The 57,671-nt window shown below is 66.8% G+C and carries 45 protein-coding genes (2 of these 45 running past the window's edge); 17 read left to right on the forward strand and 28 right to left on the reverse strand.

The window, feature by feature from the left end; genetic code table 11:
- The 5 genes in view from Q0D93_RS03900 to Q0D93_RS03920 are tightly spaced (at most 5 nt apart) and all read left to right on the forward strand, a layout consistent with a single transcriptional unit that may run on beyond the window.
- Positions 1–117 carry the final stretch of a MarR family transcriptional regulator gene (locus Q0D93_RS03900; RefSeq protein ID WP_294391623.1) on the forward strand. 336 nt of this gene lie to the left of the window's left edge, so only the last 117 of its 453 coding nucleotides appear in the window; the start codon falls outside the window, past its left edge; it ends in the stop codon at positions 115–117.
- Between the two features lies 1 nt (position 118).
- A complete protein-coding gene (locus tag Q0D93_RS03905; protein ID WP_294391626.1) occupies positions 119–2,104 on the forward strand; it encodes an FUSC family protein in 1,986 nt (661 codons plus the stop codon).
- A complete protein-coding gene (locus Q0D93_RS03910) occupies positions 2,101–2,328 on the forward strand; it encodes a DUF1656 domain-containing protein (RefSeq protein ID WP_294391627.1) in 228 nt (75 codons plus the stop codon). The genes Q0D93_RS03905 and Q0D93_RS03910 overlap by 4 nt, the downstream gene beginning before the upstream one ends.
- A 5-nt stretch (positions 2,329–2,333) precedes the next feature.
- Entirely contained in the window at positions 2,334–3,245 is a 912-nt protein-coding gene (locus Q0D93_RS03915) for an HlyD family secretion protein (protein ID WP_294391629.1), read from the forward strand.
- Positions 3,242–4,684: an efflux transporter outer membrane subunit gene (locus Q0D93_RS03920; RefSeq protein WP_294391630.1), complete on the forward strand. Its 1,443-nt coding sequence runs from the start codon at positions 3,242–3,244 to the stop codon at positions 4,682–4,684. Before Q0D93_RS03915 ends, Q0D93_RS03920 begins: the two co-directional genes overlap by 4 nt.
- A gap of 32 nt (positions 4,685–4,716) precedes the next feature.
- Here Q0D93_RS03920 and Q0D93_RS03925 read toward each other — a convergent pair whose 3' ends face one another.
- Positions 4,717–4,908 carry a hypothetical protein gene (locus Q0D93_RS03925; protein ID WP_294391634.1) on the reverse strand — a complete coding sequence of 64 codons (192 nt, stop codon included), beginning with the start codon at positions 4,906–4,908 and terminating at the stop codon, positions 4,717–4,719.
- Positions 4,909–5,065: 157 nt separating this feature from the next.
- Here Q0D93_RS03925 and Q0D93_RS03930 point away from each other — a divergent pair, with 157 nt between their 5' ends.
- A complete protein-coding gene (locus Q0D93_RS03930) occupies positions 5,066–5,899 on the forward strand; it encodes an SDR family oxidoreductase (protein ID WP_294391694.1) in 834 nt (277 codons plus the stop codon).
- Between the two features lie 12 nt (positions 5,900–5,911).
- On the forward strand, positions 5,912–7,216 hold the full coding sequence (pncB, locus tag Q0D93_RS03935) for a nicotinate phosphoribosyltransferase (RefSeq protein WP_294391636.1): 1,305 nt from the start codon (positions 5,912–5,914) through the stop codon (positions 7,214–7,216).
- An 8-nt stretch (positions 7,217–7,224) separates the two neighbouring features.
- Here the strand turns inward: pncB and Q0D93_RS03940 are convergent, their stop codons facing one another.
- From Q0D93_RS03940 to Q0D93_RS03960, 5 genes are all read right to left on the reverse strand, one after another.
- A complete protein-coding gene (locus Q0D93_RS03940) occupies positions 7,225–8,076 on the reverse strand; it encodes an MBL fold metallo-hydrolase (protein WP_294391638.1) in 852 nt (283 codons plus the stop codon).
- Between the two features lie 325 nt (positions 8,077–8,401).
- Complete coding sequence (locus tag Q0D93_RS03945; RefSeq protein ID WP_294391639.1) at positions 8,402–9,466, reverse strand: sensor histidine kinase; 1,065 nt, start codon at positions 9,464–9,466, stop codon at positions 8,402–8,404.
- A 140-nt stretch (positions 9,467–9,606) separates the two neighbouring features.
- On the reverse strand, positions 9,607–12,357 hold the full coding sequence (locus Q0D93_RS03950; RefSeq protein ID WP_294391641.1) for a DUF5695 domain-containing protein: 2,751 nt from the start codon (positions 12,355–12,357) through the stop codon (positions 9,607–9,609).
- A 168-nt stretch (positions 12,358–12,525) separates the two neighbouring features.
- Positions 12,526–14,469 carry an acetate--CoA ligase gene (gene acs / locus Q0D93_RS03955; RefSeq protein ID WP_294391643.1) on the reverse strand — a complete coding sequence of 648 codons (1,944 nt, stop codon included), beginning with the start codon at positions 14,467–14,469 and terminating at the stop codon, positions 12,526–12,528.
- Positions 14,470–14,488: 19 nt separating this feature from the next.
- Positions 14,489–15,454 (reverse strand): bile acid:sodium symporter family protein, encoded by a 966-nt coding sequence (locus tag Q0D93_RS03960; protein WP_294391645.1) that lies wholly within the window; start codon positions 15,452–15,454, stop codon positions 14,489–14,491.
- Positions 15,455–15,546: 92 nt separating this feature from the next.
- On the opposite strand from Q0D93_RS03960, the gene Q0D93_RS03965 reads away from it, so the two are divergent.
- Positions 15,547–17,130, forward strand: a complete 1,584-nt coding sequence (locus Q0D93_RS03965) for a peptide chain release factor 3 (protein ID WP_294391646.1) — start codon at positions 15,547–15,549, stop codon at positions 17,128–17,130.
- A 37-nt stretch (positions 17,131–17,167) separates the two neighbouring features.
- On the opposite strand, the gene Q0D93_RS03970 is transcribed toward Q0D93_RS03965, so the two are convergent.
- The 3 genes from Q0D93_RS03970 to Q0D93_RS03980 form a co-directional block, all read right to left on the reverse strand.
- Positions 17,168–18,373, reverse strand: a complete 1,206-nt coding sequence (locus Q0D93_RS03970; RefSeq protein WP_294391647.1) for an ectonucleotide pyrophosphatase/phosphodiesterase — start codon at positions 18,371–18,373, stop codon at positions 17,168–17,170.
- Positions 18,374–18,419: 46 nt separating this feature from the next.
- A complete protein-coding gene (gene ychF / locus Q0D93_RS03975; RefSeq protein ID WP_294391648.1) occupies positions 18,420–19,517 on the reverse strand; it encodes a redox-regulated ATPase YchF in 1,098 nt (365 codons plus the stop codon).
- 74 nt (positions 19,518–19,591) lie between these two features.
- On the reverse strand, positions 19,592–20,191 hold the full coding sequence (locus Q0D93_RS03980; RefSeq protein WP_294391649.1) for a TIGR02466 family protein: 600 nt from the start codon (positions 20,189–20,191) through the stop codon (positions 19,592–19,594).
- Between the two features lie 92 nt (positions 20,192–20,283).
- Here Q0D93_RS03980 and Q0D93_RS03985 point away from each other — a divergent pair, with 92 nt between their 5' ends.
- Entirely contained in the window at positions 20,284–20,451 is a 168-nt protein-coding gene (locus Q0D93_RS03985) for a hypothetical protein (protein WP_294391650.1), read from the forward strand.
- A 4-nt stretch (positions 20,452–20,455) separates the two neighbouring features.
- Here Q0D93_RS03985 and pth read toward each other — a convergent pair whose 3' ends face one another.
- From pth to Q0D93_RS04000, 3 genes are all read right to left on the reverse strand, one after another.
- Entirely contained in the window at positions 20,456–21,025 is a 570-nt protein-coding gene (gene pth, locus Q0D93_RS03990) for an aminoacyl-tRNA hydrolase (RefSeq protein WP_294391651.1), read from the reverse strand.
- A 113-nt stretch (positions 21,026–21,138) separates the two neighbouring features.
- Positions 21,139–21,759, reverse strand: coding sequence for a 50S ribosomal protein L25/general stress protein Ctc (locus Q0D93_RS03995; protein ID WP_294391652.1), 621 nt, complete (start codon positions 21,757–21,759; stop codon positions 21,139–21,141).
- Positions 21,760–21,853: 94 nt separating this feature from the next.
- Positions 21,854–22,717: a TraB/GumN family protein gene (locus Q0D93_RS04000; protein WP_294391653.1), complete on the reverse strand. Its 864-nt coding sequence runs from the start codon at positions 22,715–22,717 to the stop codon at positions 21,854–21,856.
- 126 nt (positions 22,718–22,843) lie between these two features.
- Here Q0D93_RS04000 and Q0D93_RS04005 point away from each other — a divergent pair, with 126 nt between their 5' ends.
- The gene (locus Q0D93_RS04005; protein WP_294391654.1) at positions 22,844–25,060 is read left to right on the forward strand and encodes a glycoside hydrolase family 3 C-terminal domain-containing protein; all 2,217 of its coding nucleotides are present in this window, start codon (positions 22,844–22,846) and stop codon (positions 25,058–25,060) included.
- Between the two features lie 105 nt (positions 25,061–25,165).
- On the opposite strand, the gene Q0D93_RS04010 is transcribed toward Q0D93_RS04005, so the two are convergent.
- From Q0D93_RS04010 to Q0D93_RS04040, 7 genes are all read right to left on the reverse strand, one after another.
- Positions 25,166–25,351, reverse strand: coding sequence for a hypothetical protein (locus Q0D93_RS04010; protein ID WP_294391655.1), 186 nt, complete (start codon positions 25,349–25,351; stop codon positions 25,166–25,168).
- 58 nt (positions 25,352–25,409) lie between these two features.
- A complete protein-coding gene (locus tag Q0D93_RS04015; protein ID WP_294391656.1) occupies positions 25,410–25,802 on the reverse strand; it encodes a hypothetical protein in 393 nt (130 codons plus the stop codon).
- A gap of 232 nt (positions 25,803–26,034) precedes the next feature.
- On the reverse strand, positions 26,035–26,649 hold the full coding sequence (locus Q0D93_RS04020; RefSeq protein ID WP_294391657.1) for a TetR/AcrR family transcriptional regulator: 615 nt from the start codon (positions 26,647–26,649) through the stop codon (positions 26,035–26,037).
- 139 nt (positions 26,650–26,788) lie between these two features.
- A complete protein-coding gene (locus tag Q0D93_RS04025; protein ID WP_294391658.1) occupies positions 26,789–27,391 on the reverse strand; it encodes a DedA family protein in 603 nt (200 codons plus the stop codon).
- 61 nt (positions 27,392–27,452) lie between these two features.
- Positions 27,453–28,325: a type 1 glutamine amidotransferase gene (locus Q0D93_RS04030; protein WP_294391659.1), complete on the reverse strand. Its 873-nt coding sequence runs from the start codon at positions 28,323–28,325 to the stop codon at positions 27,453–27,455.
- A 106-nt stretch (positions 28,326–28,431) separates the two neighbouring features.
- Positions 28,432–28,962, reverse strand: a complete 531-nt coding sequence (locus Q0D93_RS04035) for an inorganic diphosphatase (RefSeq protein WP_294391660.1) — start codon at positions 28,960–28,962, stop codon at positions 28,432–28,434.
- Complete coding sequence (locus tag Q0D93_RS04040) at positions 28,959–29,771, reverse strand: transglutaminase-like domain-containing protein (protein ID WP_294391661.1); 813 nt, start codon at positions 29,769–29,771, stop codon at positions 28,959–28,961. The genes Q0D93_RS04035 and Q0D93_RS04040 overlap by 4 nt, the downstream gene beginning before the upstream one ends.
- Before the next feature lie 166 nt (positions 29,772–29,937).
- On the opposite strand from Q0D93_RS04040, the gene Q0D93_RS04045 reads away from it, so the two are divergent.
- The 6 genes from Q0D93_RS04045 to Q0D93_RS04070 all read left to right on the forward strand — a co-directional run bounded on the left by Q0D93_RS04045 (position 29,938) and on the right by Q0D93_RS04070 (position 39,613).
- A complete protein-coding gene (locus Q0D93_RS04045) occupies positions 29,938–32,400 on the forward strand; it encodes a TonB-dependent receptor (protein WP_294391662.1) in 2,463 nt (820 codons plus the stop codon).
- Positions 32,401–32,598: 198 nt separating this feature from the next.
- Complete coding sequence (locus Q0D93_RS04050; protein WP_294391663.1) at positions 32,599–33,204, forward strand: YceI family protein; 606 nt, start codon at positions 32,599–32,601, stop codon at positions 33,202–33,204.
- A 195-nt stretch (positions 33,205–33,399) separates the two neighbouring features.
- The gene (locus tag Q0D93_RS04055) at positions 33,400–35,910 is read left to right on the forward strand and encodes a TonB-dependent receptor (protein WP_294391664.1); all 2,511 of its coding nucleotides are present in this window, start codon (positions 33,400–33,402) and stop codon (positions 35,908–35,910) included.
- Between the two features lie 10 nt (positions 35,911–35,920).
- Complete coding sequence (locus tag Q0D93_RS04060; protein WP_294391665.1) at positions 35,921–36,991, forward strand: phosphatidylinositol-specific phospholipase C1-like protein; 1,071 nt, start codon at positions 35,921–35,923, stop codon at positions 36,989–36,991.
- Positions 36,988–37,731 (forward strand): phosphatase PAP2 family protein, encoded by a 744-nt coding sequence (locus Q0D93_RS04065; RefSeq protein ID WP_294391666.1) that lies wholly within the window; start codon positions 36,988–36,990, stop codon positions 37,729–37,731. Before Q0D93_RS04060 ends, Q0D93_RS04065 begins: the two co-directional genes overlap by 4 nt.
- Before the next feature lie 181 nt (positions 37,732–37,912).
- On the forward strand, positions 37,913–39,613 hold the full coding sequence (locus tag Q0D93_RS04070) for a DEAD/DEAH box helicase (RefSeq protein WP_294391667.1): 1,701 nt from the start codon (positions 37,913–37,915) through the stop codon (positions 39,611–39,613).
- Between the two features lie 292 nt (positions 39,614–39,905).
- On the opposite strand, the gene Q0D93_RS04075 is transcribed toward Q0D93_RS04070, so the two are convergent.
- Genes Q0D93_RS04075 through Q0D93_RS04085 form a run of 3 tightly spaced genes read right to left on the reverse strand, consistent with a single transcriptional unit; the run spans position 39,906 to position 46,329 of the window.
- A complete protein-coding gene (locus Q0D93_RS04075) occupies positions 39,906–42,140 on the reverse strand; it encodes a hypothetical protein (protein ID WP_294391668.1) in 2,235 nt (744 codons plus the stop codon).
- 17 nt (positions 42,141–42,157) lie between these two features.
- Complete coding sequence (galA, locus tag Q0D93_RS04080; protein ID WP_294391695.1) at positions 42,158–45,088, reverse strand: beta-galactosidase GalA; 2,931 nt, start codon at positions 45,086–45,088, stop codon at positions 42,158–42,160.
- The gene (locus tag Q0D93_RS04085) at positions 45,088–46,329 is read right to left on the reverse strand and encodes a glycoside hydrolase family 27 protein (protein WP_294391669.1); all 1,242 of its coding nucleotides are present in this window, start codon (positions 46,327–46,329) and stop codon (positions 45,088–45,090) included. The genes galA and Q0D93_RS04085 overlap by 1 nt, the downstream gene beginning before the upstream one ends.
- A gap of 273 nt (positions 46,330–46,602) precedes the next feature.
- Between Q0D93_RS04085 and Q0D93_RS04090 the strand changes: the two genes are divergently transcribed.
- Positions 46,603–47,355, forward strand: a complete 753-nt coding sequence (locus Q0D93_RS04090; RefSeq protein WP_294391670.1) for a FadR/GntR family transcriptional regulator — start codon at positions 46,603–46,605, stop codon at positions 47,353–47,355.
- Between the two features lie 23 nt (positions 47,356–47,378).
- On the opposite strand, the gene Q0D93_RS04095 is transcribed toward Q0D93_RS04090, so the two are convergent.
- The 6 genes from Q0D93_RS04095 to Q0D93_RS04120 form a co-directional block, all read right to left on the reverse strand.
- Positions 47,379–48,893 carry a tryptophan halogenase family protein gene (locus Q0D93_RS04095; protein WP_294391671.1) on the reverse strand — a complete coding sequence of 505 codons (1,515 nt, stop codon included), beginning with the start codon at positions 48,891–48,893 and terminating at the stop codon, positions 47,379–47,381.
- 3 nt (positions 48,894–48,896) lie between these two features.
- Positions 48,897–50,444, reverse strand: coding sequence for a tryptophan halogenase family protein (locus tag Q0D93_RS04100; protein ID WP_294391672.1), 1,548 nt, complete (start codon positions 50,442–50,444; stop codon positions 48,897–48,899).
- A 113-nt stretch (positions 50,445–50,557) separates the two neighbouring features.
- Entirely contained in the window at positions 50,558–53,617 is a 3,060-nt protein-coding gene (locus Q0D93_RS04105) for a TonB-dependent receptor (RefSeq protein ID WP_294391673.1), read from the reverse strand.
- Positions 53,618–53,761: 144 nt separating this feature from the next.
- Positions 53,762–56,068, reverse strand: coding sequence for a S9 family peptidase (locus tag Q0D93_RS04110; protein ID WP_294391674.1), 2,307 nt, complete (start codon positions 56,066–56,068; stop codon positions 53,762–53,764).
- Between the two features lie 72 nt (positions 56,069–56,140).
- The gene (locus Q0D93_RS04115; protein WP_294391675.1) at positions 56,141–56,785 is read right to left on the reverse strand and encodes a GntR family transcriptional regulator; all 645 of its coding nucleotides are present in this window, start codon (positions 56,783–56,785) and stop codon (positions 56,141–56,143) included.
- Between the two features lie 157 nt (positions 56,786–56,942).
- On the reverse strand, positions 56,943–57,671 hold the final stretch of the coding sequence (locus tag Q0D93_RS04120) for a glycoside hydrolase family 27 protein (RefSeq protein ID WP_294391676.1). It continues 777 nt past the right edge of the window; 729 of the gene's 1,506 nt are visible here — the last part of the coding sequence; its start codon lies off the right edge, out of view — the gene reads right to left on this strand; it ends in the stop codon at positions 56,943–56,945.

The following is a 57,671-nucleotide window of genomic DNA, read 5'->3' on the forward strand; positions in this document are numbered from 1 at the left end:
CGATCGGCCCGGATCCGCGCGGCGTTGCTGGACGGGATATCGGAAGCGGATCTGCGCACCGCCCTGTCCGTTCTCGATCGGCTGAACGACGCGATCGGCGCAGGCGGGCAGGATTGAGATGGCGCGAATAGGGCTTCGCGAAGTCGTATTTTCGGCCAACACCTTCGCGGCCGCGATGCTGGGCCTGCTCGTCTCCTTCTGGGCCGGGCTTGACCGGCCGTTCTGGGCGATGGCGACCGCCTATATCACCAGCCAGCCGTTGAGCGGCGCGGTGCGATCCAAGGCGGTGTTCCGGTTGGGCGGGACCATCGTGGGCGCATGCGTCACGGTGGTGCTGGTCCCCAATCTGGTCAATGCGCCAATCCTGCTGTCGCTCGCTTTGTCGCTGTGGGTTGCCGTGTGCCAGTTCGTGTCGCTGCTCGACCGGACGCCGCGATCCTATATGTTCATGCTCAGCGGCTACACCGCCGCCCTGATTGGCTTTCCCAGCGTGTCGCACCCCGAGGCCATCTTTGAGACGGCGGTGCTGCGCGCGGAGGAGATCGGGATCGGCGTGATCTGCGCCGCTTTGGTCCACTCCATCGTGTTTCCGCGCAGCGTCTCCGCACTGCTGGGCAAGCGGGTCGCCACCATCATGGACGAGGCACGGGCGTGGACGGTGGACGCTTTGTCCTCCGTACCGCCCACGCGCACCGCCAGCGAGCGGGCGCGGCTGGCGGCCGATGTCAGTGAACTGAACGCCACCGCCATTCACCTGCCGTTCGATACGGCGCGGATCCAGCCGCGCCGCGCGGTGCTGAGTGCGCTGCAGGACAGGCTGGTGATGTTGCTGCCGCTGGTCTCGGCGGTGGAGGACCGATTGCGCAGCCTGGCGGCGCTGGGACCGATCGAGCCGTGGCTGGCGGCGCTGACGGAGGAGGTGCGGGACTGGGTGAGCGCGCCCGGGGAGGTTGACGGCGGAACGCTGATCGATCGCGCGCACGCCATCACTTCCGCCGGTGACCGCAGCTGGCGCGCCCTGCTGACGCTCAACCTGGCGGAGCGCCTGGCCGAGCTGATGGAGCTTTGGCAGGCCACCCGCCTGCTCGCGGCGCAGGTGGTGGAGCCGGAGCGGGTGCTGCCGCCCGCCTTGGACAGGCTGGTCCGCGAACGGTCGGAACGGCCGCTGCACAGGGATTATGGCATGGCGCTGCTGTCGGCGGCGGCCACCTTCATGGCGGTGATGGGCTGTTGCATCTTCTGGATCACGACCGGCTGGCCGGAGGGGGCGGTGGCGGCGATGATCGCGGCGGTGATCTGCTGCTTCTTCGCCACCATGGACGATCCGGTGCCGGCGCAGCAGAACTACCTGATCTGGACCGTCTATTCGGTGGTGCTGGCGGCGCTCTATCTGTTCGTGATCCTGCCGCGGCTGGACGGATTCGTGATGCTGACGGTTGCGCTGGCGCCGGCGCTGCTGCTCGTCGGCATGTTGATGGCGCTGCCGCATTGGTATGGGCGGATGATGCCGCTGATCATCGGCTTCGCCGGGGGGCTGGCGCTGACCAACCAGTTCACGGTGGATGCCGCAGCCTTCTTCAACAGCAACGTCGCGCAGCTGGTGGGCGTGGCGGCGGCGATCATCACCACGCAATTGTTCCGCAGCATCGGCGCGGCGCGGGCGGTGCAGCGGCTGCGTCGGGCAGGGTGGCGCGACCTGGCCGCACTGGCGACGGCCGCGCAACGCGGACGGGCCGACTGGACCAGTCGGATGCTGGACCGCGTCGGCCTGCTCGCCGCACGGATCGGGCAGGTTCAAGGGCAGGATCGCGACGCGGCCACGGCCAGCCTGCGCGAGTTGCGGATCGGGATCAACCTGACCCAGCTGGACGGCGGGGAGCAGCCGTTGCGCGTCGCGATCGCGGACCATTTCGCGGCCCGTGCCGAGGGCAGGGAGGAGGCGCCGCCGCCCGCTTTGCTGGCGCGCATCGACGATGCGATCGCCGGCGGGTGGCACCGTGCCGACCCGGCCGAGCGGCGCCGCATCCTGATCGCGCTGGCGGGCCTGCGCCGCAACTTCTTCCCCGACGCGCCCGCGTGGCAGCCGGACAGGCTGGCGGCATGACCGGGGAGATCAACATTGCCGGCGTGTTCGTCCACCCGCTGCTGCTGGCCGCCTGTCTGGCGTTGCCGCTGGCGCAAGCGGTCGGCTGGGCATTATCCCGCACGGGCTTTTACCGCCTCGTATGGCATCGCGGCCTGTTCGACGTGGCGCTAACCATCGTGCTGTGGGCGGGCATCGGCACCCTTATCACAGGCGGACCGCTCAGCGCCGCCTTTGTTGGCTAGAGATCATGAAACCCTTTGCTTTCGTTCGTCCCGCCGTGGTGTTGCGGATCGTGATCACGCTGGCCGTGGTCGCCGTGGCCGTGATCGCCGCCCGGCGTTTGTGGACCCATTATGAGGTCGACCCCTGGACCCGCGACGGCCGCATCCGCGCCGACGTGGTGCAGGTTGCGCCTGACGTGTCCGGCCTGGTCACCCGCGTGCTGGTGCGCGACAACCAGGCGGTGACGGCGGGCACGCCGTTGTTCGAGATGGATCGCCCGCGCTACCAGCTTGCCGTATCGCAGGCGGAGGCGGCGGTGGCGGCGCAACTGGTGCAGCTTGCCCAAGCCCGACGCGAAGCGCGGCGCAACGTCGAGCTGGCTGACCTGGTAGCGGGCGAGGTGCGCGAGCAGGGCGTCGCCCGGGTCCAGCAACTGACCGCCGCGCTGGAACAGGCCCGCGTCTCGCTCGCCACCGCCCGGCTCAACCTGGCCCGGACGGAGGTGAAGGCCAGTGTCGCCGGCACCGTGACCAACCTGGACCTGCGGCCCGGCGACTATGCCACCGCCGGTCGCCCGGAATTCGCCATCATCGACCGCAGCTCGCTGCACGTCATCGGCTATTTCGAGGAAACCAAGCTGCCGCGCATCCATGTGGGCGATCCGGTCGAGGTCCGCCTGATGGGCGAGGCACGCTCCATCCACGGTCATGTGCAGAGCATCGCCGGCGGCATCGAGGAACGCGACCGGTCGCAAGGCTCCAATCTGCTGGCCAACGTCAACCCCACCTTCAGCTGGGTGCGATTGGCGCAACGTATTCCGGTGCGGATCGCGATCGACCGCCTGCCGCGCGGGCTCGAGCTGGTGGTGGGCCGCACCGCGACCGTGATCGTGCAGCCGCGCGCGCCCGCGCCGCATCCGCAGGGAGCGCAGGCATGATCCGCCGCATCGTCGCCGTCGGCATGGCGGCACTGCTTGCCGGCTGCGCGGCGGTCGGCCCGGATTACCAGCGGCCGGCCGCTGCGATTGCCGAACAGCCGAGCGCGACCGGAGCCTTCGTGTCGGGTGACAGCAAGCTGTTCACGCCGGAACCGGTGCCGGCCGACTGGTGGCGGCTCTACAACGATCCGCTGCTCGACCGCCTGGTTGCCGATGCGTTGAGGGCGAATACCGACCTGCGCATCGCCAGCGCCAATATCGCCAATGCGCGGGCCGGTGCGGCGCTTGCCCGCCAGGCGCGCGAGCCGCAATTCGGGCTGCAGGCCGGGCCGGGCTATGGCCGGCGCTCGGCGGAGGAGGAGCTGCTGCCCGGCGCGGCCCTGCCCAACGCCTTCGTCTATTCGGCGGGCGCGTCCGTATCCTATCAGGTCGATCTGGTGGGGCAGGTCCGTCGCGCGATCGAGGCGGCGAATGCCGACGTCTCGGCAACGCAGGCGGCCTATGACAGCGTGCGCGTCACGGTAGTCGCGGGAACGGTGGGCGCGTATGTGGATGCCTGCGCGGCCGGGCGTGAGGTCCGCATCGCGCAGCAGGCGCTGGCGCTGCAGGCGCGCAGCACCGCGCTGACCCGGCGGTTGAACCAGGCGGGGCGCGGCATCTCGCTCGACGTTACCCGCTCGCTCGCGCAGGAGGCGCAGGTGCAGGCCAGCCTGCCGGCGCTGCTCGCCGCGCGGCAGGTCGCCTTGTTCCGGCTGGCGACGCTGACCGGCCGTCCGCCGGCCGAGTTCGACCGCACGGTGGCGCAATGCTCGGAGGAGCCGCGGCTGACGCGCACCATCCCGATCGGCGATGGCGCAGCTCTGATCCGCCGCCGGCCCGACATTCGCCGGGCGGAGCAGGAGCTGCACGCCGCAACCGCCCGGATCGGAGTGGCTGAGGCGGAACTCTATCCGCAGGTCACGTTGGGCGCGTCGGTCGGTTCGGTCGGCCTCGCGGGAAGCGCGCTTTCCGGCGACACGTTCAAGTTTTCGCTGGGGCCGCTGATCAGCTGGCAATTCCCAAATCGCGGCCGGGTCCGCGCGCGGATCGCGAGTGCGCAGACGCAGGCGGATGCGTCCTTCGCCCGCTTCGACGGCATCGTGCTCGTGGCGTTGCGAGAGACGGAAAGCGCTCTGACCGTCTATGCCCGCGATCTGGACCGCGCCATTGCCTTGCGTCAGGCACGCGCTCAGGCGGCGCGGGCGGCGCGCGATGCGGAGACGCTGTTTCGCGCCGGACGCACCGGCTTCCTGCCGGTGCTGGACGCGCAGCGGACACTGATCAGCAGCGAACAGTTGCTGGCATCGACCGAGAGCAGGATCTCCGCCGATCAGGTGCAACTGTTCTTGGCGCTGGGTGGCGGGTGGCAGCAGCCTGCGGTGGCCGTCAGCCCTCGCTGACGGCGGCCGGGCTCAAGGGTGCAGACGTGGCATCAGCGGGACGCGCCGGGGGCAGGGGCGGGCGTCTGCTGTCCGGGTTGGGGATCTTCCTTGATGCTCTTGTAGCTGCTCAGGTTCATGCCGAGGAAGGTCACAACCCACAGCACCGCCCCGATCACGGCAATGACGATCGCGATGCGCACGGCGCGGCGGTTGCTGCCTGGCGGCGGTTGTGTGTTGCTCATGATCCCGAAACGCGGCGACGGGAGGTTGGATGCGTCGCTGCGCAGCCGAAAGGTGAAGCGGGGGCACTATCCCGTGATAAGGCGACAAACCCGCGCACGGGCGATGCGTTGATCTCCCACCGCAGGAGAGAGAAGCGTGAACGAACCCAACCCACCCATGCCTGAACAGCAGCAGGACGTGCCCGGCACCACGGATGCCATGACCCCGCGCCCGGACCATGGCGAAGACAGCTATCGCGGTTCCGGCAAGCTGGTGGGCAAGCGCGCCATCATCACCGGCGGCGACAGCGGCATCGGCCGAGCGGTCGCGATCGCCTATGCGCGCGAGGGCGCGGACATCCTGATCGCCTATCTGAACGAGGATGAGGACGCGCAGGAAACCGGGCGGCTGATCGAGCAGGCCGGGCGTCGCGCGATACTGGTGCCCGGCGACATCAGCCGGGCCGACCATTGCCGCGCGATCGTGGAGCGCGCCGTGGCGGAGCTTGGCGGGATCGACATCCTCGTCAACAACGCCGCGCACCAGAAGACGTTCGAGGCGCTGACCGACATTCCCGACGAAGAGTGGGAGTATACGTTCGCGACCAATATCCACGCCATGTTCTATCTCGCCAAGGCCGCGGTACCGCACATGGGGGAGGGTGCGGTCATCATCAACACGACCTCCGTCAATGCCGACATGCCGAAGCCGACCCTGCTCGCTTATGCGACCACAAAAGGCGCGATCCAGAACTTCACCGGCGGCCTGGCGCAATTGCTGGGAGAGAAGGGGATCCGCGTCAATTGCGTGGCGCCGGGTCCGATCTGGACGCCGCTTATTCCCTCGACCATGCCGCCGGAACAGGTCAAGGAATTCGGCGCATCCACACCGCTCGGGCGACCGGGCCAGCCGAAGGAGCTTGCGCCTGTCTATGTCCTGCTCGCCGATCCGCAGGCAAGCTATGTGTCGGGGGCGACGGTGGCGGTTACGGGCGGAACGCCGGTCATCTGACCGGGTGGCCTGATGGCGCTGCCCGACATCGCGACGCGGGTCTACGATCATAGCTGGCGGCTCGATCCGATCGTGCGCAGCCTGCTGGATACCGACTTCTACAAGCTGCTGATGCTGCAGATGATCTGGCGCCTGCATCCGCGGGTGCGGACCGAGTTCACGCTGCTCAACCGCAGCCGCCACGTCCGCCTGGCCGAAGAGGTCGACGTGGCGGAATTGCGGGAGCAGCTGGACCACGCCCGCACGATCCGCTTCGCCAAGAAGGAGCTGATCTGGCTGGCGGGCAACAGCTTCTACGGGCGCGAGCGGATGTTCGCGCCCGATTTCCTGGCATGGCTAAGCGAGTTCCAGCTGCCGGACTATGATCTGTCGATTGAGGACGGCCAGTTCCGGCTGCGTTTCGACGCGCCGTGGACCGATGCGTCGATGTGGGAAATACCCGCGCTCACCATCATCAACGAACTGCGCTCGCGCTCCGCCCTCCGGATGCGCGGCCGCTTCGCGCTGGACGTGCTGTATGCGCGCGCCAAGGCTAGGTTGTGGGCCAAGGTGGAGCGATTGCGCGCCTTGCCCGATCTGGCCCTGTCCGACTTCGGCACGCGGCGGCGGCACAGTTTCCTGTGGCAGAGATGGTGCGTGGAGGCGTTGAAGGAAGGCTTGGGATCACGCCTGATCGGGACGTCCAACGTGCTGATGGCTATGGACCACGATCTGGAGGCGATCGGCACCAACGCCCACGAACTGCCGATGGTCTATGCCGCGCTGGCGCGGGATGATGCCGAACTGGCCACGGCGCCCTATCGCGTACTGCGGGACTGGCAGGATCATTATGGCGGCAATTTGCTGGTCGCGCTGCCCGATGCGTTCGGCACGGAGGCGTTCCTGCGCGACGCGCCCGACTGGGTCGCGGACTGGACCGGATTTCGCCCGGACAGTGCGCCGCCGATCGAGGCGGGCGAGCGGATCATGACGTGGTGGCGCGACCATGGACGCGACCCCCGGACCAAGCTGCTGATCTTTTCCGACGCGATGGACGTTGACGGGATCGAGCGGGTACATCGCCATTTTGCCGGTCGCGTCCGCACCAGCTTCGGCTGGGGGACGAACCTGACCAACGACTTTCGCGGCTGCGATCTGGCCGGTTCGGCGCAGCTGGAGCCGCTGTCGCTGGTGGTCAAGGTAGCGTCGGCGGAGGGGCGACCCGCCGTCAAGCTGTCCGACAATCCCGACAAGGCGACCGGCGATCCGCGCGAGATTGCCCGCTATGTGCGCGTTTTCGGTGAAGCGGGTCGGGAACGCCAGGCCGTGCGTGTCTGATCGGCGGATCAGAGCAGCCGGCCGGCCGCCGCTTGCTCGAACTCCACGGCGTCGTGGGCGCAGACGATCTTGATCTCGTGGCGCTGCTCGATCGACAATCGCCGCAGCCGCTCCTGATTGTCCATCCGCAGGCCGCGATCGACCTCCATCATCGTCTGGTAGCCGCGCAGGCCCGGCGTGCAGCGCCGGCGCGCCTCCCGCATCTCGCCGCGATAGAAATATGCATCGCCGGCATGGAGCAGCCAGCCGCCGGGCTTGCCGATCGCGACCCCGGCATGGCCCCATGTATGGCCGGGCAGGGGCACCAGCAGGATTTCCGGTGGCAACCCTTCAAGACCCCGAACCGCATCAAAGCCGAACCAGCTTTCTCCTGACGCCCCATAACGCCGCCACTCGCCAACTTCGTTGAACTGCGCGGGACGGTAGCGATTGCGCGGCACGAAGCCGGTACGCGGACCGGTCGCCGCCGTCCATTCCGCATCCATCAGGTGAATGGTCGCCTCAGGAAAATCCTCAAGCCCACCGGCATGGTCGAAATCCAGGTGGGTCAGCACGATGTGGCGCACATCCCGCGCCGTATGGCCCAGCGCCTCGATCTGGCGGATCGCCGTATCCCGTTCGCGCAGGTGGATATTGAGCAGCGTCCGCATGGTGCGCGTGATGCGGGGGTGCGGACGGCGATGGGGATGATCGACGTCCTTCAATCCATAGCCCGTATCCACCAGCACCAGCCCATGCGCGTCGGTTTCGATCAGCAGGCAGTGGCAGACCAGGCGGCCGGTCAGCCCGACACTGCGCCCGTCGAACAAGGCGCCGCCCAACGGGCAATCCGTGCCGCAATTCAGATGGTGGACGCGCATCATTCCTCCTGGACCCGGACAGCTCAATCCTGAAGGGCAATCCGTGTTCCTGCGAACAAGGCCGATCGACAAAACAATGCTGCAAAATAACATGGATTAACAGGTCAGGTTGTCTGGATGGCGTTATCGTAATCTCAACGGAATTTCTAGGTTTGGGAAAGTTGAAGTGGTCTGCGCTACGGCAGGGCCAAGCGGAATACCTCCAAATGTCAGACGGATACTTGGTGGCGCAGTCAGAAATCCCGGCGGCGGCGCACGTTGCGGAAGGCATCGGTGATGGTGGCTTTCCCGGACACAATCCTGGCAGCTGTCGTTTGAACCGCGGTCAGTGGAGCGGTGATCCCGTTGCCGCCTCCATATGCTCCGCCCCGATCACGGCATCGATCGAGAAGACCAGCCCGGCGGGATCATAGGCGATCGCCTTCCTGCTGCCGAAATAGGAGCTTAGCGAGCGTTCGATCATGAACGATCCGAAGCCCTGCCGTGTGGGCGGACTGACCGGCGGGCCGCCGATCTCGCGCCATATCAGGTTGAAGCGCGACCGGTCGCCATCGCCATCCGCCGCCAGCGTCCAGTGAAGCTCCACATGCCCGCGGTCCACCGACAGCGCGCCATATTTGGTGGCATTGGTCATCAACTCGTGCAGCGCCAGCGCCACTGCGAGCGAGATTTGCGGGTTGAAGGATACGGGCGGTCCGCTGATGTGGATGCGCCCGGCCAGTTCCGGCTCGCTGCCCAGGGCTGCCTCGGCAAGCTTGTGCAGGTCGGCCGAGCGCCAGTCGGCGGCGGTCAGCATGTCGGTCGCCCGGCCGAATGCGGCCAGCCGCGTGTTCAGGGCCTCGTTCGCCGCCTTGACGTCGAGCGAGCGGCGCAGGGTCTGGCCCGCAATCGCCTGCACGATGGTCAGCTGGTTCTTCAGCCGGTGCCCCAGCTCGCGGTTCACCAGCCGCAATTGTTCCTGATGGTCGAGCAGGCGGCCGTTGGCGGTTGCAAGCTCCATCCTCAGCCGCTGCGACCGGCGAAAGGCCCCGCGCAACTCCGCAGCGGTCAGGGCGACGCCGGTCATCACGCCGGTGTAGAGCAGGGTAGCGATCCACTGCATGCCGGTCAGCCACCAGGCGTTGTCGGCGCTCGCCAGCGTCGCGCCCGCCATGATCCCGGACAGCCACGTGGCGTAGAGGCCGGTCTTCCTGCCCATGGTGAGCGCGATCAGCAGCACCACCGGAATGAACAGCAGATAGGGCAGCAGGTTGGTGATCAGCAGCATGCGCAACAATGCCGTGGTCACCACCAGCATCGTCGCCAGCGCATAGCGGCTGGGTGCAGGCAGCGGGTGGTCGAGCGACCAGGCGAGAAGCCGGTCCAGCGTGGGAGAAGCCTGACTGTCCATCACTCTCCCGAGACCAACGCCGCCCCTCCATGGTCCGTGTCGCCACGCCTAAACGATCGATATGGAGAAAGCTATAATGTTCTGGCTGTGTTCGCCATTCCTTGTGGATGCTTCGCGGGACTGTCCCGGCGCGTACCTGCCTATGATAGCGGCTGGAGCAGGATGGTGCGGGGAGTGCGGGGCAAGAGCAGTGTGTAGCCGCCGCGCTCCTGCCGCGCGCCTGCGATTGCCAGCGGGCGCGCGTCGGGCGTGGTTGCTTCCACGAAGAGTCGCGCGGCGGGGGTATGCGCGTCGGCCGGGTCAAAGGTGAGCGCGATGCGGCCGGTCGCGGGGGTGTAGCTGGCGCGTGCGATCTTGCCCGCCTCCAGCGTGATCCACTGTCCGGCAGGGGCGACGAACAGGCGCGACCGTGCGCCGTCCCTGGGTATGAGGATGACGGTGCCGCCGGCAAGCGATATGTCCGCGCCGAAGCCCAGCCAGCCAAACGTCGGATCCTTCACCAGATAGGATCCGGCGGTCAGGGCATGGCCGTAGAAGCCCATGCCATAGTCGCCGCTATACGGGTCCCACCGCATCATGTCGGGCCAGGCATGGAAGGCGGCGGACGAAAAGCCCTGCTGATCGATGTTGGTGATCCCGCCCATCATCCCGCCGTAGGCGACACGCAACAGGTGCAGGTCCGCCGGATTGCGGCGATAGGCGTCGAACAACGGAACGGCGTTCAGGGTGGAGCCGTAATGGTGGATCTGCCGCTCCACCCGCGCATATTTGCCGCCATACAGGAAATCCCAATAGCGGCGGGCATTGCCGTTATAACCCCAACTCGGAATGGCGGGATCATAGCCCAGGATCACCTCCCGCGTGAGGTCCGCCTGCAGTCCGAAGCCGAAATGGCGCATCCACGCATAGACTTCGGGCTGGCCGGTCGAATCCCACGGCATTTCCGACCCGAACGGAAACTGGAGCGTCCGCCAATGGTCGGCGCGCTTGCGCATCAGCCGTTCCATCTCGGTCGCTTCGGCGGTCAGACCCTCGCGCTGCAGGTCCTTCAGGATGTCGACGAACACGTCGCCCTCCATCAGACCGAAGTCGGCATAATAAGGCGCGTCGCGCATCATCGCCGTGACGGTCATAAAGGCACGGTCGAGATACCAGCGCCAGTCGTGGCGCGTGACCAGCCCCGGATGGTTGCGCGCCGTGCGATACAGCACCCAATGCCCGATCGCGACATGGGGATAGTTGTAGGCGCGTCCGGGATCGCCCGCCGCCTTCGCGCTCCAGGCGGTCCACGATGCCCATCTGTCAGCCGGAAAGGCGGCATAGGCGTTCGGAAACCTGGCCGGATCATAGTAGAACAGGCTCTTGCGGACCGCGCCGGCCTGCGGGCCGTCCGGCACCTGCAGCCGGCGGACGACGGTTTCGGTCACCAGCCGTTCGATCCGCGCGACCTCGGCCGGAGCGGGATTGTCGAGCTGCTTCATGGTAGCGGCGACCCAGCTGCCGCCGCCGCCCTCGTCGCTCATGCCCGCGATCCAGACGCGCGGCTCCACATCGACGATGCGGTCGGCTTGCCTGTCAAAGGTGAGAATGGCGGGGGATCGGCCGAAGGGATCGCCCTTGCCCTCATACCATTGGCGGGTGGTGGCGAAATGGCCGAGATCGGCCATGGTTCGGTCCAACGGCTTCGTCATGTAGTAGCTGACCGTCTGCCGCGCGCCATCGGCATAGCCCAAGGTCAGGCGCGCGGGCCCGAAGCCATGGCTGCGCACCGTCAGCCGCGTCCAGCCGTTCACCGTCCCGGCCCGCGCCACGGTGAGCGCGCCCGCCGGATGGCTCTCGATCGAACGAAGCCCGCTCGGCGCGTGCACGAACAGGGTGGCCTGCTGGTCGGTCGGTACGACATAGCCGGGTATGCCGACCGCGACCGGCCGCCGGTTGGCGACCAGAGTCGTCTCGATCGCGCGGATCGAGGGGGCCAGGGTCAGCCGCACGCCGATCTCCATCGTCTTGCCGGGGGCGATGGTGACGGACGTGGGCGCATTCCACTGCTCGCCCACATCCTTCCACTCGCGCGCGGCATAAGCGGCGGAACGTACCGTCCACTCGTAAAACCCTTCGGACGTCTGGCCGCGCGGGCTGCGGTCGGTGAAGATGCCCCGATCCTTGTCCTGCTCCGGGTTCTTGAGCGGCTTGTACGCCTCCAGCGGCGTGCCCTTCCGCGGCAGGACGAGCAAGACTGGGCCCCCGCCGTTCAGGCGGGTGACCTGAAGGTAGCCGGCATCGCGGCCGATATAGGGGTCGGTGAAGCTGCTCTCGGCATGGGCCTGTTCCAGGCTGCGGCCGGTCAGGATATTGTCGAACACCATCGGCATGCCGAGCCCACCGATCTCGACCGGTTGCGCCGAGCCGTTGGTCAGGCGGAAGCGCAATGCCACCGCGCCATGGTCATCGACCCAGCGCCGCTCCACCCGCAACGGCAGGCCATCGCCCAGGGTGGCTGTGATGTCGGCCGCCGCGATGGTCTTGCCGCCGCCGGGTAGCGGCCGGATCGGCCTGCGCGCATGGGCAGAGGCGAAGTCCCGCCATGCTCCGCCGGGCATCCGCAGGCGAAGGTTCAGGTCACCGACATGGTTGTAACCGTTGCCGGCGCGCTCCGCCTCCTTCCATGTCGGGACAAAGCTGAACCCTGCCTCGTCAGCCGGTGACAGCCGGGCCAAGGTCTGCGTGTCGGCCCGCAAGGAGAGCCTGAACGCCCCGGCCATATGGTCCGTGGTCGCGATCGGCGCGTATGTCGGCGCCGCCTGCGGCTGCGTCCGCGAGGCCGGTTCCGCCCCGGACAGGCTGGTTCCGGCAAGCAGCAGCAAAGTGGCCAACAGGCGGACAGGCGGCATGGGGCTCTCACGCAAGAGGATGTGAGGAGCAGCCGGCCGTGCGGCGCACCATGAAGATGGAGGTCCACATGGTGCAGACCCGCATGCGCCCGCCGTCCCTCGATCAGGCTCTAACCGGACGCACGCACCCCAACAACGATATTATACGATATACCGGTCAACAGCGCCTCAGTTGTGGCTGATCCGGTTGCGGATCAGATCATCGACAACATTCGGGTCGGCGAGCGTGGAGGTGTCTCCCAAATTGGAAACGTCGCCTTCCGCGACCTTGCGCAGTATCCGGCGCATGATCTTGCCCGAGCGGGTCTTGGGCAGACCCGGCGCGAATTGCAGCGCGTCGGGGGTGGCGATCGGCCCGATCTCCATCCGCACCCATTGGGTCAATTCCTTGCGCAGCGCGTCGCTCGGTTCCTCGCCCGCATTCAGCGTGACATAGGCGTAGATGCCCTGGCCCTTGATCTCGTGCGGCATGCCGACCACCGCCGCTTCCGCTACCCTGGCGTGCAGCACCAGCGCGCTTTCGACCTCCGCCGTGCCGAGGCGATGGCCGGACACGTTGATGACGTCGTCCACCCGGCCGGTGATCCACCAATAGCCGTCCGCGTCTCGCCGCGCGCCGTCGCCGGTCGTGTAGACGCCCGGGAAGTGCGAGAAATAGGTCTGGAAGAAGCGATCCGCGTCGCCCCATACGCCGCGCATCAAGCCCGGCCAGGATCGCGCGATCACCAGATTGCCGGCCGCCGCCCCTTCCAGCACCTGCCCCTCATTGTCCAGCAGGCGGGGCTCGACGCCGAAGAAGGGCTTGGCTGCCGATCCGGGCTTCAGCGGGGTGGCGCCGGGCAGGGGGGTGATCATGTGGCCGCCCGTTTCGGTCTGCCACCAGGTGTCCACCACCGGGCAGCGGCCTTCGCCTGCTACGTCATGATACCAGCGCCACGCCTCGGGATTGATCGGCTCCCCGACCGTGCCCAGGATGCGGAGCGAGGCGCGGCTGGTGCGCGCGACGGGCGCGTTGCCGTCCTTCATCAGCGCACGCAGCGCTGTCGGCGCGGTGTAGAGGATCTCCACCTTGTGGCGATCGACCACCTGCCAGATGCGGCTGGCATCGGGCCAGTTCGGCACGCCTTCAAACATCAGGGTCGTGGCTCCGTTCGCCAGCGGTCCATAGATGATATAGCTGTGCCCGGTGACCCAGCCGATATCGGCGGCACACCAATAGGTCTGGCCGGGGCGGTAGTCGAACACCGCCTCGTGAGTCAGGCTGGCCCACAGCAGATAGCCGCCCGACGTGTGCATCACGCCCTTGGGCTTGCCGGTCGATCCGCTGGTATAGAGGATGAACAGCGGGTCCTCGGCGTTCATCGGCTCGGCCGGGCAGTCGGCCGACGCATCCGCCATCGCCGCGTCCCACCACAGGTCGCGGCCGTCCTGCATTGCGACATCGGACCCGGTCGCGCGAACAACGATCGTCCGCTCGATCCGGCAATGCGCCGCCGCCGCATCCACATTGGCCTTCAGCGGGATGGTCTTGCCGCCGCGCCGCCCGGCATCGGCGGTGATGACCACGGTCGAGCCGCAATCCTCGATCCGCCCTGCCAGCGCCTCGGGCGAGAAGCCGCCGAACACGACCGAATGGATCGCGCCGATCCGCGCACATGCCAGCAGCGCCACCGCCGCTTCGGGGATCATCGGCATGTAGAGGGTGACCCGGTCCCCCTTGGTGACGCCATTGGCCTTCAGCACGTTGGCGAAGCGGCACACGGCGGCATGGAGTTCGCGATAGCTGATATGCTTCGGCGCTTCGTCGGGCTGATCGGGCTCCCAGATGATGGCGGTCTGGTCGCCCCGTTCGGCCAGATGGCGGTCGAGGCAGTTGGCGGCGACGTTGAGCGTCCCGTCGGCGAACCAGCGGACGCCGAAATCCTCACGGTCGAACCTGCTTTCGTCCGCCTTGGTGGGAAAGCTTGCCCAGTCCAGCCGCTTGGCCTGGTCGAGCCAGAAGCCGGTCGGGTCGGCAAGCGAGCGGGCATACATCTCCTGATATCGCCCGCTGTCGATCCGGGCATGGGCCGCCAGCTGTGCCGGCACCGGATAGATCGTCTCGTCGCTCATCCTGCTCCTCTCGGGCGGATCAATCCGCCTCGCTTCGCTTCGCATAGGCCTTCGCGATAAACGCACCCGCCATCAACTGCATCTGGTGGAATAGCATGATCGGCAACAGGATCACGCCGCCTTGTGGGCCCGGAAACAATACCTTTGCCATAGGTACGCCCTGCACCAGGCTCTTCTTGGTGCCGCAGAACAGGATGGTGATCCGATCCTCGCGGCTGAAACCGAACAGGCGGCCGAGAGCCCATGTCGCGCCCAGCCCAAAGGCGAGCAATATCGCATCCACCGCGAACAGCACGGCCAGGCTGGACAGGGGCAATTGCCGCCACAATCCCTCGATCACGGCGGCGGAAAAGGCGCCGTAGACCGCGATCAGGATGGTCGACCGGTCGGTCAGGCCCACCAGCTGGCGGTGCCGGTCGACCCAGCCGCCGATCACGGGCCGCAACAGGTGCCCGGCCACGAACGGGATGAAGATCTGCGCCGCCACCTTGCCGATGCCCGTCAGCCCGCCCGTGCCGCCATGGGTGTTGGCGAGCAGCCCCATCAGGAACGGCGTCGCGACGATGCCCAGCATCTGGCTGGCCGACGCACTCGCGATCGCCGCCGGCACGTTTCCCCGCGCCATGGACACGAAGGCGATGGAGGATTGCACGGTGGACGGCAGCGCGCACAGGAACAGCACGCCGATCCACAAGGGCTGGGGCATCAGGCTCGGCGCGGCATGGGACGCGGCCAGCCCAATCAGCGGAAACATCACGAATGTGCTGGCGAGAATAGCGATGTGGAGCCGCCAGTGGGTCAACCCCGCCAGCACCTGGTCGCGCGCCAGCTTCGCGCCGTGGAAGAAGAACAGCAGCACGATGGTTGCGGTGGAGAGCCAGCCGACCAGCACGGCAAATGCCCCCTGCGCCGGCAGGAAGGTGGCCAGCAGCACGGCACCGATCAGGAACAGCAGGAACGGGTCCGGGATTAGACGACGCAACATGCGACGAGCTTTGACGATCATGCGCGCCGGAAAGCAATGCCTTATGCCGCGGATGACGGGCGGCCCGTCGCCTGCTAGGCGCCTGAGCCATCATGGCATCACCCGAAATACCCCCGCGCCGTACCTTCGCGATCATCTCCCACCCGGACGCCGGCAAGACCACGCTGACCGAGAAGCTGCTGCTGTTCGGCGGCGCCATCCATACGGCGGGTGAGGTGCGCGCGCGCGGGCAGGCGCGGCGCGCGCGGTCGGACTGGATGAAGATCGAGCAGCAGCGCGGTATCTCCGTCACCTCGTCCGTGATGACGTTCGAGCGGGACGGCATCGTCTTCAACCTGCTCGACACGCCGGGCCACGAGGACTTTTCGGAGGACACCTATCGCACCATCACCGCCGTCGATTCGGCGGTGATGGTGATCGACGCGGCGCGCGGCATCGAGGCGCAGACCCGCAAGCTGTTCGAGGTGTGCCGCCTGCGCAACGTGCCGATCATCACCTTCGTCAACAAGGTCGATCGCGAGGGCCGCGCGCCCTACGAGATCCTGGACGAGGTGGCGGACGCGCTGGCGCTTGACGTCTGCCCGATGAGCTGGCCGGTCGGCATGGGCGGCACGTTCGAGGGCATTTACGACCTCGCCAAGAACGTCCTCCATCGCCCGGCGCAGGATGCGACCGGTGCGTTCGAGGGCGACAGCGTTCCGGTCGGTGGACTGGACGATCCCGATCTGGACGGCCTGCTGTCGGCCGGTGCCGTGTCGCTGCTGCGCGAGGAGGCGGAGCTGGCGCAGGCAGGCTATGCCGACATGGACGTCGCCGCTTATCGGGCAGGCGACCTGACGCCGGTCTATTTCGGTTCGGCGCTGAAGGATTTCGGGGTCGAGCAGCTGATCAACGCGCTCGAGTCCTTCGCGCCGAGCCCGCGTCCGCAACCGGCAGAGCCGCGCACGATCGAGCCCGAGGAGGCCCAGGTCGCCGGCTTCGTGTTCAAGGTGCAGGCGAACATGAATCCGCAGCATCGCGACCGCGTCGCTTTCATGCGGCTGTGCGCGGGCAGGTTCCGGCGCGGCATGAAGCTGGCGCAGGTCGGCACCGGCAAGACCATCGCCGTCCACTCGCCCCTGCTGTTCCTGGCGCGCGACCGCGAACTGGCGGAGGAGGCCTTCCCGGGCGATATCATCGGCATCCCCAACCATGGCACGCTACGCGTGGGCGACACGCTGACCGAGGGGGAGGAGATACGCTTCACCGGCATCCCGAACTTCGCCCCGGAAATCCTGCGCCGCGTGCGGCTGGCGGATCCGACCAAGACCAAACAGCTCCGCAACGCCCTCAACGACATGGCGGAGGAAGGGGTGATGCAGGTGTTCCATCCGCAGATCGGCTCCAACTGGATTGTGGGCGTGGTGGGACAGCTGCAGCTGGACGTGCTGATCAGCCGTCTGCAGGCCGAATATAAGGTGGATGCGGGATTCGAGGCGTCGCCGTGGGACACGGCCCGCTGGATCAGCGCGGACGATGCCAAGACGCTCGACGGCTTCATCGGCCAGCATCGCGCCGCCATGGCGGAGGATCGCGATGGCGAACCCGTCTTCATGGCCAAGGATGCGTGGGAGCTGAATTACGTGCTGGGACGCTTCCCCGCCATCCGTTTCCACGCCACCAAGGAGCGCCGCTGATCCCGAACCCTCGCCTTCGCAGACTGGAGGCGGGGGTTCAGCGGTTGAGCACCTTCCGGAACGGTGCATCCGTGCCGTCCACATCCTCCGCGACGGGCAGCCCGATCAGGTCGCGCAGCAGCGGATAGACATCGACATTGTCGAACAGCGGCAGCCGCTTGCCCTGCTTGAACGCGGGTCCGTTGGCGATGAAGGTGGCCCGCATCGATCGCAGCGCATTGTCATAGCCATGGCTGCCCACGTCCACCGCCTTGGGCATGGTCGCGAACACCAGCCAGCCTTCGTCGGGCAGGCAGAAGATCGCCGCGACCCGCGGGTTGTGTCCGAAGTGGAACCGCGCGGGCAGCGCGTCGTGTTTCCAGCATGTCACATGATCGTGCCGGCCGACCAGAGCACGCTCCAACGCCGCCTCATGGCCTGGCCGCGGATAGAGCGAGACATTCGCCCCGTCCTCGATCACGCGATAGTCGGCCGGGTTCGCCAGCGTGTCGAGCATCACCACGCGGTCGGGACCGGAGGGGGCCATGCCATGGTCGGACACGATCACCAGATTGGCGGCAATGCCGCTCCGCGCCAGCTCGGCCGTGAGGTAACCGACGTTGCCGTCCACCTCCCGGATGGCGGCGATGCCCTCCGCGCTGCCGATGCCATGATGGTGCGTGTTTTCGTCCACCACGTCGAAGTAGAGCGTGGCGAAGCCCGGTCGCGCGGCAAGCGGGCGACGCAACCATGCGAGCAGTTGATCGACCCGCATGCGGCCCGGCTCGGCCTTGTCATAGGGCAGCCAGTCATGCGGCCGGACGTTGCCCAGCGCCACCTCCGACCCCGGCCAGAACAGGGTGGCGGTGGGAATGCCGGCGCGTTCTGCCGTGATCCAGATGGGCTCGCTCTGCTGCCACCAATAGGCATCCTTCGTGGCCATGGTGAACAGCTCACCCGGCCGTGCGGGATCCTCCATCTTGTTGCCGACGATGCCGTTGCGGTCGGGACGCAAGCCGGTGACCAGCGCATAATGGTTGGGGAAGGTCTTGGTGGGGAAGGACGGACGCATCGCCGCCGACACGCCCGTATCCGCCAGCCGATCGAGGGTCGGGGTCAGGCCCTTGTGCAGGTAATCGGGCCGGAAGCCGTCGATCGATACCAGGATCGTGAGCGGCGGCGGGCCGGCCAGCACGGCGACGTGCGGCCGGGGTGCCGCACAGGCGGAGAGCAAAGCGAGCAGCGACAGAATCAGCCAGCGCATGGCCTGCCGCTGCTCCCTGGATGTGACGATAAGGCGACGGTCGCGGTCAGACGTTGAAGCGGAACAGCATCACGTCGCCGTCGTGGACGACATAATCCTTGCCTTCGGAGCGAAGCTTGCCCGCTTCCCGCGCGCCGGCTTCGCCCTTGCAGGCGGAATAATCCTCGAACGCGATCGTCTCGGCCCGGATGAAGCCGCGCTCGAAATCCGAATGGATCGCGCCCGCCGCCTGTGGCGCGCGGGAGCCCTTCTCCACGGTCCAGGCGCGTGCCTCCTTGGGGCCCACGGTGAAGAAGGTCAGCAGGTGGAGCAGGTCGTATCCAGCGCGGATCACGCGGGCGAGGCCGGTTTCCTCCAGGCCCAGGTCGGACAGGAACTCGGCCCGGTCATCGGCCGCCAGCGTGACGATCTCCGCCTCGATCGCGGCGGACACGACCACGGCCTTGGCGCCCTCGCTCGCCGCCTTGTCGAACACCTTGGCGGACAGGGCATTGCCATCGGCCGCCGCGCCCTCGTCAACGTTGCAGACGTAGAGCACGGGCTTGGCGGTGATCAGCTGCGCCTGGTCGAACTGGCGCCGCTCATCCTCATCCTTGGGCTGAGTCAGGCGCGCGGGCTTGCCGTCGCGCAGCAGGTCGAGCGCCTCGCCGAGCACGGAGGCGGCCGCCTTGGCTTCCTTGTCGCCCTGCGCCGCCTTCTTGACGAGGTTGGGAACGCGCTTCTCCAGGCTTTCCAGGTCGGCCAGCATCAGCTCGGTCTCGACCGTATCGGCATCGGCGATCGGGTCGACCTTGCCCTCGACGTGCGTCACCTCGCCCTCGAAGCAGCGCAGCACGTGGATGATCGCGTCTGTCTCGCGAATGTTGGCGAGGAACTGGTTGCCCAGGCCTTCGCCTTTGGACGCGCCGCGCACCAGGCCGGCAATGTCCACGAAGGATAGCTGCGTCTCGATCTTCTTGGCGGAGCCGGCAATCTCGGCCAGCTCGTCCAGACGCGGGTCGGGCACGGCGACCTGGCCCACGTTGGGCTCGATCGTGCAGAAGGGATAATTCGCCGCCTGCGCCGCCGCCGTTTCGGTCAACGCGTTGAAGAGGGTCGACTTGCCGACGTTCGGCAGGCCGACGATGCCGCACTTGAAGCCCATGGTTCGTCCGGATTGCTGAGAATGCGGGCGCCATAGAGGGTGTGAGGCGTCAAGGCCAGCCTTGTGCGACTGCCTTAGCGATAGTTGAAGCTGATGCTGATCCGTGCATCCTTGGCATCGCTAGCCATCACCTCGTGCCGCAACCAACTCTCCCACAGGAAGATCGACCCCTCCTGCGGCTCGGCGTAGATGAAGGGCTGGAGGTCGGGCGCGGCGTCGGGCAGGCGGCCCGGCGCGGCCATCAGCATCGGCAGGCGCGGATCCTCCAGTTTCAGCGCGCCCGATCCCGGCGGCACCGCGACATAGAGCGTGCCGGACACGACGCTATGCGGGTGGATGTGGCCGGAATGGGTGCCGGCGCGCTTCATGACGTTGACCCACAGATTGTCGAGCTTCAGCGGGCGGGCGAGATCGAAGCCGCACTCCTTGGCGAAAGCCGCAACGTGGCGGTTCAGCGTCTTGACCAGATCACCCATCACCGGATCGCGTCGCGGCAGGTCGTCCAGCGAGGCATAGGAGGTGTAACCGCGATAGCCGTGCGCCTTGGACCATTGCTGGCCCGCGCGATCATCCTCCGCCAGCGTGCGGCAGCTATGCTCCAATTCCTCCAGCAAGGCGGCATTGCCGAGCTGGCCTTCGTAGAAGCGGGTGGCGAACAGGCTGCGTGTGGTCATGCCCGGCGCTTAGGACGGCCGCGCGCACCGCGCCAGATGGACCTTCGCGCCGCACCGGGGGTTTTGTGGTGACGGCAAGCGAGGAGGCCGAGATGACCAGCGACGATGCCATGGCGCCTGGCGACGAAGCCGCGCCCGGCACCCCGGGAACAGGGGAGAATATTTGCCCGCGATGCAACGGTACGGGACAGATCGAGGGTGGAGCCTGCCCGGAATGCGAAGGCTCCGGTACGATCATCCAGGGGATTGGCGGCGGCTGACCGCTCAATCCTTCAGCCGCAGGGCCACTTCGTTCATGAAGCGCACGTCGTCGCCTGTCGCCAGCAGCGGCGCTTCGGCCGCGACCGCGCCCAGCATGTCGGACAGGTCGTCCATCTCGGCCCTGGCATAATTGCCGAGGACATGGCCGGTCACCCGGTCTTTATGGCCGGGATGGCCGATGCCCAGCCGGATGCGGCGATAGGCTTGGCCCAGATGCTGATCGATCGACCGGAGTCCGTTATGCCCGGCCGCTCCGCCGCCGGTCTTCACCTTCACCCGGAAGGGTTCGAGGTCGAGTTCGTCGTGGAAGGCGGTCAGCGCGCCCGGATCCGCCTTGTAGAAGCGCAAGGCCTCGCCGACGGAGCGGCCGCTCTCGTTCATGAAGGTGGCGGGCTTCAGCAGCAGGATGCGGGTGGTGCCGATCCGCCCGGTGCTGGCCCAGCCCTGGAACTGCTTCTTCCATGGGTCGAAGCGGTGCACTTCCGCGATCGCATCGACCGCCATGAAGCCGACATTGTGGCGGTTCAGCGCATATTGCGCGCCCGGATTGCCCAGGCCGACCCAGATAAGCATGGATGATCGTCAATCGCTGTCGCCCTTGCGCTGTGGTCGCTGCATGTCTCCGGCAAGCGGTTGCCCGCCTGCCGGAAAGATCATGCGCCGCCTGCGCAAGGGAGACGATGCCCTTAGGCCGCCGGGGTCTCGCCCTCTGCCGCCTCGGCCCCGCCTTCGCTCGACTTGAGCGCGGAGGGTGCGACGATGGTGGCGATGGTCACGTCTTCCTCGTCCGCGGCGCGGGCGCCGGCGGGCAGGGTGACCTGGCTGAGGTGGATGCTGGTGCCGACTTCGAGGCCATTCAGCGAGATGGTGATCTCGCTCGGGATCTCGGCCGCGTCCACGACCAGGCCCAGATTGTGCACGACGACGTTCAGCACGCCGCCACGCTTCAGGCCGGGCGACAGCTCTTCATCGGTGAACACGACCGGCACGTCGACATGCACGGAGGTGTGCTCGCCGATGCGCAGGAAGTCGACGTGGAGCGGACGGTCGGAAACCGGATGGAACTGAACGTCCTTCGGCAGGGTGCGCACGGCTTCGCCCACGCCCTCGATCATGATGACCGAGTTCATGAAGTGGCCGGTGTTCAGCGCCTTCATCAGCGCCTTTTCCTCCAGCGTGATCGAGAGGGCTTCCTGCTTGTTGCCGTAAACGACGGCGGGGACGCGGCCTTCGCGACGCAGTGCACGGGAGGCTCCCTTGCCTGCCCGATCGCGCGTCTCAGCCGACAGGGTGAGCGTGTCGCTCATAAATCTGTCTCCAGTTCGCTTGAGTTGATGCCCGCCGCCTCCAGGGATGTCCGGCGGGAGCGGCGCGCATAGCGGAAAGCGCACCCCCCGGCAACTATTGCACGCGGACGGCCTTCAGGCCTCGGGCCGCAAGCATGTGCTGGACCGAGTCCGGGCCGACCAGGTGCCCCGCGCCCACCGCCATGAACACCGTGCCCGGCTGTTGCAGCCGCTTCGCCAGCGCATCGGCCCACGCCTGGTCACGGCGGCGGATCAGCAAGTCGCGCAAGGCGGGCGTGAACTCCGGATCGTCGGAAAAGGCGCGCTCGATCGCCTTGGCGTCACCGCTGGTCCACGCGGCGACCAGGTCGCGGAAGTCGGTGCGCGTCTTGGCGGGATCGTCCAGCGTCGCCACCAGGAACGCGCGCTGCGCGGCATCGGGCAGGGCGTCGAAGTAGCCGAGCTGCTGCGCCGCGGTTTCCAGGCCCTGCACCGGCTTGCCGGCACCGCGGAACTGGCGGGTAAGCTGGGGTTCGATGCCCGCGCCGGCGCTGACCTCGTCGCCCATGTCGCGGAGCGCCGCGCCGGTCAGGACGAAGGCGGCGGCCCAGCTCTTCATGCCGTCAAGCATGTCCGGTTGGAAGCCGCTGGCCTTGACCAAGGCGCCCAGCCGGGCCCGCTTGGCGGCGGGAACGCGATCGACCAGCTTGGGCAGGCGTTCGTCGCGGCCCATCGTCATCAACAGGCGGCCGACCTCCGCCGGGTTCTGGTCCAGCACCGCCTCCAGCAGCAGCGTCTCCGACCCGGAGACAGCGCGATCGAGGGCCGGATCGCGCCAGCGATGGCCTTCCGGCAGGACGTGGATAGTGCCGAACAGCCAGATGGTCGTGTCCGCATCCGCCAGCTTCCACAAGGCTGGGCGGGCGAAGGCCGGCGTGGCGGACAGAAAGGCGAGTGCGAGCAGCAGGCGGCGAAGCATGGCGCGGCTCTATCCCTCCCGCCGCGATCGAGTCGAGCGTTTACGAACGCTTGGCGAAGCGGCCGCTTTGCGCGATGAGGCGATGGACGGCGTTGGTGGTGCCACCGCCATGGAGAGGACAAGAACATGAAGTATCTGGCATTGCTGTCGGCCGTGGCGCTGGTCGCGATCACCGCGCCGACGGCCGCGGCGCCCACCGATCCGCAGGCATGGAAGAACCGCAAGCTGTCGGCCGATGCCCGCGCCAACCTGCTGGTCAAGGCGATGACGCTCGACGAGAAGCTGGTGTTGGTGACCGGTTATTTCGGGGTGCAGAACGACTGGAACCTGTTCCGCTTCCCGGAAGCGCGCCGTCAGTCCGCCGGCTTCGTCCCCGGCGTGCCCCGCCTGGGCTTCACCCCGCAGTGGCAGACCGACGCCGGCAGCGGCGTGGCCACGCAAGGCGTGGCACCGGCCGATCTTGAGCGCACCGCCTTGCCGGCTGGTATCCTCACGGCCTCTACCTGGAACCCGCAACTGGCGCAGCAGGCCGGCGCGATGATCGGCTCGGAGGCGCGTAATTCCGGCTTCAACGAGATGCTGGCCGGCGGCGTGAACCTGCTGCGCGAGCCGGGCAACGGGCGTAACTTCGAATATGGCGGGGAGGATCCGCTGCTGGCCGGCATGATGGTGGGCTCCTTCATCCGCGGCATCCAGTCGAACATGATCGTATCGACGATCAAGCATTATGCGCTCAACGATCAGGAAACCGGGCGCAACACGGTCAACGTCCTGATCGACGAGCCGGCCGCGCGCATGTCCGACCTGCTCGCTTTCCAGATCGCGATCGAACAGGGCAACCCGGGTTCGGTGATGTGCAGCTACAACCTCGTTAACGGGGTCCATGCCTGCCAGAATGGCTGGCTGAACAACACCGTGCTGAAGGGTGACTGGGGCTATGACGGCTTTGTCATGTCCGACTGGGGCGCGCAGCATGACGCGGTGCGCGACGCTCTGGGTGGGCTGGACCAGGAAACGGGCGTGGCCAAGCAGGACAGCTATGTCTGGCGCGAGAAATTGAAGGCGGCCGTCCAGTCGGGCCAGGTGCCGGCGGCGGTGCTGGACGACAAGGCGCGGCGGATCGCCAGCGCGCTGATCCGCGTGGGCGCGGTCGACAATCCGGTGAAGATCAGCTGGATCGACTTCGCGGCGAACGAGCGCGTGGCGCAGGCCGATGCCGAAGAGGGCATCGTGCTGCTGAAGAATGACGGCAACATCCTGCCGCTGGCGCAGACCGCACGCACCATCGCCATCGTCGGCGGCCATGCCGATGCCGGCGTGCTGACCGGCGGCGGATCGGCGCAGGTCTATCCGCGCGGCGGCACGGCCGTGAAGGGCGAGGGGCCGAAGAGCTGGCCTGGCCCGATCGTCTACGGCAAATCCTCGCCTAGCGCCGCGCTGGCGGCCGAGCGGCCCGGCGCCAGGGTGCTGTTCGATCCGGGCACCAGCCCCGCCGCTGCGGCGGCTTTGGCCAAGACGGCCGACGTGGCGATCGTGTTCGTCACGCAGTGGACGGCCGAGAGCCTGGATTTCCCCATGGCGCTGCCCGACAATCAGGACGCCGTGGTGGAGGCCGTGGCCCGCGCCAATCCCCGCACCATCGTCGTGCTGGAAACGGGCGGACCGGTGCTGATGCCGTGGGCCGACCGGGTGAGCGGCATCGTCGAGGCGTGGTATCCCGGCACGCGCGGCGGCCAGGCGATCGCCCGCGTCCTGTCGGGTGCGGTGAACCCGTCGGGCAAGCTGCCCGCCACCTTCGGCCGCGCCGCGGAGGATTATCCCCGCGCCACCATTGCCGGCAAGGGCCTGCCCGAAAAGCAGGTGTTCGACGTCAGCTATACCGAGGGTGCGGCGGTCGGCTACAAATGGTTCGAGAAGACCAACAAGGCGCCGCTGTTTCCGTTCGGCCACGGCCTGAGCTACACCAGCTTCGTGCAGGACCAGCTGACCGCCCGGCAGAGCAGGGGCGTCATTTCCGCCACCTTCCGCGTCCGCAACAGCGGCCAACGCGCGGGCAAGCATGTGGCGCAGGTCTACGTGGCGCCGGTGGCCGGGGGGTGGGAAGCACCGAAGCGGCTGGGCGCGTTCCAGAAAGTGTCGCTGGCACCCGGCGGATCGGAAACGGTCAGCGTCACGATCGATCCGCGCCTGCTGTCGACCTGGGACCAGCAGAAGCACGCCTTCCGCGTCGCCGGCGGCAGCTATCGGGTGATCCTGGCCAAGGATGCGATGGATCCGGGGCAGAGCGTCACGGTAAAGGTGCCGGCGCGCTACCTGTCGGCCGGGCGCGGTCGCAAGAAGTAAGCGGAACGGGGCTGCGCTCCTGCGGAAGCAGGGGCGCAGCAACCCGGACGCAATCGGATGGTGCGCCGCTGCTTGCGCAGGAGCGGGGGCAGGGCGGTTACGGGATCAGGAGCGCGCCGGATCCAGGCCGCCGGCGGGCGTCTGCGTTCGCGCGGGATAGAGCTGGTCGAGATAGCGGCCGAGCAGGTCGTAATGCGCCTTCACGGCTGCAGGGGGCGAAGCGCGCTGGGCGCAATCCAGCTCGTCCTCGGCCCGGCGTTCCAGATAATCGCGTTCTATCATGTCTGTCATGTTGATCGTCATAAGCTAACCGCTTTGCCGGCTTGTGTCAGTGCCGCTACAAACTGAGTTAGTGGCGGGCGCGCGCGGCCCGCTGGCCGGAGATGCTGGCCAGCAGGGTATCCAGCTGGGCGCTGTTGAAACCGGACGCCAGGAACCGCTTAATCTCCGACACGGGCAGGGTGTAGCCCTTGTGCCAGGCATGGACCGCCACCCGGCGAAGTGCTTCCAGTTGCGGATCGGCCAGCATTGACTGGCGGCCGAGCCCGAACAGGCTGCCGAATGCGCGGGAGATCGCGCCCGGCGCGGTCAGGCTGGACAGCCGATCGCGACGCGCAAGCGCAATAACACTCCATTCCAACGCGGAAAAACCCGAAGCCTCGCTGGGCGCCAGGGCCCAATCAGCGGCCACCGGCTGGGCCGATCCGGCTGCAAAGGCGGATGCGTGGTCGAGATAGGCCATGATTTCCCTTTCTTGCTTCGCAGCGATCACCGTCGGTACGCGACGCAGTTGCGCCTTTCGCCCAAGGGGTGCACCCGTGGATCATGACGGCGCGCTATCCGCGCAGCCTTGATCGCCCTGACATGCTTGACACCCGCTGGACGAACCATCGGTCCGCTTCGATACCGGGCGGTATATATTCAGGAGGTTTGCAGCGTCAACGCTTTTCTGTACCGTGCGGTAATTAACCGGTTCAGCGCCCCGGCCAGGTGCGCATCGCCATGTCGACCAGGCTCTCCAGTTCCCCTGCGGAGGCGCCGGCGCGGGCCTGCAAGGTCAATCCCTGAACCACCGCTGTCATGTAGCGGGCAAGCGCGTCGGGGTCGATGTCGGTCGGCAGGTCGCCTTCTTCCTTGGCGCGTTCCAGCCGAACGATCAGCGCCGCGCGCGAACTCTGCTGGCGCTCGATCACCCATTGCCGGATCGAGTCCGCTTCCTGGCTGCCCGCAACCGAACTCATCACCCCCAGGCAACCCTTTGGATCGCAGCTGCTGGTTTGCATCGCCAGCACGCCCCTCAACAGCCGTTCCGCCACTTGCCGCGACGTGGGCTCCGCCAGGGCAGCGTCCATGAACGCCATCTTCTCGTTCTCATACAGGTCGAGCGCCTTGCGGAAGAGCGCTTCCTTGTTGCCGAACGCCGCGTACAGGCTGGGCTTGGTGATGCCCATCGCCGCCGTCAGCTCCGTCATCGACGCGCCGTCATAGCCGCGTTGCCAGAACACGCGCAGGGCCTGACCCAGCGCCTGATCCACATCGAATTCGCGCGGACGGCCTTTCTGGCCGCAACAAAGGGAACGCACTTCCATACCAGACGGTATATAGGGCATTTCTGGCGAGGGTCCAGTGTAACCTCTTGGAACTGCTGCGATCGGCCGGGCCGGGCGAACGACGCCGCTGGCGCGCGCGCGGCCCAGGAGCCGCACGGCTCGCGTCCCGGCAGCCAGCTCAGGCGCAATCGGAGCGGAAGGTCGCAAGCCTATAGAGATACAACAGAAAAGCCGCGATCAGCACAACCGTGCCCGCTACCTCCAGAATGCGGTCGATGCCGTCGAAGCTACGACCGAGATAATAGCCGGCGGTCGCCAAGATGCCGACCCATGCCCCCGCGCCGAGTGCCGACAGCAGCAGGAAGCGGCCGAACGCGACCCCGAACAGCCCGGCCGGGATGGAAATCAGCGTGCGCAGCCCGGGCACGAGACGGGCAAGCGGCACCGCCCCATGACCATGACGCCGGAACCAGTCTTCCAGCCGGTCGATCTCGGCCGGGTTCATGGTGATCCAGCGGCCATGGCGTGCGACCCAGCGTTTCAGGCGCGCCTCGCTGGCCCAGCGGGCGACGCCATACCACAAGGTCGCACCCATGAGCGTTCCCGTCAGCCCCGCCGCAATCACCCCCGGCAAAGCGAGCTTGCCCTCCGCCGACACCAATCCCGCCATCGGCATGATGACCTCCGAGGGAATAGGCGGGAACAGGTTCTCCAGGAACATGAGCGCGGCGATGCCGGCCAGGCCGGCCGTTTCGATGAAGGTGCTGATCCAGTCGGTCATGCGTCGGGCCGATCCTGTCCGATGGCGGTTGACCGACACAACGCACCAGCCGCCACACGGTCTAACCGCGTCCGCGTTGCGATCGGGTCGGGCGCACCAGCCGATCGATGAAGTTGCGGATCTCGACCGATCGCAGCTCCGCATCCGTGACCTGATCGTCCAGTCCCAGGCGCCATTTCAAGTCGCGGCGCCCGGGCGCGTCGTGCAACGCTTCCACCAGGGCGGCCTGCCCTTCGACCGCATCCGCATCCTCCGCCAGCTTATGCTCGACCAGATCGTCGGATTGCCGCCGCAGCGCCGCCGCCACCTCATACAGGCTGATCTCGGGATGGTATTGGACGCCCCAGAAGATGCCCGCTCCATATCGTATCTCCGCCGCCTGCACCTCCGTCAGGCGGTTGGACGCGAGCAGGGTCGCACCGGGCGGCAATGCCTCTACCTCGTCGGTGTGGATGGCCGGGGCATCGAAGGCGAGCGGCCGCCCGGCCAGCAGCGGATGCCGCCGACCCGCCTCCGTCGGAAAGATGCGGCGTGCGAAGCCGGCTTCGCGCCGGTCCTGCATCGACCGCACGCTGCCCCCGGCGGCTACCGTCGCCACCTGCAAGCCCGCGCAGGAGCCGAAGGCGGGGGTGCCGGACTCGAACACGGCCCGCATCATCTCCACGACCCGGCGGCATTCCGGTTTGTCCTCATACAGGTGAAGCGGCGAGCCGGTCAGGAAGACGCCGTCATACCCGGCCAGCTCCGCCGATGGAGGATGTTCGCGCGCATGGTCCGTCGGCGTGATCCGAACGCATTCCGCGCCCGGCGCTACATGGGCGAGCAGCGCTTCATATGTTTCGCCCGAACTCCGGCCGACGCTGTGGCGGCGTTTGTCCCGGGCGGCGGGGGGTTCGCATTCCGCGATCAGGAATTGGAGGGGTCTGGTAAGCACGCACACTCTGACACAAGCAACGGAGAGGGGCAGGGCGACGCCGTGTTGCCGAGGCATCGTCCGGGCAATGGGATGCGCCGTGCGCATGGACCCGCCGTGGTGAAACCTAGTCGGGCGGCCTTGTCGCCGCCGCGATCAGTTCGCAGGCCCGTTGCGGCCCTCCCGTTCCCAGAACGCGGAAGCGCCGGCCCTTGAGCGCGTTGTAGTTGACGAAGAAGCGCCCGAGATGGTCGACGAAGCTGGACCCGAGATCGGCAATATCGTCGGCATCGCGATAATTGATCGACAGCGCGGTGCGGGCGATCAGCCGGTCGTTGCGGACGGTGCGACCCTCCTCGCTCTGCTCCGCCTCGATCACGCCGAGCAGCTTGACCTGCACCACGCAGCCGGGCGCGCTCGGCTCGTCGCCGATCACAAGGATGTCGAGCGGGTCGCCATCCTCCGCCAGGGTGCGCGGCACGAACCCGAAATCGAGCGGGAAGCTCATGCCGGCGGGCAGCAGCCCGGACAGCTCCAGCGCCCGCAACTCCGGCTCGTAAGTATATTTGGAACGGCTGCCCATCGGCGTTTCGACCACCACGCGGCAGATGCCGTCGTCCACGTTCAGGCGCGGGTCGATGCTGGTCAGGTCTGTCATGAACTCGCACTGGAAATGGCGTCGAGCGCGCCGAAGATATGGCCGCGCATGCCGGGATCGCGGGTCACCTCCAGCATCGCGCTGAGACTCGCCCGCGCCGCCGCCGGATCGTCGCGCTGCAATTCCAGACGTGCCTTCTCCCACCAGGGATGGCTGAAGGAAGGCGCGATCAGGGTCATGCGACGATACAGCGTCAGGGCTCGGTTGGTATTGCCGCCGAACTCCGCCCGCGTGGCCTGGTTCATCAGCAGGCGGACCAGCACCGCCCGGCTCGGCATCGCCGCGACATGCTCGGCCGTGGGCACGGTGCCGGGCCCGACGATGCGGCCCAGCAAGGCGGCCAGATCGCCCGCGTCCACGGGCCTGCCCCGCTCGAACGGGTCGATCAACACGAATTCGGCCGGTCCGTTGATCCGCACCAGTACATGGCCGGGCGTATTCAGCACGTCCGCGCTCCAACTCAGGCGCCGCGCCGCCGCCACGTAGAGGATTGCCAGGCTGACCGGCAGCCCGCGCCGCCGGTCAATCACCCGGATCAGGTCGGCATTGTCGGGATCGTCATAGGTCGACCGGTCGCCCGTGAAGCCGAACTCGCCGCCGACCACGTCCGCCAGCACGTCGGCCTGCTCGGACGCCGCGCCGGCCTGTCCGCCCTGGCGGACCAGCTGCTCGGTCAGCCGGGTGAGGAGGTCGGCATATTGGTCGAGTGCGACGCCCGGATGATCCAGCGCCGCAATCTCCAGGGCGGCGGTGTCGAGCATGATAGCCTCATCCTCCAGCAGCCCCAGGTACGCGATATCCTCGTCCATGATCCGAAAGACGTATCGCGTGCGGCGGAGTTCCGGAAAAAGGATGAAAGCCAGCCTAACATGGCTGCAATCTTTTTGTGCGTGATCAATTAATTAGGAGGGGTCACAGGGGCTCTTTACCGCTTGCCGCGGGCGCGTGGGCGGGCAACCAATCCAGGGAAATAACATGAACAAGACCCTTCGCCGGCCGGCTTCGCTCGCAATCGCAGCCGGTGCGGCATTCGCGGCGATGCCGGCTCTCGCCCAGGATGCCACGCCGGCCGAGAAGACCGGAGGATCGGTCACGGCGGCTACGGATGCGGCCCCCACTGCCGACACGCCCGAGGAGATCGTGATCGTCGGCTCGCGCGGCGAAGGGCGCACCCGCTTGCAGAGCGCGACCCCGGTGGATGTCATTTCCGGCAACGTGCTGCGTCAGCAGGGCACGACCGAACTGGCGCAGGCCTTGTCGGTGCAGGTCCCCTCGCTCGACTTTCCGCGTTCGGCCGCCGTCGATGCAACCGATGCGATCCGCCCCGCCGCATTGCGCGGGCTCAGCCCCGACCAGACCCTGGTGCTGATCAACGGCATACGCGGGCATAGCTCGGCCCTGCTCAACACCAACGGCTCGGTCGGACGCGGGTCGGCCGCCTTCGATCTCAACACCATCCCGCCCGTGGCGCTTGGCAGCGTCGAGGTGCTGCGCGACGGCGCGTCGGCGCAATATGGATCGGATGCGATTGCGGGGGTCATCAACCTGCGCCTGCGCGAAGCGGATCATGGCGGCGGCGCCACCGTCACCTATGGCCAGTATATCACGGAGGTGAATGCAGCCCGGACGAGCTATGATCGTCATGACGGCGGCACCGTCAATGCATCGGCCTGGCAAGGCTTCAAGCTGGGCGAGGACGGCTTCCTCACCGTGTCGGGCGAATATCTCGACCGCAACCGCACCAGCCGCGGCGATCTCGACCGGCGGGTGACGCCCAACCGGGTCACATCGCGCTTCGGCGATCCATCGGTGGAGCAATATAGCGGTTTCGCCAATTTCAGCCTGCCGCTGAACGATGTCTGGTCGCTCTACGGCTATGGCGGCTATCAGCATCGCGACAGCACGGGCAGCGCCTTTTTCCGCTTGCCCACCAACGCCAACAATGTGGCCGCGATCTATCCCGACGGCTTCGTGCCGCGCATCAACGTCAAGTCGAACGACATCAATTCGGCTTTGGGGCTGAAGGGCGAGGTCGCGGACTGGAACGTCGATCTCAACGTCGCCTATGGCCGCAACGGCCTGCGCTTCGCCACGCTGAACTCGATCAACTCGACCTTCGGCGCGGCGTCTCCGACCGACTTCTATGACGGACGGGTCAATTACGAGCAGCTCACGGCCGGCATCGACGTCAGCAAGAGGTTCGATTTCGCCGGCGGCGGTCTGACGGTCGCCTGGGGCGTGGAAGGGCGCCGCGAAGGGTTCGAGATCAAGCCGGGCCAAGTGGAATCCTATGCGCGCGGTCCGTTGGGCGGCAATGGCGCGCTCGGTTCGGGCGCACAGGGTTTCCAGGGCTTCTCCACCGCCAACGCGCTCGACCGGCACCGCCGCAACATCGGCGGCTATGTCGACCTGGAGGCGAAGTTCGACCGGCTGACCCTGGGACTGGCGGGCCGGGCGGAGGATTATTCCGACTTTGGCAGCCCCGCGACCGGCAAATTGTCCGGCCGCTACGATTTCACCGACAACTTCGCCCTGCGCGGCACGGTGTCCAACGGCTTCCGTGCGCCATCGCTCCAGCAATCCTATTACACCCTGACCCAGCCGCAGGTCACCAATGTCGGCGGGGTGGCGACCATCGTCGATACCGGCCTCTACCCCTCCACCAGCCCCGTCGCGACCGCGCTGGGCGGCAGGGCGCTGAAGGCGGAGAAGTCGTTCAACCTGTCGGGCGGCAGCGTGGTGCGGTTCGGGCGGTTCGACCTGTCGGTGGACGCCTATCGCATCCGCATTCGTGACCAGATCGGGCTGTCGGACAATCTCGGTACCGGCGTGAATGCGACGCCGGAGATCGCGCAACTGCTCGCCCCCTACAATGTCAGCGCCGCGCGCTTCTTCGTGAACGGGCTGCGCTCGACCACCAAGGGGATCGACGTGGTCGGCCATTACCGCCTGCCCACGGACCGGGTCGGCCTGTTCGACCTCACGGCGTCGGCCAATTTCAACAAGGTCGACATCACCCGCGTGCCCACCGGCACCGGCATCGTGACCGTGCCGGCCTTGTTCGGGCCGCAGCGTGTCGCCGCGTATGAGCATGGCACGCCCCGGGTGAAGGTGGTGGGCCAGGCCGACTGGTCGCTCGACCGGTTTGGAGCGACGTTGCGCGCGACCTATTACGGCAACGTCACCCAGCCTGCGACGACCGTGGCGGACTATGCCGATACGGGCCGCCACGTCATCGTGGATGCGGAAGCGCGGGTGAAGCTGGCCGAGCGGCTGAACGTCGCTCTTGGCGTCAACAATCTGTTCGACGTCTATCCCGACCGGGTGCTGGATACCAACGCCGCCAACTACAACAATGGCGGAACGGCCTTTCCCTATTATTCGCCGTTCGGGTTCAACGGGCGCTATCTCTACGCACGCGTCGGGGTGAACTGGTAAGCAAGCCGCCGCCGGAGATATTCGGACGGGGAAGGGCGGTGCCGGACGGTGAACGCGCCGCTTTCTGTCTTTGGCCGAGGAAGCGATGGGCTTCGTTCCGCGCGGCCGTGAAGCTTCGGATGGTTACGCCAAGCAGGTCTCATTGACGAAGTGCGAAGCGCGGATAAGGATCGGGCTCCAACCATCCGGAGCTTTGCCATGCGTCATGCCCTGCTTGCCCTTGCCCTTATCGCCGCGCCGGCGATCGCCCAGCCCGCGGGCAAGCCCGGCGCACCTGACGTGTCGCGCGTGCAGGCCGGCACCTACACGGTCGACCCCAACCACACGCAGGTGCTGTGGTCGGTCGACCATATGGGCTTTTCGGTGCTGCAGGGGGCCTTTGGTTCGCCCACCGGCACGCTGACGCTGGATCCGAAGAACCCGGCCGCCGCGAAATTGTCGCTGACCTTTCCGATGACTGCGATCACCACCACCAGCGCGATGTTCAAGGAGCATCTCTCCTCCGCCAACTGGTTCGACGTGGCCAAATATCCGGAGGCGACCTTTGTCTCGACCAAGGTGGCGGCGAGCGGCAGGGGTGCCCAGGTCACCGGCAACCTGACCATCAAGGGCGTAACCAGGCCAGTGACGTTGCAGGCCAAATTCTATGGCGCGGGCACCAATCCGATGAGCAAGGCGACGACGGTCGGCTTCTCCGCCACCGGCACGGTCAGGCGCAGCGACTTCGGCCTGGGCGCCGCCGTTCCCGTGGTCGACGATCAGGTGCAGCTGACCATCAACGGGGCCTTTGAAAAGCAAAGCTGAATTGCACCGGCAGCGGGCGCGACTGAAATGATCGCGCCCACTGCCGAACGTCTCGTGCAAGGATGCTGGCGCGCAGACCGCTTCCGTCGTTTAACGTAACCGTAACGATACCGACCAGCGCCTGTCATAGTGCTGCACTAGCGAACGCCCCGAAGCACGGCCGCGAAGACGGTCGTTCGTCAGGGAGACAGCAATATGCGCATCGTTTCGGTGCTGCGGGCCACCGCGGCAGCCATGGCCATTGTCGTGGGCCATCAGCAAGCCTCCGCCCAGGCGGCGGAACCCGCCGCGACATCCGACGCCGCCGCGCGCGAGGGCCAGGGCGAGGAGGTGCTGGTGACTGCGCGTCTCGGCACGACCACGCAGCGCAAGGTCGAGGCGAGCTATTCCATCACCACCCTGAACGATCAGGAATTGCGCCAGCGCGCGATCGGCAACCTGGCCGAAGCGATGCAGCAGATCCCGGGCGTGTGGGCGGACTCCTCCGCCGGCGTGACCGCCAACAATATCCGCGTGCGCGGCATTCCGCGCGGCGGCTATGAATCGCTCGCCGTGTATGAGGACGGGCTGCCGATCCAGCACGATCCGGGGATCAACTGGATCAATGTCGATCAATTCCTGCGCATCGACGAAAGCTATGCCAGCATCGAAGCGGTGCGCGGCGGGCCGTCGTCCATCTTCGCCGCCAACGCGCCGGGCGGCCTGATCAATTTCATCCCGCGCAAGGGCACGCCCGAACTGTCGGGCATCGTCAAGCTGACCACCGCCGATTATGGCCAGATCCGCGGCGACGTCTGGTTCGGCGGCCCCCTGGGCGACGGCTGGCGCTTCTCGGCGGGCGGCTTCTACAACAAGGATAAGGGTGTCCGCGATCCGGGGCCGACCGCCAACAATGGCGGGCAGGGCCGCGTCCTGATCTCCAAGGATTTCGCGCGCGGCAGCCTGTCCTTCGGCATCAAGTACATGGAAGACAACAACTTCTTCTTCGATGCGACGCCCCTGGTCCGCAGCGGCAACAAACTTCGCCCGCTGGAGCCGTTCAACGGTCATGACGACACGCTGACCGGGCGTGAGGACGGGCTGGTCCGGATCAAGACGCCGCGCGGGCAGCGCCGCGCCGACTTCAACCTCTTCAACCAGTCGAGCGACCTGCAACTGACCGCCAAGGGCAATATCGAGTTTGACGACGGCACGACGCTGAGCGGCGGCCTGCGCTATCGCGACAGCAACACCGACCGCAACGCCCGCGGCCTTAACAATCTCTCGACCCAGGCAGCTTATCTTTCGGGCGTTCGCACCAATGCGCTGCGGGCCTTTGCGGGGCAGGGCGCCACCGACGTCCGGCTGGTCTACGCGACCGATGGCAGCGCCTATCCGGCCGATGCGAACGGCAACGGCCTGGTCGGCGTCAACACCTTCCAGTCGATCCAGAACCCGATTTCGGAGACGATCGGGTTGGTCGAACTGGGTCATGTGTTCGACACGGGCATCGGCCGGCACGACGTGAAGCTGGGCGTATATGGCACCTCCGCCGACTGGGCGCATGACCGCAATGACGGCGTCGGCATCACGGAGGTGGCGCCAAATGCCCGCCTGCTCGACGTGGTGGCGGTCAATGCGGCGGGGCGCGTGGTCGGCCGGGTTACCGACAACGGCATCGCCCGCTATGAATCGCGCTTTGCCCATTCATTCGGCGGCTATGAGGACGTGGCGGCCCACATCTCCGACGAATGGCAGGTGACGTCGAAGCTGCGCCTGGACGGCGGCTTCCGCTACGAAAAGATCTGGCTGCACGGCTATTCCGAGGGCGTGCGCAGCCCTCCCTACAATCTGGGCGATCCGACCACGCTGGCGGACGACAATGTCCTGTTCGGATCAGGCGTCTACAACCGCTTCAAGCCGCCGTTCGACGATTATGCCTACACGTTCGGCGCCAATTGGCAATTCATGCCCGAAGCGGGGATCTTCGCCCGCTACACCAACACCTATCGCCTGCCGATGATCGGCCAGTATCGCGACAACGTGCTGCCCACCGGCATCCGCAGCCAGTCGATCGAGCAGGCCGAAGGCGGCGTGAAGTTCATGAAGGACTGGGGCAGCCTGTATGCCACTGTCTTCTACAACAGCTTCAAGGACGTGCAGTTCACCAATACCTATATCGATCCGCAGTCGCTGCTGATCGTGCAGGAGATCAATTACGGCGACGTGCGCACGGTCGGGCTGGAGCTGGAAGCGAATGTCCGCCCGACCAACTGGTTCGACGTGTCGGCGACGGCCACCTACCAGGATCCCAAGTTCAAGAACTATACCTACAACACGCAGGTGAACGGGGCCTTGGTCGCGGTGTCGTTCGACGACAATCGCCCGTCCTCCATGCCCAAGGTAATGACCAGCGTGCGCCCGCGCCTGACCCTGTTGCAGGGGCGCCTGCGCGTGCTGGGCGAATGGCGGTTCGAGGGGACCAAGTATAATGACGACGCCAATCTGGTGAAGCTACCCTCCTTCTCCGTATTCAACGCCAGCGCCGAATTCGACATCACGCCGGCGCTGACGGTGCAGGTCAAGGGCAGCAACCTGTCCAACAGCCTGGGCCTGGGCCAGGGCGGCGGGCAGCAGCAGGTGCCGGGTGCCGCTGATGGCGCGGTGGTCCTGGCGCGGCCGATCTTCGGCCGGGCGGTGCAGGGTTCGGTGCTGTTCCACTTCTGAGGCCCGCGACATGATCAAGCGACTGGTTCCGGCCACAGCGGCCATCCTCGCCGCAAGCAACGGGGTGGCGCGCGACGCCGCCCCGCCCTTGCGCCTCAACGACATTGCCGTGATCGGCACGCACAACAGCTACAAGCTGCCGATGCCGGCCGCGACCATGGCGAAGCTGCGCGCCGGGGCACCACAGATGGCGGACGCGCTGGACTATTCGCACCGCCCCTTGGCCGAGCAACTGGATGCCGGCGCGCGCCAATTGGAGATCGACGTCAATTATGATCCGCAAGGCGGCCATTATGCGGCGGATTCGGACGATCCCCGCCTCAAGCGGCCAGGCTTCAAGGTGCTGCACATCCCCGGCATCGACAATTCGTCCAGCTGCGTCCTGCTGCTGGATTGCCTCCGCACGATCCGCGCCTGGTCGGATGGGCATCCCGATCATGTTCCCATCCTCTTGATGTTCAACGCAAAGGATGAGCAGAATGCCGCGCGTGGGGGCATCGATGCCCTGCGCTATGACCAGGCGGCCTATGACGCGCTGGATGCGGAGATCCGATCGGTGATGGGGCCGGGCAAGCTGGTCACGCCCGACGATGTGCAGGGTAGGTATCCCACCCTGCGCGACGCGGTGCTGGCGAACAACTGGCCCACGCTGAAGGCGTCGCGCGGCAGGTTCCTGTTCGCGCTGGACGAGTCGCCGGAGAAAGTCGCGGTATATCGTGGCCGCCGCCGCTCGTTGGAAAAGCGGGTATTCTTCATCAACACTGACGAAGCCTCGCCCGCTGCCGCCTATCTGACGCTCAACGATCCGATCGTGGATGGCGCGCGCATCCGCCGCGACGTGGCGGCCGGCTATCTGGTGCGGACCCGCGCGGACGCGAATACGCGGGAGGCCCGGGCCAACGACACGCGCCCGCGCGACGCGGCGCTGGCAAGCGGGGCGCAGTACGTCTCCACCGACTATCTCTGGCCCGATCCGCGCCTGGAGGGCGGCTATCGCGTGCAACAGCCGGGCGGGATGGTGGCGCGCTGCAATCCGGTGCGCCGGCCGGCCGGATGCGGCGATCTGGAAAAGCGGCGATGAAGCGGGCGCTGCTCGCGCTTGCCTCCGTCGCCCTGCTTGCGGCGGATCGCGCGCCCGAGCCGTATCTGGATGCGCAGTCCGTGCCCGATCTGATGCGCGTGCTTCCGCCACCGCCGCGACCGGGTTCGCCCGCCGCCGAGGAGGATCGCCGGACCTTTCTGGACACGCGCAAGCTTTCGGGCACCACGCGCTGGGCGCTGGCGCAGCGTGACGTAACCGACGATCGCTTCGCCGTCTTCGCCTGCGCGCTCAACATGCGGATCGATGCGGACAGCGCGCCCGATCTCGCCCGCGTCTTCCAGCGCATGGGCGACGGCGGCATGGTGGGCCGCGCCAAGGACGGCTTCGCGGTCAAGCGCCCCTATCTGAGCCAGCAAGGGCCGATTTGCGAGCCAAAGACCGATCATCTCGCGCGGAATGGCGATTATCCGTCCGGTCACACCGCCAACGGCTGGTCCACCGCCCTGATACTGGCCGAGCTGATGCCGGATCGCGCAACGGAAATCTTGCGCCGGGGGCGGCAATATGGCGAGAGCCGCTTCATCTGCGGATCGCACAGCCGCAGCGCGGTGGAGGCGGGGTATCTTTCCGGCGCCGCCCTGGTGAGCGCGCTTCATGCCTCCAAGGCGTTCCGCGACGACATGGAGGATGCGGCCAGGGAGTTGCGCAAACTGCGCGGACGCGCGCCACTGCCGGACTCCTCGCGCTGCGGGCAGGAACGGGAATCCAGCAAGGGGTGAGCCCGCGCTGCCCGGCGAAAAGGGCAGGTGTCCAGCAAAAGGTTGGTCGCGGCGCGGCGCTGTGGTAGGGGCGCTGCCATAATCACATGGGCGCACACTGTGCTCCGGGCTTCCGGTGGCGCGGGCCTGTTTCCGGCAGATCCTTGCACAGTCTGCGTAACCACCTACCTCCAAGAGTATCATGCAGTTTCCAGACATTCCGGCGCTTCTGTCCGAGGCGCTCGCCGCACGTGGCTATTCCTCCCTTACGCCGGTCCAGGCGGCCGTGCTGGAAGAAGGGGCGGTCGGTCGCGATCTCGTCGTGTCGGCCCAGACGGGGTCGGGCAAGACCGTCGCCTTCGGCCTTGCCATGGCCGACCAGTTGCTGACGCCGGACCTGCCCGCGCCGCAGCTGCCACTCGCTTTGGTGATTGCGCCGACGCGCGAACTGGCGCTGCAGGTCAGCCGGGAACTGATGTGGCTGTACGGCAAGGCGGGAGCGCGCATCGCCACCTGCGTCGGCGGCATGGACGCGGGGCGTGAGCGTCGCAACCTCAGCCACGGCACCCATATCGTGGTCGGCACGCCCGGCCGCCTGCGCGACCATCTGGAGCGGGGTGCACTGGACCTGTCGGCCGTGCGCGTCGCCGTGCTGGACGAGGCGGACGAGATGCTCGACATGGGTTTCCGCGAGGATCTCGAGGAGATCTTGGATGCCACCTCGGCGGAGCGGCGGACCCTGCTGTTCTCGGCCACTATGCCCGCCCCGATCGTGGCGCTGGCGCGGCGCTACCAACGCGATGCGCTGCGCATCACCACCATCAGCGACAATCGCGGCCATGGCGACATCGCCTATCAGGCCGTCTCCGTCTCGCCGTCCGATATCGAACATGCGGTCATCAACCTGCTGCGCCTGCACGAAGCGGATACGGCGATCCTGTTCTGCGCCACCCGCGACAATGTGCGCCACCTCCATGCCAGCCTGCTGGAGCGCGGCTTCGCGGCCGTGGCCCTGTCCGGCGAGCATAGCCAGAACGAGCGCAACGCCGCCCTTCAGGCGCTGCGTGACCGGCGCGCGCGAGTCTGCGTTGCGACCGACGTCGCGGCGCGCGGCATCGACCTGCCGTCGCTGAGCCTGGTGATACACGTCGAGCTGCCGCGCGATGCGGAGACGTTGCAGCACCGCTCCGGCCGCACCGGTCGGGCGGGCAAGAAGGGCACGGCCGTGCTGATCGTGCCCTATCCGCGCCGTCGCCGGGTGGAAGGGATGCTGCGCGGCGCCAAGATCAACGTCGAGTGGATCGATCCGCCCACGCCCGAGGAGGTGAAGGCCAAGGATCGCGACCGGCTGATGGCGACCCTGCTGGAACCGATCGAGACGGACGGGGACGATCTGGCGATCGGCACGCGCCTGCTGGAGAGCAAGAGCCCGCAGGAGATTGCGGCGGCCCTAGTGCGGGCGCATCGCGCGTCCATGCCCGAGCCGGAGGAATTGCTGGGCGCCTCGCCGGATGCACGCCGCGCGGCTCAGCAGCAGGAGAAGCACCGTCCTGGCTTCGAGGATGTGGTGTGGTTCCGCATGGACATCGGCCGTCGCCACAATGCCGATCCGCGCTGGCTGCTGCCCCTGCTGTGCCGTCGCGGGCACATTACAAAGAATGCGATCGGCGCGATCCGCATCTCGGCGAATGAAACCCATTTCCAGGTTCCAGCCGCGATCGCCGCGCAGTTTGCCGCCACCGTCAAGCGTACCGCCAATGCTGATGGCGAGGACGAAAGCGGCATCCGCATCGAACAGACCCAGGACGGCCCGCGCCCCGCCGGTCCGGCCCGCAGGGCACCCGACGGGGAACGCTCACGCCCGGCCGCCCCGCGCTACAAGGCTAAGCCGTTCCGGAAGTGACCCGAACCCGGGCGGCGGAGCGATCCGCCGCCTTCCTTTGTTCAATCTGGTGAACCTGCCCGGCAGCGTCGACGCTGTGTCCGCGTCAAAGACCGGGCGGTACTTGGCAAGCGCACGTGTGCGTCAGGAATCCCCGGGATTCTTGCTCCCATGAGAACGATGCTCCCGCGAAGCCGGGAGCCCAGAAGTGTCGGGCAACGCCCTTGCGGCTCCTGGACTCCCGCCTTCGCGGGAGCATGAAATGTTTTCGCCTCGGCAACGATCGGCCCGGTATCCTCAACGGGCCTGTCGGTCAGCAAGCGGGATCGCCGTAGAGCAGGCCTCGCCCGTCTGTCCCGATATACACCCGGCCATAACGCCGCGGGTCGCCGGAAATAACGCGGAAGCGCATGCCCCATTGGTGCTGGTCGTCGTTGATCCGCTGCCAGACAGTGCCGCCGTCGACCGAGCGCCAGATGGCGTTCGACCCACCGGCTTGGCCGATTGCGTAGACGGCCGGCCACTTTGCGCCCGGCGCGGCGTGGCCGAGTCCATAATAGTTTGCCTTCAGGCCTTGGCTCGTCCGGGTCCAGCTCTCACCCGCATCGGTGGAGCGGTAGAGGTCGCCGCCGACGTTCAGCCACAACGCACCGGCCCGCCCTGGCGTGGCGAGCAGCGGGTTCTGCGCCTCGCGCCAGGTCACGCGGGCGGGGCCAAGGTCGGCGGGCAGGCCGCGCCCGGCGACGGGGTGGAAGTGCAAACCGCCATCTTCGCTTCGCACCAAATGCCCGCCATCGAAGTCGATGGCGTAGAAGCGGCGCGGATCGGCCTTGTCGGCCGCGACCCGCACGCGCGGCGGCAACCCCGCCACTGCCTGCCAAGTCCGTCCGCGATCCCGCGTCAGCACCGGGCGGTCCGTCTCCACCAGAAAGGTCGTCCCGTCGGCCGAGACGGTGACGGCGGCGTCACCGGTCTGTTCCGGCGTCGGGCTGCCATCCGCATGGGGCGGGGAGGGCGGAACGCGCAACGGCGTCCAGCTTTCCGCGCCATCGGCCGACCAGGCGAGCGACGTGTCCGGCACCACCTTTGTATGGCGGCTGCCGCTCCGCACCATCACCGCCGGCTTCAGGCCCGCATAATCCAGCGTGTTGGTGTTGGTGAGGTAGGGATTGAGGTGAACATGCGGCGGCGAGACGGCAAGATCGTCGTGGCGGAAGCCGGCAATGTCGCCGAAACCGGACACCAGCGGCGCGCCGCCGGTCGGGCTGGTCAGGGTGATGATGGCGGTCTGTTCGATTCCCCTGGTCCAAGGCACCCACCGCATCGTGCCGGGCTTCAGCAGCGCGTCGGTCGCGTACATTGTGGCACCGGTGACGTAGGCGGCGTGATTGGCATCGAACGGATCGATCGCCAGCCCCGCAATCCAGTGGCCGAAATCGGCCTTGTCATCCAAGTCGAGGAAGGGTGAGGCGGAGACGTCGCGCACGCTATGCGCCCACAATTCGTCCCAGGTGCGACCGCCATCGACCGACCGCCACACCGTGTCGATGGGCTTGTAGCGGTTGACGGTACTGACCGCGATCACCTGCGGATTCTGCGCCGACACGGCGACGCCCATATAGCCGCCGGGCAGCGTGTCCGGTCCCTTTAGCGGCGTCACGTCGGTCCAGCGCCCGCTGCTTGTGTCGAGCCGCCACACCGCCCCGCGCTTGATGCCGTTCGGGCCGATCGCGTCGGAATAGGTGATGGTGAGTACGCCGTCCGTGCCGATCACGCCCTTGACCGGCAGCAGGTCGGGCGCTGCCCCGCCGGCTACCGCCGTCCAGCTCCGTCCGCCATCGTCGGATCGGAACAGGTGCCGGTCGCCCGGATCGGCACTCGCCACGAAGATGCGGCCGGACACCTTGGGATCGAAGATCACGAACGACAGGCCGCCATGCGTCTGACGCGGCTGGGTCGGCCGGCCGAGCCCCGTGAGCGGGAAGCCGGCGACCTTGGCCCAATGCGCCCCCGCATCGTCGCTGCGCCACAGCCCGTCATGGCGCGATCCGAACATCAGGGTGTCGTGGCGATGGGGATCGATTGCCAGGCGCTCGCCCATGCCACGCCCGTCCTCGTTCCCGCCCATCGCAAACGGCACCGGCACCTTTTGCCAGTGCGCGCCGCGATCGGCCGAGCGGAAGATTGCCGCCGGGCCGCGCGCCGACATGCCCGCCGCCAGGTAGACGATGTCGGCGTTCACGGGATCGGGCGCGATGCTCTCGACGCCCATGTAGCTCGCTTCCGCCTCGCCATCCTGAAGGGGGAGCCAGGTCCTGGACGCCGCATCCCAGCGATAGGCGCCGCCCATGTCCGTGCGCAGATAGGCCAGCCCGCGTTCCACCGGGCTGAACACGATGCCCGGCGCAAAGCCGCCGCCGCCCAAGGCGACATTCTTCCACACATAGGGCACGGCCGTTCCCACCGGACCCGCCGCCTGCGCCGTTGCCTGCAAAGCCGCGAGGCCCAGCAAACCCAGGCTCACGCCCTTGTGACGAAGAGCTGCCATGATATGTCGCGTCTCGCTCACTGGATGCCCTTTGCGGCCGATCCCGCGCGCGGCCCTGACCCGCCATTGTCGTAGCGGAGGGAAACGCTGGCCGGGCGTAGTCCGGCCGCGGTTGCGGTCAGGCCGGCGGTCGGATGCGCCTGGTCGAGCTTGACGATGATCTGGGCATGGCCGTTGAACAACTGTCGATGCCATGCGCCGGCCGGGGTGACGGTTTGCAGGTAAGCGACATTCTTGCCGCCGATCCCCTCATCCTCCAGCACGCCGAGCGCCGCTTGCGCCTGGCCCGGCACCACGATCACCAAGTCGATCGCGCCACCGGCATTGGCGTCCAGCGGCAGCGCCCAGCCCCTGCCGTCGCGCGTGGCCCGCGCGGTCATGTCCGCACCGTTGACCAGCACGTGCTGCCCGTCCGCAAGCTGCGGCAGAAACAGGGTGCGGCGTCCCGCAACCGCGTTACCGGAAGGCGCGAGTCGGCCACGCAGGGCAAAGGCCTCGGGCGTCTTGGGGCCGGTGCCCGGCGCATACCAGCGGAAGGGATCGCGCCAGCTAAGCGTCGTCGGATCGGGCAGCGTGGTCGCCCCGGCGGAAAGGTCGGCAATCTGCCAGTGATCGAAGCCCTGCACCTGATAGCCGTCGACGAAGCGATCCGCCTCGTGGCTGCCGGGATCGCCATTGCCGACGCCCAGTATCTCCGCCCCGCGCACGGTGAAGCGCACGTCGTCGGCGGCGACGGGTACGATCCGGCCGCTCCCATCGCGCGCGGTCACGTCGATTACCGCGACATTGCCCTTGGCGGTCGGCGTATCCGGACGATCGACGGAGAGCGACAGGGTGCGCGCCGGACCGGTGGTGACCACCTGATCGCTGGCAACGCGCTTGCCAGCCCGATAGCCGATCGCCACCAGCTTACCGGGCGCATACGGCACCTGCCACTCGGCATGGCCCTGCGCCGGGATGCGCCGGCGGCCGAGGCTGCGCCCGTTGAGCGTCAGTTCCGCTTCGTCGGCATTGGCGTAGACCCAGATCGGGATCGGCTGCCCCTCGCGCCCCGGCCAGTTCCAATGGCCGACAATGTGCGCCATCGGCGCGCTTGTCCACTGGCTCTTCAGAAACCACGCGCTGTCCTTGAACAGGCCGGTCGTATCGAGCATCCCGAATTGCGAGCTGATCGCCGGCCAGCCGAACGGCGTGGTTTCGCCGCGATAGTCGAAGCCGGTCCATACGAACATGCCCGCCATCCACGGCCGCTCCATCACCGCGCGCCAGCCCTGTTCGATGCTGCTCGATCCGGTCGGGCGCTGCGGCTTGTCATAGGCCGCCAGGTGGACGTTGCCGCGATCGTCGAAATAGACGCCGCGCGTGGCGAAGGTCGACCCTTCCTCCGTCATCGCGATCGGCGTGCGCGGATAGTCGCGGTGGTAGACATCCACGTCATGCTGCGACCGATAGTTGAACCCGGCCACTTCGGTGGTGGTGGAAATGCCGCGTCCGTCGTTGCCCGCGGTGGCGGCGGTGGTGGGACGGGTCTGGTCCAACTCGTGCACCCGTTCCTGCATCAGAGTGGTGAGCCGCGCGCCAATTTCCTTCCCCTCGATCCCCCATTCCTCATTGCCGACCGACCACAGGATCACGGACGGATGGTTGCGGTCGCGCAGGATCAGGCGGTCGAGCTGGTCGCGGATTTCGGGCGTGGTCCCCATCATCCGATGCTCGTCGATCACCAGCATGCCCAGCCGATCGGCCGCGTCCAGCATCTCCGGCGTGGGCGGGTTGTGCGAGGCGCGGTAGGCGTTGGCGCCCATCGCCTTTAGCCGTTCCAGGCGGTAGACCTGCATCTCGTCGGGCAGGGCGGCGCCGATGCCGGCATGGTCCTGGTGGTTGTTGGTGCCCTGCAGCTTGATGTTGCGGCCATTGAGCCAGAAGCCGGTATCGGCATCCCACCGGATCGAGCGGACGCCGAAATCGGTAACGTACCGGTCGCGCACCTGTCCGCCTTCGCGCACGGTGGTGACCAGCTGGTGCAGGCGCGGCTGCTCCAGCGACCACAAGGCCGCATTCTTGAGGTCGACGGTGGCGGCCACCTCCGCCGATCCATGCGACGCGACCGTCCGCTGCTCGGTCGAGACCAGGGCCAGGCGCCTGCCGTCGGGCGACAGGATTTCCTGGTCTACGGTGAAGGTCCGTTCCGTGCGATCGTCATTGGCGATGGTCGCACGCGCGGTGACCCTTGCGTCCGCCCCGGTCAGTTCGGACGTCACGAACGTGCCCCAATGGGCGACGTGCAGGGGATCGGTCTTGGTCAGCCAGACGTGGCGGTAGATGCCGGCGCCTTCGTAGAACCAGCCTTCAAAGGTGGATGTGTCGGCACGCACCACCAGCGTGTTGGGGCCACCATAGTTGATGTAATCGGTCAGGTCGTAGCGGACGCCCGAATAGCCGCTATGCTCCTGGCCGATATAATGGCCGTTGAACCAGACGGCGGCGTCGCGGAACACACCATCGAACTCGACGGCGACGCGGCGGCCACGATCACTTTCCGGAATAGACAGGGTCTTGCGATACCAGCCGATATTATGCTCCGGAAAACCGGGGCCGATCGCGCGCGAGCCGTGATTGGTCTCGGCCTTGGCGTCGAACGGCACCTCCACGCCCCAGTCGTGCGGCACGTCCACCTTGCGCCAGGCGCGATCGTCGAACTTCGGGCTGGCGGGGCCATCGCCATAGCCGGCCTTAGCGAAGAAGAAGGCCGCGGTGCCATAGCCGAAGTCGCGCGCGGGATCGTGGGCGTGGCCCAGCGCGAACCGCCAGTCGGCGTCGATATCGGTGCGCTCACGAGAAGCGGACGCTGTGGCTGGCGCGGATGCCGTCTGCGCCGCTGCGATCACCGGCGCGGAAGCGAGCGCAACGGCCGAGATGCCGGCGGAAAGGGCCAAACGAATATGCATCACGGCTGCAACCTCACCATTACGACACCATGTGGAGGAACTTCGGCGGAGAAGCGGCCGGAGTTGCGGCCGAGATCCTTGTGCGCCCATAGGTCGCGCGTCCGCAGCTTCAGCGTGGCGGGCAGGCCGAGCGCAATCCAATCGGCGCTGATCGTCTTTGCTGCCTCGTCCCGGTTCCACAACAGCACTGCGCGGCCACCATCGGCAAGCGGCTTGCTCCACACTTCCTGCTTGCCGTCGCGCCACACGCGATGGCCCTGCTGGCCCATCCTGTCCTGATCGACCGCGATCACCTCGCGATTGAGCAGGATGTCGCGGGTCTGCTGTGTCATGGTGGAGATGTCGTTGCCGGCGATCAGCGGCGCGGCCATCATCGCCCACAGGGAGAAATGCGCGCGATATTCCGTATCGCTCAGCCCGCCATTGCCAACCTCCAGCATGTCGGGATCGTTCCAGTGGCCGGGGCCGGCATAGGGCCATAGCGGCTCGTTCATGTCCGCGATCGAGGCCACGCCCCAGCTGTAATTATATTTGCCCTGCCACTTGTCGGTAATGTCGCCGGTGGTGCGCCACATGTTGCCGATCTTGGATGCCCACAGCCACGGCTTGGAATTGCCCCATTCACACATCGAAAACAGGATCGGCCGGCCGCTCGCCTTCAGCGCGTCCGCCATCAGCGCATAGGCCTCTTCGGCATTGCGCGTGCCGGTGGAGCACCAGTCGTACTTGAGATAGTCGACGCCCCAGCGCGCATATTGCACGGCATCCTGGTATTCGTGACCCTGGCTGCCGGGACGACCGCCGCAGGTCTTGCTGCCCGCATCGGAATAGATGCCGAATTGCAGCCCCTTGGCATGGACGTAATCCGACAAAGCCTTGAGGCCGGAAGGGAAGCGCGTGCGGTCTTCGGTGATGAAGCCGTTGGCGTCGCGCGTGCCATGCCAGCAATCGTCGATTACGATGTAATTATAACCTGCCTCCTTCATGCCGTTGCCGGCAATCGCGTCGGCGGTCGCGCGAATGGTCTCTTCATCGACCTTGCAGGCAAACTTGTTCCAGCTGTTCCAGCCCATCGGCGGGGTCTGGGCCAGCCCATTGGCCTTGCGCTTGGGATCCTGGCTCGCGGGCAGGGTGTTGGGATCGGGATCCAGCACCTCCTGCGCATAAGCGGGGGAGGCGGCGTGGAGAAGGAGGGCGAGCGCCCCCGCAGCCTGCATGCCGGAAAGCCGTCGCAACACCATCGATCTCCCTCTTGTCTGGCCCCGTACGTCCCGCAAAACCGCGGGCAGAGGATGCCATGCGCCCTTGAAAGCGCCTTTATGCCCCTGAATTGGCATATTTATCATACCAGGGCAACGCGCGTACCGTTTCGGAATATTGCTTCCACCGGCACCAGCCTGCCGCAGGTCTGCGCACCGCCCGCAACGTCCAGGATCGGCCGCTTACGGCAACATCTGCAATATCGACGATACGCTATCTGGTCATCAATCGGGGACTGTGGCTATGATCGGCGCATGAACAGGCCATTGCTTATGCCCCATATCGAGGGCGACACCGTCGGGCTTGGCCGAAACCTGACCTACGGCATGTTGGAAAAGCTGGGGCGCGCCATCGTCACCGGGGCCTATGATGCGCGCACCTTCCCGACGGAGGCGCAACTGGCGCAGCACCATGGAGTCAGCCGCTCGGTGACGCGCGAAGCGGTGAAGATGCTGACCGCCAAGGGGCTGCTGACCGCCCGCCCGCGCATCGGCACCGTGGTGCAGCCGACGCCCGCATGGAACCTGTTCGATCCGGATGTGCTGCGCTGGCTGCTCGAACGGAACTTCTCGCTCGACCTGTTGCGGCAATTCACCCAGCTGCGTCTGGCGATCGAGCCAGAGGCGGCGGCGCTCGCCGCGCGCTTCGCCCAGGATGCGGACATTCGCAGCATCACGGCCGGGCTGGAGCGGATGCAGGCGGCGGAGCAGGGGTCGGACGACACGCTGGATGCCGACATCGCCTTTCACGTGGCGATCCTGCGCGCGACGCAGAACCCGTTCTACGCCCAGTTTCGCGACACGGTGGCGATGGCGTTGCGGACGTCCATTCGCTTCACCAACCGCGTGCGCGGCCCCAATGCCAGCCTGCCCGAGCATGCGCATGTGTGCAACGCGATCGTGGCGGGCGACGTGGAGGCGGCGCGCAGCACCATGCACCGCCTGATTACCGACGTGCTGGACACGGTGGAGCGCCACCGGACCGACGAGCATCCCGCAACCAAGTAGGTGGAGCCGGGCGCTGCGATCCGTCAGCCGCCGCCGCTGCGATACCGCGCAAGCACATCCTCGTGGGGCGGCAATGGCGCGACCGCACGTTGCAACGCACCACGCAGCGCGGTCATCTGCTGACGCAACGCATCGGGCGGGATCGTGTCGGCGAGGGGGTCGTGCCCCGCAGGCATGATGCCCTGGCCGACCAGCACCGCCAGCCAGCTATCCTCCGAAAATAGCTCCTCCTGATGGCGGACGATGCGCCCTCTGGAGCGGAACAGTTCGATCTTGCGGGCCAGGCTGTCCGGCATCGGCATGTCGCGGCAATGCCGCCAGAAAGCCGTGTCGCACCGCTCGGTCGCCTTGTAGTGGAGGATCAGGAAGTCGCGGACATCGTCATACTCGCGCGCGGTTTGGCGGTTGAACGCGTCGCGATCCGGCATGGCAAAATCCTGGTCGGGAAAGAACAGCATCAGCCGCGAAATGCCCGTCTGGATCAGGTGGATGCTGGTCGATTCCAGCGGCTCCAGGAACCCGCTGCTGAGCCCGATCGCCACCACATTGTGGCTCCACGCATGCCGCCGCCGGCCGGCGGTGAAGCGCAGCTGGCGCGGTTCGGCCTGGGGCTCGCCGCCGATGGTCGCCAGCAGCCGCGCGCGCGCCGCGTCGTCGCTCAGATGCGCGCTGCTGTAGACATAGCCGTTGCCGGTGCGATGCTGCAGCGGGATGCGCCAGCGCCAGCCGGCCGCGTCCGCGATCGCCTGGGTATAAGGCGGGATGCGGTCGCCGGCCGCGCTCGGCACGGCCACCGCACGGTCGCAGGGGAGCCAGGCGCTCCAATCCTCGAACGGTTCGTGCAGCGTCTCGCCCAGCAGCAGCGAACGAAAGCCGCTGCAATCGACGAACAGGTCGCCTTCGATCACCTGCCCGTCGACGAGCGTGACGGACCGGACCAGGCCGCTCGTCCCATCGCGCGCCACCGACGTGATCGTGCCTTCGGAGCGTAGCACGCCACGCTGCTCGCTCCATTGGCGCAGATAGCGGGCATATAGGGCGGCATCGAAGTGGAAGGCGTAGTTAAGCGTGGACAGGGGATGGTTGGAGTTTAGTTCCGGCCGGGCGAACCGGCCCTGCCGCGCCGCCAGCGTGGAGGCGCTGTAGGCGGCGAGGTCGTCGTCCGCGGTCGCCAGCCCGTCCTGCACCAGCTTGAGCCACAGTTGGTGGAAGCGCGCTGTCTGGGCATCGCGGCCATGCGTGCCGAACGGGTGGAGGTAGCTGTGGCCGGGGCGCAGCCAGTCCACGAACTCGATCCCCAGCTTGAAGCTGCCCTGCGTGGCACGCAGGAAATCGCCCTCGTCTATGCCGAGCAGGGCGTTGAAGTCGCGAATGGCGGGGATGGTCGCCTCGCCTACGCCGACCGTGCCGATCGCGTCGGATTCGACCAGGCGGATCGTCGCCCGTCCCCGCCCCAGCAGGCGGGCCATGGCGGCGGCGGTCATCCACCCGGCCGTGCCGCCGCCGACGATCACCGCGGTGCGGATCGGATCGCCCACGCCTCAACGTCCCGCGAAGCGTGCGCCGGGGCGTGCCAGCTGATCCACCAGCGCGCGGTGGCGGGGCAGCAGCTTTACGGCATTGGCCTGCTGCCGGCGCACGTCGGCAAAGGCGCGCTTGGCTTCGTCATAATAGCGGTACGAACTCGCCTGGGCGCTGATGTCGGTGCGATAGTCCATGCCGTAGAGCACATATTGCCAGTTGGCGGCGACGAAGATGTCGTGGTTGAGGTCGATGTCGATGAAGTCGGGCGCACGGTGACGCCAGCGTTCCAGCCGGTCTTGCAACGCATCCGATCGGGTCGATCGATCGCGATTGTCGCGCCAGAATGCGGTGTCGCCGCGATCGCTCAGGCAGTAATGCAGCTTGATGAAATCGACCACGTGATCGTAGCGTTTGGTCATGATGCGGTTGAACTGACGCGCATTGATCTCGAACTCTCCCTCCCACGGAAAGAGGTTTACCAGGTTGAGCGCGGCGATCTCGGCAAAGCCGATGCCGGTCGCTTCCAGCGGCTCGATGAAGCCGGCAGACAGTCCGATGCTTACGCAATTCCTGTGCCACTGCTGTTCGCGATATCCGGCCTCGAACGTCAGCAGTCGGGGTTCCACCGCATCGGCCCTGTCACCCAGATAGGTGCGCAAGGTACGCACGGCTTCGTCGTCGCTGACATGGTCGGACGAATAGACATAGCCCGTGCCGCGCCGTTCGTGCAGGCCGATGTCCCAGATCCAGCCCGCATCCTGCGCCGTGGCAAAGGTCTGCGACGCGATCGGCGCGTCCGGCCTGTCATAGGGCAGCTGGATGGCGGCGGCGCGGTTGACGAACAACTCGTCGCGGCGGGAATGAAACGGGCGGCCCAGCGCCTCACCGATCAGCTGTGCGCGAAAGCCGGTGCAATCGACATAGAAGTCGCCGGTCACGGTGCCCGCCTCGCGGCATTGGAGGTTGGCGATGCCGCCATCCTCCGCCAGCGTCACGCCGGTCACGGTATCGCTGACATGGGTCACGCCCAGGCCGAGCGCCGTCTTGCGCAGCAGCCGGGCGAGCAGCACCGCGTCGAAATGGAAGGCGTAGGACAGGGGCCCGACATATTCGGGGTGGGAGATCAGCTTCGGCGCGAGGCAGGCATCGGCAGCGACCCGCTGCACCGTATTGACCGATGCCCACGGCGCGTCGCCTCCCGCACCAAGCAGCCAGTAGGGCAGGAGGTCGAGCCCGTCATGATCGGCGCTGGCCTGAAACGGATGGAAGTAATCGTGCGGCCGGCCATCCGCCGCAGGCGCACGCCAGTTGGTGAAGCGGATGCCCTGCTTGAACGTGGCGCTGCATGACCGGACCAGCTCGGCCTCGTCCACGCCGATCGCACTCAGCGTCTTGCGGATGCTGGGAAAGGTGCCTTCGCCGACGCCGATGATCCCGATATCGGGGGACTCGATCACCGTTATCGTCACGCCGCCCGGCGTGCCGGCATTCAGCCGCTTGGCCATGTAGGCGGCGGTGATCCAGCCCGCCGTGCCACCCCCGACAATGATCACGTTCCGGACCACGCGCACACTCCCTATACAAGGACGGCCCCCGCGGTCGATCAGGACCGGGGAGCCGTGCTGTCTGCCTCACCGGCAGGGATCGTCAACTCCGTTCCACGGTGTCGCCACCGCGATCAGAAGTTGAAGTTGATGCCGCCTTCATAGCGGGTGTCCGACACGAACCAGCTGCGGACCAGGGTCGTGCCGCCGGGATAGCCGGCCATCAGCGTCTTGGTCTTGGCATTGGTCAGGTTGGTGCCCTGCACATAGGCCTTCAGGTGATCGTTGATCGTGAAGGTGATGCCGCCATCAAGCTGGCCGTAGGATGCGCCGTAGACGGGCAGCAGGCCGCGGACCGTTTCCTGGCTGCCGTCCGACCCCACCAGCAGGTAGGTCGGCGTGGTGCCATTGCCGTTGGTCGTCTGCAGATACTTGCTGCGCCACGAATAAGCGAGGCGGAACGAGACCGGATCCTTCTCGTACAGGAGCTGCAGGTTGTAGTTGTGCTTGGACAGGCCGACGATCGGCAGGCCGCTCATCAACTCGCCATTGATGTCGCGAGCGATCGCACTCGGCGCGCTGCTGTCGATATAGGTGTAGTTCGCTTCCACGCCGATGCCGTCAAACGGTGCCGGCAGCATGTCGAAGAACTTGCGGCCGCCGATTTCGGCACCGGTCAGCTTCGACGTCTGGGTCGCGTTGTACACTTCGTTGGCGTTGATGATGTTGGTCACATCGACGCTGCTGCCGTTCGGGCGGGTGAACGTCTGCGAATAGGGGCGCAGCGTGTTGCCGTACAGGATCAGATCCTTCAGCCGCTTGTGGAACAGCGCCACGTGCGCGCTGAAGCTGCTGCCCTGATAATATTCGGCGCTCAGGTCGAAGTTCAGCGCCATCGTCGGCTTCAGGTCGGGATTGCCGCGATCGGCGGTGAACCCGACAAAGATCGGCGCGTAGCTGGTGGCGGCCGTATTGTTGGCGTTGGCGGCCGTGGTGATCCCGATGGTGCGCGTGACACGGGTCGAGATGAAGTCCGGCAGCGACATGGTGCGGGTCACCGCCATGCGCACCGCCAGCTGGTCGGTCGGCTTCAGGTTCAGGTTGAACGACGGCAGGAAGCGCGTGTAGCTGTTGTCGGACGACTGAACGGACGACCGGGCGAACGCCTGAATGGCATTGCCGCCACCTGCCGCCAGATCGGCATTGGCATCGGCCTGAGTGTTGTAGAATTGCGGGTAGTTCAGCACTTCGTTGCCGGTGCCGTTTACGTTGATGCGAACCACGCGCAGGCCGACATTGCCGTCGAAACGCAGCCCCACATCGCCGCCGAAGCGCGCCTGCACATACGCTGCCTTGTTGCGGACGCGCGTGAAGAACTCGCCATAACGGTTCTGCTGACCGATCGGGTTTGGTCCGTTCGGATTCAGACCCTTGTCGTAGCCATAGGTATTCTGCAGGTAGATCGGATCGAATGTGCCGATCGTCCCGAAGCTCGGAATATAGAGCGAAACTGGGGCGGCGATGTCGCCCTTGAAGAAGTTGCTGAACCCTTCAAACTGCGAGTCCGCCGGGTTGCCGTCGGCAAGCGTCTGTTGCGGCGAACCGTTCCAGTCGCGGCCCAGCGCGGTCCAGTAGGTGCCGATCTGGTTGTCGCGCTCGCGCCGGTTGGCATAACGCGCGCCGACCTGGATCTGGCGGATAAAGCCGTCACCGACCGTATAGGTCAGGTCAAGATTGGCAGCCGTCGACCGCGCACGGTTGCGATCCGGCGCGTACGAGAAGCTGGTCCACTGATAGGGCGTACGGTTGGTCAGGTCGTTGGTCGGCACCAGCGAGAAGTTGGGCAGGCCGCCGGTCGTGTCGAACCCGAACGAGTTCATCGCGTTCTGGTTGGCGGCACCCATCCGGTCGGTGTGCGAGAAGGACTGGATGAACTGCAGCGCGCCGCCGACCTTCAGGTTGGACGTGGCATCCCACGCAAAACCCTGGCTGAAATCGCGCGTTTCGTTTTCCTGGCTGGACACGGTCGTCTGGCCGGTGACCGACCCTGCCGTGAAGCTGCCCCCGGCGGTCGGGGTCAGGCTGCTCGCGCTCTGCAGGATGCCGTTGCGATCATATACCGCATCGCTGCTAGGCACCGGAAACAACGCCGGATTGGTGCTGTTGGGCACCGCGAACACGCCGGTTTCGTTGCGGTCGCTGCGGTAGTTGCTGATAAAGGCGGTCTGGAAGAAGCGCAGGTTGCTGGCCGGTTCCCACTGCAGCGCTTCGTAGAAGCCCTGGCGGCGACGGGTGAACTGTTCCTGCCCGTAGTCGAAGCCGTTGCCGATATAGCGGGTCTGTCCGTCGACGATGCGCGGCAGATAAGGCTCCGCGCGGATGAACGAGCTCTTGGAGCGCAGCTTGTTGTAGGCCACGTCGACGAGAATGCCGATCTTGCCGATGCCGGTTTCCCACGTGTCGGTGGCCAGCACCGATCCGCCATAGGATCCCTTCTTGGACAGGTCGCCATAGCCGCCCGATGCCGTGCCGGAGATTGCGGGCTTGCTGAAGTCGAACGGCATCTTGGTGCGCAGGTCGACCGCGCCGCCGATGCCGCCTTCGATGCGATCGGCCGTGCTCGCCTTGTAGACGTCGACCGCCGCCATCAGTTCGGGCGTGACTTCGTTCCAGCTCAGGCCGCCGCCGCCATTGGCGCCGGTGATCTCACGCCCGTTCAGGGTCGCGAGCACGCTGGACAGGCCGCGCACCTGGATGCCCGAACCTTCGACCGAGAAGCGGTCGGGATCACCCAGGGAGGCGAAGCGGACGATGGTGACGCCCGGCACGCGCTGCAGCACTTCGGTGATGGAATTGTCGGGCAGCTTGCCGGCATCATCGGCGACGATCGAGTCGATCACCGTGTCGGAGTTGCGCTTGCGGTCGGTCGCGTTCTGCAGTGCCTGACGGCGGGCGGTGACCACGATCTCCTGCGCGCCGGCGGTTTCGGCGGGGGCGTTCGCGGTCTGCGTGTTGGCGGCGGGCTGCGTCACTTCAACAGGTGCGCCGGTGGCCTGGGGCGGCTGATCGGTATTGGGCAGGGTCGTCGCCGGGCCGACAGGGGCCGGGCCGGTCTGCGCCAGCGCGGCAGCCGTCGACATCAGGGCGCCGACCGACGCGCCGGTCAGCAGCAGAATCTTCGGGAAGCCAATCAACGTCATCTCCTCGAGCAGGGGCGACGCGAAAGGCACCCCCCTTTTATCTCTGATTAATCCGATAATTTCGATCCATTTTGTCGTCAAGTGGAGCTACGAGGTTCCTCCGTCGGGCTAGTGCACCTGGAGGGGTGGGGTGCCGGATCACCGCGCGACGCCGCCCTGTGTATTCCAGTCGGGCGTCGCCTCACCGGCCAGCGCCTTGACGAAGAAGTCGTACTGCCGACGGGTCAGGTAATCGATCGGTCCGCTGGATCGGCCGACGCTGTGCTCGCCGCCGGGCACCACCAGCAGATCAAAATCCTTGTTGGCCTTGATGAGCGCGTCGACCACCTGGAGAGTGGAGGCGGGATCGACATTGCTGTCCTGTTCTCCCACGATCATCAGCAGCTTGCCGGTCAGTTTCGCGGCATGGTCCACGCCCGACGCGGCGGCGTAGCCTTGATCGACCGGCCAGCCGAGCCATTGTTCGTTCCAGCTGATCTTGTCCATGCGATTGTCGTAGCAGCCGGCATAGGCCACCCCGGCCTTGTAGAAGTCGCCGTGGAACAGCAGCGCGTTGAGCGTGCTCTGGCCGCCCGCCGACGCGCCGTATATGCCAACCCGGCCGATGTCGTAGGACCGATCGCGCGCCGCCATCGCCTTGTGCCACAGGATGCGGTCGGGAAAGCCGGAGTCCGCCAGATCCTTCCAGGCGACATCCTGAAAGGCCTTAGAACGGTTGGCCGTACCCATGCCGTCGATCTGGACGACGATGAAGCCCAGGTCCGCCAGCGCCTGCATCCCGATCACCTTGTCGCCGCCGGCATGGAAGCCGAACGGCCAGAAGTCCTTGGGCACGAAGCTGTCGTGCGGACCGGCATAGATGTTCTCGATCACCGGATAGCGCTCTCGCGGGTTCCAGTCGCGCGGCCGAACCACCAGGCCCCAGATGTCGGTCTTGCCGTCGCGGCCCTGGGCGGTGAACACCTCCGGCGGCTTGAACCCGGCGGCGACCAGCTGGCTGGTGTCGCCCTTGGTGATGGTGGCGATCAACCCGCCATCGCCGGCACGGTGGAGTTCGGCCACGGTGGGCAGGTCCACCCGCGAATAGGTGTCCACATAGTGACGCATGTCGGGCGACAGGCTGAGGCTGTGATTGGCGCGGGCGGGGGTCAGCGGGATGAGGTGCCGGCCATCGAAATCGATGCGGTAATAATGCTTGAAATAGGGATCCTCGCCCGGGTTCATCCCGCTTGCGGCGAACCAGATCTGCCGCCGGGCATCGTCCACCCTGACGATTTCCCGCATCACCCAGTCGCCCCGCGTGATGCGGCTGCGGACGCGGCCGGTGCGGCCGTCGATCAGGTAAAGGTGGTTCCAGCCGTCCCGTTCGGATGCCCAGATGATCTCCCTGCCGAGCCCGTCCACATCGTGGGCGAAGCGGCGATCGGCATAGACGAAGGTCTTGGCGTCCTCCGTCACGGCGGCGTAGGGCGCGCCGGTTGCCGCATCGATCGCGATCACGCGGGCCTGCCCGAAGCCGCGCCGGACATAGTCGAACGCCACGCTCTGGCCGTCCTTGCGCCAGCGCGGCGGAGACAGTTCATAGGGGTTGGGAAACAAAGCAGGGTCGATCGCCGTCGCGCGCCGGGCGGCCACGTCGAACAGTACCGGCTGCTCCTGGTCGATCGCATCACCCGGCTTGGGGTAGAGCTGGCTCCGCACTGCCGGCTGCAACCGGTCATGCGGTGCCGCCTCTATCCGCAGGACGCGGCGGGCGAAGCCGGGGCGGACGCGATAGATCATGATGCGGCGGCTGTCGGGCGACCAGCTGAGCGTTTCCGGATCGTAGAAGTCGCCCTCCGATCCATCGGTGCTGAGGCGGACCACCTGCGTGCCGCCGGGTTTGCGCAGGACGAGGTTGTGGTCCTCCACATACGCCTCCCACCGGCCGTCGGGCGAGCGGCGCGAGTGATTGTCGGCGGGCAGCGACAGGTCGCGCACCACGCCGAAGCCGCGCGGGCGTGCACTGCTCTTCCGCTCGGTGCAGGCATAATCGGCGAGGCCGCACGACCAGCCCTTGCCGTCCATCTCAAACCGGATCGCCTTGCCGCCATCCGCATAGTCGAAGTCGGCAAAGGGCAGGCGCAGCGGGTCCACGGGCTGCTGGCGGATGCTGCTCAGGCCGGCGGCCAGGCGCGCCGGATCGAAGGCCGGCGCCTTGGCCAGGGTGGCGGCGTCGATCGTCTCGAACGCAAAACCGCCCGCCACCGTCTTGCGATAGGTAAAGCCCCGGCCATCGGGCGTCCACTGCACCGGCCAGGCGATGTCGCGGGTGAGATATTGCCAGCGGTCCCGCAGGCCGATCGATCGCTGGAAATCCGCAGCCGTCGGGGCGGCGGCAAGGAGGGGCGGGGCGCACGACAGGGCAAGCGCGAGCACCAGCCCGCGCGGGGAAACGACGTTCATCGGAAATCCTTGATAGGGTCTGACGGGCCGACGGCGCGGCCGGTCAGTCAGGCGGCTTTGGCGGCCTGGGCGTCACAGCCCCAATTGGCGCCGCAGGTCGGCCCGCGTCGCGTCGATGTGCGCCGCCGCCAGCGCGCGTGCCTTGTCTGCGTCGCGCGCCAGCCAGGCATTGAGCAACGTCTGATGCTCCAGATGCGCGCGATCCTCGCGACCGGCAGGCTCCAGATGTTTGTGGACATAGCGTTCGGACAGGATCTGCAACCGTTCCACCAATTGCGTGGTCAGCAGGCGACGGCCGGGCCGGACCATCGCCATGTGGAAGCTGCGGTTGCACGCGGCGACCTGGTCCAGCCTTTCGGCGGCGGCCTTGTCGAGTTCGGCCAGGGCCCGCTCGGCCTCCAGGCGATCCTGCTCGGTCGCGACCAGGCTGGCCGTGGCCAGCGCATCCGGCTCGATCGACAGGCGCAGGTCGTAAATCTCCTCGGCCTCCGTCGCCGACATGGAGCGGACGAAGAAGCCGCGATTGGCCTGGCTGACCAGCAGCCCTTCCTGCTCCAGCCGGCCCAGCGCCTCGCGCAGCGGCACCTTGCTGACACCCAGTTCGTTGGCGAGGGCATCCTGCCGGATCGCCTGATCGATCGGCAGTTTTCCGGAGACGATCTGTTCCCGGACGATGGTGAAGATTTGTTCCGACAAGGTGCGGACGACGAGGCTCATTGCGCGAAGGATCCCAGATGCAGCATCGGACTGCTCCAGCTTACGAGTAATGAACACAATAAAGAACTGCTATCATCGTGGGCGCGCGTCGGCAGGGTGTCTCTGCCACCTGATCCCGAAAACCGGTCTGCCGGCGGGCGATGTTCCACCGGATGCTTCATTTCAACCGCAGCAGCACGGCGCCGTGGGCCGGGAGCGTCCAGCTGCGCCGCGCGGGATTGTCGGGCACGCCGGCCCAGACGTCGCGCAACGATCCGATCCGCTTCAGTGATGCATCCTCGGCCGTGAAGGCGACGGGGCGTGCCGCCTCGCTCCGGTTGAAGAGGGCGATCGCCACCGATCCGTCCCGCAACGGTTTGGCCCAGATCTCCGCGCCGCCATCCTTGCGGATACGGCGGCCCTGCCGGCCGAGCGGATCCTGATCGATCGCGATCACGCCGCGATTTTCCAGCAGCGCGATCGTGGCAGGGGACATGGTGCGCAGGTCGTTGCCCAGCATCAGCGGCGCGGCCATGATCGCCCACAATGTCATGTGCGTGCGATACTCGTCGTCGCTCATGCCGCCATTGCCGGCCTCCAGCATGTCCGGGTCGTTCCAGCCGCCCGGCCCGGCAGCGGCCGGGTCGCCGTTCCGGTCGAAGCCGATGCCCGACATGGAGGCATATGTGTCCTCGATGTCGCCGGTCGTGCGCCACAAATGGCCGCCCACGTCGCGGCCCCATGTGCCGACCCGGTCGCGGCCATATTGGCAGAGGCTGTAGACGATCGGCCGCCCGGTCGCGCGCAGGGCCTGCCCCATTTCCTGATAGGCCAGCTTCACCTCGGCGGCGGTGCGGTAGAGGCCCTCGCCCGAGCAGAGATCATATTTGAGGTAGTCGATGCCCCA

This window comes from uncultured Sphingomonas sp. (assembly GCF_934560975.1).
Taxonomy (GTDB): Bacteria; Pseudomonadota; Alphaproteobacteria; order Sphingomonadales; family Sphingomonadaceae; genus Sphingomonas_I.

Excerpts from the sequence above, each read along its gene's own strand:
- Q0D93_RS03905 (WP_294391626.1), top strand. The coding sequence starts at position 119 with ATGGCGCGAATAGGGCTTCGCGAAGTCGTATTTTCGGCCAACACCTTC.
- Q0D93_RS03910 (WP_294391627.1), top strand. The coding sequence starts at position 2,101 with ATGACCGGGGAGATCAACATTGCCGGCGTGTTCGTCCACCCGCTGCTG.
- Q0D93_RS03915 (WP_294391629.1), top strand. The coding sequence starts at position 2,334 with ATGAAACCCTTTGCTTTCGTTCGTCCCGCCGTGGTGTTGCGGATCGTG.
- Q0D93_RS03920 (WP_294391630.1), top strand. The coding sequence starts at position 3,242 with ATGATCCGCCGCATCGTCGCCGTCGGCATGGCGGCACTGCTTGCCGGC.
- Q0D93_RS03925 (WP_294391634.1), bottom strand. The coding sequence starts at position 4,908 with ATGAGCAACACACAACCGCCGCCAGGCAGCAACCGCCGCGCCGTGCGC.
- Q0D93_RS03930 (WP_294391694.1), top strand. The coding sequence starts at position 5,066 with ATGCCTGAACAGCAGCAGGACGTGCCCGGCACCACGGATGCCATGACC.
- pncB (WP_294391636.1), top strand. The coding sequence starts at position 5,912 with ATGGCGCTGCCCGACATCGCGACGCGGGTCTACGATCATAGCTGGCGG.
- Q0D93_RS03940 (WP_294391638.1), bottom strand. The coding sequence starts at position 8,076 with ATGCGCGTCCACCATCTGAATTGCGGCACGGATTGCCCGTTGGGCGGC.
- Q0D93_RS03945 (WP_294391639.1), bottom strand. The coding sequence starts at position 9,466 with ATGGACAGTCAGGCTTCTCCCACGCTGGACCGGCTTCTCGCCTGGTCG.
- Q0D93_RS03950 (WP_294391641.1), bottom strand. The coding sequence starts at position 12,357 with ATGCCGCCTGTCCGCCTGTTGGCCACTTTGCTGCTGCTTGCCGGAACC.
- acs (WP_294391643.1), bottom strand. The coding sequence starts at position 14,469 with ATGAGCGACGAGACGATCTATCCGGTGCCGGCACAGCTGGCGGCCCAT.
- Q0D93_RS03960 (WP_294391645.1), bottom strand. The coding sequence starts at position 15,454 with ATGTTGCGTCGTCTAATCCCGGACCCGTTCCTGCTGTTCCTGATCGGT.
- Q0D93_RS03965 (WP_294391646.1), top strand. The coding sequence starts at position 15,547 with ATGGCATCACCCGAAATACCCCCGCGCCGTACCTTCGCGATCATCTCC.
- Q0D93_RS03970 (WP_294391647.1), bottom strand. The coding sequence starts at position 18,373 with ATGCGCTGGCTGATTCTGTCGCTGCTCGCTTTGCTCTCCGCCTGTGCG.
- ychF (WP_294391648.1), bottom strand. The coding sequence starts at position 19,517 with ATGGGCTTCAAGTGCGGCATCGTCGGCCTGCCGAACGTCGGCAAGTCG.
- Q0D93_RS03980 (WP_294391649.1), bottom strand. The coding sequence starts at position 20,191 with ATGACCACACGCAGCCTGTTCGCCACCCGCTTCTACGAAGGCCAGCTC.
- Q0D93_RS03985 (WP_294391650.1), top strand. The coding sequence starts at position 20,284 with ATGACCAGCGACGATGCCATGGCGCCTGGCGACGAAGCCGCGCCCGGC.
- pth (WP_294391651.1), bottom strand. The coding sequence starts at position 21,025 with ATGCTTATCTGGGTCGGCCTGGGCAATCCGGGCGCGCAATATGCGCTG.
- Q0D93_RS03995 (WP_294391652.1), bottom strand. The coding sequence starts at position 21,759 with ATGAGCGACACGCTCACCCTGTCGGCTGAGACGCGCGATCGGGCAGGC.
- Q0D93_RS04000 (WP_294391653.1), bottom strand. The coding sequence starts at position 22,717 with ATGCTTCGCCGCCTGCTGCTCGCACTCGCCTTTCTGTCCGCCACGCCG.
- Q0D93_RS04005 (WP_294391654.1), top strand. The coding sequence starts at position 22,844 with ATGAAGTATCTGGCATTGCTGTCGGCCGTGGCGCTGGTCGCGATCACC.
- Q0D93_RS04010 (WP_294391655.1), bottom strand. The coding sequence starts at position 25,351 with ATGACAGACATGATAGAACGCGATTATCTGGAACGCCGGGCCGAGGAC.
- Q0D93_RS04015 (WP_294391656.1), bottom strand. The coding sequence starts at position 25,802 with ATGGCCTATCTCGACCACGCATCCGCCTTTGCAGCCGGATCGGCCCAG.
- Q0D93_RS04020 (WP_294391657.1), bottom strand. The coding sequence starts at position 26,649 with ATGGAAGTGCGTTCCCTTTGTTGCGGCCAGAAAGGCCGTCCGCGCGAA.
- Q0D93_RS04025 (WP_294391658.1), bottom strand. The coding sequence starts at position 27,391 with ATGACCGACTGGATCAGCACCTTCATCGAAACGGCCGGCCTGGCCGGC.
- Q0D93_RS04035 (WP_294391660.1), bottom strand. The coding sequence starts at position 28,962 with ATGACAGACCTGACCAGCATCGACCCGCGCCTGAACGTGGACGACGGC.
- Q0D93_RS04040 (WP_294391661.1), bottom strand. The coding sequence starts at position 29,771 with ATGGACGAGGATATCGCGTACCTGGGGCTGCTGGAGGATGAGGCTATC.
- Q0D93_RS04045 (WP_294391662.1), top strand. The coding sequence starts at position 29,938 with ATGAACAAGACCCTTCGCCGGCCGGCTTCGCTCGCAATCGCAGCCGGT.
- Q0D93_RS04050 (WP_294391663.1), top strand. The coding sequence starts at position 32,599 with ATGCGTCATGCCCTGCTTGCCCTTGCCCTTATCGCCGCGCCGGCGATC.
- Q0D93_RS04055 (WP_294391664.1), top strand. The coding sequence starts at position 33,400 with ATGCGCATCGTTTCGGTGCTGCGGGCCACCGCGGCAGCCATGGCCATT.
- Q0D93_RS04060 (WP_294391665.1), top strand. The coding sequence starts at position 35,921 with ATGATCAAGCGACTGGTTCCGGCCACAGCGGCCATCCTCGCCGCAAGC.
- Q0D93_RS04065 (WP_294391666.1), top strand. The coding sequence starts at position 36,988 with ATGAAGCGGGCGCTGCTCGCGCTTGCCTCCGTCGCCCTGCTTGCGGCG.
- Q0D93_RS04070 (WP_294391667.1), top strand. The coding sequence starts at position 37,913 with ATGCAGTTTCCAGACATTCCGGCGCTTCTGTCCGAGGCGCTCGCCGCA.
- Q0D93_RS04075 (WP_294391668.1), bottom strand. The coding sequence starts at position 42,140 with ATGGCAGCTCTTCGTCACAAGGGCGTGAGCCTGGGTTTGCTGGGCCTC.
- galA (WP_294391695.1), bottom strand. The coding sequence starts at position 45,088 with ATGCATATTCGTTTGGCCCTTTCCGCCGGCATCTCGGCCGTTGCGCTC.
- Q0D93_RS04085 (WP_294391669.1), bottom strand. The coding sequence starts at position 46,329 with ATGGTGTTGCGACGGCTTTCCGGCATGCAGGCTGCGGGGGCGCTCGCC.
- Q0D93_RS04090 (WP_294391670.1), top strand. The coding sequence starts at position 46,603 with ATGAACAGGCCATTGCTTATGCCCCATATCGAGGGCGACACCGTCGGG.
- Q0D93_RS04110 (WP_294391674.1), bottom strand. The coding sequence starts at position 56,068 with ATGAACGTCGTTTCCCCGCGCGGGCTGGTGCTCGCGCTTGCCCTGTCG.
- Q0D93_RS04115 (WP_294391675.1), bottom strand. The coding sequence starts at position 56,785 with ATGAGCCTCGTCGTCCGCACCTTGTCGGAACAAATCTTCACCATCGTC.